This window comes from Bradyrhizobium sp. MOS002, from assembly GCF_003020115.1.
Taxonomy (GTDB): domain Bacteria; phylum Pseudomonadota; class Alphaproteobacteria; order Rhizobiales; family Xanthobacteraceae; genus Bradyrhizobium.
Genome location: NZ_PYFX01000027.1, coordinates 1 through 40,680, shown reverse-complemented (window position 1 = coordinate 40,680; position 40,680 = coordinate 1). Strand labels below are relative to the sequence as shown.

Below are 40,680 nucleotides of genomic sequence, written 5' to 3'. Positions count from 1 at the left end.
CGAGCTCGCCTGGCTACTCGCTGCCCATCTGAGGCTCTTAACTCGCCGCTTGGCCAGACCTTGAAGACGTCTACGCTTTTTGAGTCAGGCTCTCAGGATGAGGCTCAGCTGCATCCATCTGCGTTGAAATGCTACCGCATACTCATCCCTCATCCTGAGGGCCCGCCGCAGGCGGGCGTCTCGAAGGATGGCCGCCGTCGAGCTTCCAGCCATAGGTTTCTTCATAGGCGATAGCCCAGCCCCCCTGGTGGATAGGGGACATCCGCATTCGCGCCCTTAAAACGGCAGCCCCACATAATTCTCCGCGAGCAGACGCTGTGCCGCCTCGGACGAGAGGAGATATTCCAGTTCGGTCTGCTGGAGCCTGTCCTCGTATTCGAGCCGGTCGGGAAAGCGATGCAGCAGCATCGTCATCCACCACGAGAAGCGTTGCGCCTTCCAGATCCGCGCCAGCGCCTTGGCGGAGTAGCCCCGGAGCCCGGAATCATCGTCGTTCTGATAGTGCGCGAGCATGGCGTGATAGAGATAATAGATGTCGGAGGCAGCGCTGTTCAGCCCGCGCGCGCCGGTAGGCGGCACGATGTGGGCGGCATCGCCGGCGAGAAACAGGCGGCCGTAGCTCATCGGCTCGGCGACGAAGCCGCGCAACGGCGCGATGCTCTTCTCGATCGACGGTCCCGTGATCAGGCGGCCGCCGACCTCGTCCGGCAAACGACGCTTCAGCTCGGCCCAGAACGCATCGTCGCTCCAGTCCTCCACCTTGTCGGTGAGCGGCACCTGGACGTAGTAGCGGCTCAGCACTTGCGACCGCAAGGAACACAGCGCGAAGCCGCGCTCGTGCTTCACATAGATCAGCTCCGGCGATACCGGTTTCGTGCGCGACAGCACGCCGAGCCAGCCGAACGGATAGATCTTCTCGTATTCCCGCAGCACGTCCTTCGGGATCGACTTGCGGCTAACGCCGTGAAAGCCGTCCGCGCCGACGATATAGTCGCAATCGACTCGGACAGTCTCGCCATTCGAACGATAGGTCACGTAAGGCCGGTCCGAGGTCAGCTCATGCGGCGTCACGTCCTCGGCATTGTGCACGACGTTGCCGCCGAGGCGGTCGCGCGCCTCGTAGAGGTCACGCGTCAGCTCGGTCTGGCCGTAGACCAGCACCGAATTGCCGCCTGAATGCTTGTGGAGGTCGATCTGGGAGAGCACGCCGTCATGGGCGATCTCGAATCCCTTGTGGATCTCGCCCTCGCGGTCCATCCGCTCGCCGCACTGAGCCTCGCGCATCAGCCTGGCGAAGCCGTGCTCGAGCACGCCGGCACGGATCCGGGCAAGCACGTGGTCGCGGCTGTATTTTTCCAGCACGACCGTGTCGATGCCCTTGAGGTGCAGGAGCTGGGACAACAGCAGCCCGGACGGCCCGCCGCCGATGATACAGACCTGAACTTTCATTTTTGCGTCCTCCTCTGCACTTTCTTGCAGATTCAGCGCCGCTGACCGATGGAGGCTTTCGTCTTTGTCTTGTACTATTCGAACATGAGAAGCGCAGCCCCCGCCCCGGCGATCCGGGTCTACAATCTGTTCGGCGAGTCCGGCGATCTGCCCGATGTCGTGCATTGCGAGACGATAGCTTCGCGCTCGGTGCTGCACGACTGGACGCTGGCCGTGCACCGCCATGCCCGGCTGCACCAGGTGCTGCTGATCGAGCGCGGCGGCGGCGAAGCCACGCTCGACGGGCGCGTGGTGCAGCTGAAACCGATGCAAATCGTCAACGTGCCTGTCGGCCACGTCCATGGCTTCCGTTTCGTGCCTGACACCCAGGGCTGGGTGCTGACCATCGCCGCGGAAATATTGGACGAAGCGCTGCTCGCCTCCGAAGGACTGCGCGGTGCCTTGTCGCGCTCGGCCGTGATACGCGGCACGCCGCAGATCGGGACCACCGTGAAGCAGATCTTTGCCGAACACGCCGCGCGCGATTTCGGCCGAGCGCATGTGCTGCGTGCACTGTCGGCGGCCATGATCGGGCTGGTGGCCCGCGCGCTCACCGGCGAGAGCGGTGGCAACGGCACGGCTGAAAGCGGACTATTCCGCCGCTTCGAGGCGCTGCTGGAACAGCATCATCTGGAACGCTGGAGCGTTGCGGACTATGCGGGCGCGCTGTCGATCACGACGACCCATCTCAACCGGGTGACGCGGACGGCAACCGGCGACACCGCCTCGCACCTGATCCTCAACCGGCTGATCCGCGAGGCGCGGCGCAACCTCGTCTACACCAATTTGCCGGTCTCGACGATCGCCTATGCACTGGGATTCGAGGACCCCGCCTATTTCAGCCGGGTCTATGCCGCCGCCACGGGCGTGTCACCGCGCGCCTTTCGCGCGCAGCTCCACGGCGACGAGACCTGAGACGATCACACGTCGAAGAACACCGTCTCTTCCGGCCCCTGCAAATTGATCGTGAAGGAATACACGATCTTGCCGGCGCGTTCGCTGCGCCTTGCGATCAGAGTCGAGCGCCGGACCGGCTGCTCGATCAGGTTGAGCACGGGATCGGCGGCGTTGGCGGCCTCTTCGTCCGAGAAATAGAGGCGCGTATTGAGACCGATGTTGATACCGCGCGCGACAATCCAGACATTGATGTGCGGCGCGCCTTTGCGGCCCGTCTTGTCGATGATCGCGCCCGGTTTGATGGTCTCGAAGGTGACGAGACCGCTCTCGAAGTCGGAGCCGGCGCGACCCCAGCCACGAAATTCCTCGTCAAGCGCGCCGGTCGACCGATCGGCCGGATGGTTGTAGCGGCCGGCCGCGTTGGCCTGCCAGATCTCCAGCAGCACGTCGCGCAGCGGCGTGCCGCTGCCGTCGATCACCTTGCCCTCCAGCGTGATGCGTTCGCCTTGCGTGTTCGGCGTCACCAGCACGTTGGAAAAGTTCTTCTCGAAAATGTCGAAGCCGGCCATGGCCGGGATCAACCCGATATGCACGTAGGGCCCGGCCGTCTGCGAGGCGGTTTCCTTGAGGTAGTTCAGCGGCTGCGGCATGGACCTAGTTCCCTGCGGTGCGATTTTCAAAGTAAGTGGAGCGCTGGCCACGCAAGACGATGTCGAAGCGGCAGGCGAGCGAGTCGAACGGAGCCGATGCGTTGAGGTCGAGCGGCGCGACGAGGCGCTCCAGCGCATCCTGGTCCGGGATCGTCGTCAGGATTCTCCAGACCGGGATCAGGGGATCGCCCTCAAAATACATCTGGGTGATCAGGCGTTGCGCGAAGCCCGAGCCGAACACCGAGAAGTGGATGTGAGCGGGACGCCAGCTGTTGACGTAGTTGCGCCAGGGATAGGGTCCCGGCTTCACGGTGCGGAAATAATAATAGCCGGTGTCGTCGGTCAGCGCGCGGCCGCAACCGCCGAAATTCGGATCGATCGGCGCCAGATAGGTGTCTTTCTTGTGCCGGTAGCGGCCGCCGGCATTGGCTTGCCAGAACTCGACAAGCGTGTTCGGTACGCCGCGGCCGGTCTCGTCCAGCACGCGGCCGTGGACGATGATGCGCTCGCCGACGGGATCGCCGTCCTTGGCGTAGTTGCGGATCAGATCATTGTCGAGCGGGCCGAGATCGTTGTGCCCGAACACCGGCCCCGTGATCTCCGAGACCGAGTTCTCAAGCGACAGCAGCGCCTGGCGCGGCGAGCGCAGCACCGACGATTTGTAGCCCGGCGCGTGCGCGGGCGGATGCATGGAGCGGTCGCGCTGGAAGAAGCCACCGTCACCGAGCGGCGGCGTGAACGGCTCGGGGCGGTTGAGGCGGGGATCCCGCGAGGCTAGCGCCTGGGCATGCATCGGCGTTGTCTCTCCCTGTGGCGCTCCGTTGGGGCGCACGATTTATCGGGACATGATGGCGCCGGCTATTCTCAAGATAAATAGATCAATTATAATAAATTCCATGAAAAAAATCGATCATTTGGCGCTCGATGGCCACGCGCTGGAGCTGTTCCTGGCCGTGCTGGAAGAAGGCTCGGTGACGGCGGCCGCAACGCGGCTCGGCCTGACGCAATCCGCGGTCAGCCACGCCCTGAACAAGCTGCGACGGATCGTCGGCGATCCGCTGTTTGCCAAATCCGGCCGCGGCATTGTCGCTACGGCGCACGCCCAGGCGCTCGCGGCCAAGGCGCGGGCGCTGATCGACGAGATGCGCGGCTTTGCCGGCGGCGTCACGTTCGAGCCGGCGAGCGCGCAGCTTTCGCTGACAATCGCAACGAACGACTTCCAGCGCGACCTGCTGCTGCCGCGATTCTTCGATCATGTCGCCGCGCAAGTGACGAGCCTGAACCTGCGTGTGATCCCCTCGCAGTCGCCCTCGCCGGCGATGCTGCGGGAAAGCCGCTGCGACCTGCTGATCACGCCGCTGCCGCCATCCGGCGTGGACATCGTGCAGAAGCGCCTGCTGCAAGACCATTACGTTTGTTACTACGACCCCAAAGCGCGCGCCGCCCCGGCTACGCGCGGCGCCTATCTCGCCGCGCGCCACATCACGGTGGTTTACACTGACAATGAGCGACTCGACTTCGATCGCCGGCTTGCAGCCAACGGCTTCCACCGCGACATCGCGATCTCCGTGCCGAGCTTCTCCGGGGTGCCGTCGTTCCTGCGCGGCTCGCAGATGCTGGCGAGCATGCCAAGCCTGCTGGCGCCCGGCGTGATGCACGGCTTCGCGCATGTGCGGATTCCGCTGGCCTCGCGCACGCGAACCCTGGCCGAGCTGCCCATGTTCATGGTCTGGCACCAGCGCTATCAGAAAGATCCGGCCCACCGCTGGATCAGGAACCAGCTTGAGATTATCGCGGCGACGGCCGCGGGCCGCTGACCACGCGGGCTGCGGCGCATAAGCCACACCCAAGCCCGGAAACGACTCTTCGAATGCGGTAGCCGGTCGAGTTCAACCGAACGGTTGATGCACGTTGTGTGATTCCGCGCCACGGTCGCGCCACTGGTGCGACGAGGTGAATAAAATGAAGAAGAATCTTGCGGCGCTCATGCTCGACGCGACCGCGGCATGGACGGTCACCAGCGCTACCGCCGGAGAAATCGAAGACGTCAATGCGCGCCTCGAGGTGCTGGAAAGGCAGAACGCCGCAATCCGCAAGGAAAATGCCGCGTTGCGCGCGAACCAGCAGTTGCGCGACGAAAATACGCGGCTGAAATCGCAAGGGGCACGCGCAACGAGCGAACCTGCCAGGAACGGGGCCCGATCACAGCAGGACAATTCCGCATTCCCGGCGGTCGCTGCTTCGCAACAGGCCAGAAATCCGTTGCAGGCGTATGCCGCAGACCTGCCGGTCAAGGCACAACTGCTTGCCGGTCCGGGGCAGTTCAGGGCCTGGATCGAAGGCGGCGCCATCTTCAGCGGCGGGGATCCGATATCAGACACTTACGGTCTCACCCGACAGTTCGACCTGACGCCAAAGGTCGGATGGGAAACGGCTGCTGGCTTCGATTATCGCTTCGCCGGATCTCCCTGGCACATCAGCGGCCAGTTCCGCTACGGCGAGGGGAGGCAAGAGCACCGGCCTGGACTCACTGACGCAAACAATCGTCGTCGGCGCCGCGAGCCAAACAGGCACGGAAATTTTCGCCAATACCTACAAGGAAACCCGCTGGCTCGCCGATCTCGCGGTGGGACGCGACATCGCCGGCAGCGGACCGAGCACGCTTCAGCTGAAGGGCGGCCTTCGCGTTGCCGAATTCGTCACCCGGAGCTCAAGCTCGGACGTCCAGGCCGCGACGAGCACTGGTGTTGCGTTGCCTGGCTTTCCGGCGATCACCAGCTTTTCCACAACGCTCTCGACGTTGCGCGATACGCGGGCGAGCTTCCTTGGCGCGGGTCCACTCATCGGTGTCGAAGGCTCGGTCCCATTTGCCGGCAAATGGTCGTTCGATTATGCTGGCGACGCCGCCCTGCTCCTCGGCCGGCAACAGTCGGCGACCAGTTCGTCGACCCTGTTCTCGGTAACGCCGTCGGTTCTTTCTCCCCTCTTTCCAATCGCGAATACGCTCTCGACGAGCAACGATCGGCTGTTTGCCGGCGTGCTCAGCGCCGACATCCAGGTTGGCGTCTCCTATTGGATGACACAGAACCTGAAACTCGGCGCAGGCTATCGGCTCGATGCGCTCATCAATGTGTTCAAACAGGCAGGCTCCTCCAACTCCGGTCTGACGCCCGACCGCTACACGCACGGCCCCCGCGTCACGCTCACGGGAGCGTTCGACGCCATGTAAGCCACCCGGACCGTCAGCAGACCGGTTCGCGAACGGGCTTTCGGGGCGATTTCGAGCCCCTCGCGCAGCCGGATGCTCGGCGGTGGCCTGCCCTTCGCCAAATCCACTGGTTGCGCACGGGGAGCCACGCTAGAATTCCCCCATGACAGTGACCGACATTGCGAGCCGGACCTACAATCACAGCTGGCGGCTGGATCCCATCATCCGCAGCCTGCTTGATACCGATTTCTACAAGCTATTGATGTTACAAATGATTCGGGAATCTTATCCGAATCAGCAGGTGACATTCTCGGTCATCAACCGGTCGCGCCATGTGCGGCTTGCCGAGATCATCGACGAGGGCGAACTGCGCGCCCAGCTCGATCATGCCCGCACCATCCGCTTCGCCAAGAAAGAGCTGATCTGGCTTGCCGGTAACACCTTCTACGGCAAGACCCACATGTTCTCGGCGGACTTCATCCGCTGGCTCGCCGAATTCCGGCTGCCCGAATACGAGCTGCGCAAGGTCGAAGGCCAGTACGAGCTCCACTTCCACGGGCCGTGGAGCCATACCACGATGTGGGAGATTCCTGCGCTCGCCATCCTCAACGAATTGCGCTCGCGGGCAGCGATGAAGGGCCGCGGCCGCTTCGAGCTCGACGTGCTCTATGCCCGCGCCAAGGCCAAGCTGTGGACCAAGGTGGAACGCCTGCGCAAGCTGGATGGCCTCCGGCTCTCCGATTTCGGCACCCGCCGCCGCCATGGCTTCCTCTGGCAGCGCTGGTGCGTGGAGGCCGTGAAGGAGGGCCTGGGCCCGTCCTTCATCGGCACCTCCAACGTGCTGCTCGCGATGGACAATGATCTCGAAGCCATCGGCACCAACGCCCATGAACTGCCGATGGTCGCGGCTGCGCTGGCCAAGGACGACGAGGAATTGCGCTGGGCGCCCTATCGCATCCTCGACCAGTGGCGCCAGACCTATGGCGGCAACCTGCTGATCGCGCTGCCCGACGCTTTCGGCACCAAGGCTTTCCTGCGCGATGCGCCGGAATGGGTCGCCGACTGGACCGGCTTCCGCCCCGATAGCGCGCCGCCGATACAGGCCGGGGAGGAGATCATGAAATGGTGGGAGCAGAAGGGCCGCAATCCCAGGGACAAGCTGCTGGTGTTCTCCGACGCGATGGATGCTGGCTCGATCGAGGAGACCTACCACCACTTCACTGGCCGGGTGCGGCTCTCCTTCGGCTGGGGCACCAATCTCACCAATGATTTCGTCGGCTGCACGCCGGACGGCTCGTTCAATCTCGATCCGATCTCGGTGGTCTGCAAGGTGTCGTCGGTCGACGGACATCCGGCCGTCAAGCTCTCCGATAATCCCGAGAAGGCGACCGGCCTGCCTTCGGAGATCGAGCGCTATTTGCGCGTCTTCGGCGACGCCGGCCGCGTGCGCAAGCCGGTGCTGGTGTAGCGCCAGAGCATTCTCTCTCCATCAGGTAAACCACTCGGGGCAAATGCGCGACATCGGCTCGCCGATGCCGCGTCAGTTCCGCTTCGGCGGCATTTGCAGCGATCTGCAAGCATCCGCTTCACAGCGCCTTCACTCTGCGACGCAGTCTTCCGGCATTTTTAAGTCGAGCTGAGCACCCTTCACGCGTAATCTGCGTTATGAGCAGATCGCTCCGCTGGGGTCGTCGAGCGACTTGGGGAACGCAAAGTGTTTCGCAGAACAGCGCCGTCAACGAAGGGACGCAACTTCCTTCACGTCATCAAGCTCGTCTCGCCTTTCGTCACGGTCGTTCTGCTGCAGGCGGCGATCGCCGGGTTTAGCCTGGAGGTGATGTCCTCGGTCCGCGCCTATGTCGCGGGCGAAGCGCTGTGGTCGCGCTCGCAGAAGAACGCCGTCTATTTCCTCAATCTCTATCTGCATTCGGGCGACGCCAGCCAATTTGGGCAATATCAGGCCTCGCTGGCCGTTCCCATCGGCGACGAGTTCGCGCGCTGGGCGCTCGAGCGCGATCCGGTCGACGTCGAGGCCGCCCGCATCGGCTTCCTGCAGGGCGGCAACCATCCCGATGACGTGGCGGGATTGATCTGGCTGTTTCGCTATTTCAAAGAGGTCAGCTTTCTCAAGGAAGCGATCCGCGAATGGGCTGCCACCGACCCCATGCTGCTGGAGCTGAGCGTGTTCGGCGAGGTGATCCGGTCAGAGTTGAAGAACGGGCCGGTTCAGAACGGCGACCGCCTGCAATTATTGTCGTCGCGGCTCTCGGAGCTCAACACTCAGTTCACGGTGCACGCCAACCGGTTCTCTACCGTCCTCGGCGAAGGCTCGCGCGCTATCAAGATGACGCTGACCGGCGTCAATATCGTCACGGCCGTGACGCTGATCCTGCTCCTGATCTGGCACACGCGGCGATTGGTGCTGCAACGACAGGCGTTCGAGGATGCCCTGCATGCCGAGAAAGAGCGCCTGGCCTGGCAGGCGTCGCACGATTGGCTGACCGGCCTGTCCAACCGTCGCGCGTTCGAGGCGCGCCTGCAAAGCGAGCTGGACGACACCGCGGCGGGTTCGCTGAGCCTGATCCTGCTCGATCTCGACCAGTTCAAGGACGTCAACGACAGCTGCGGCCACCTCGCCGGCGACCGCCTGCTCTGCCAGATCTCGCGCCTCCTGCAACAGGAGCGGCGGCCGCATGACCTGGTGGCCCGACTCGGCGGTGACGAATTCGGCTTGATCCTGCCGCGGTGCCCGCCGTACGACGCCGTCGATATCGCCGAACGGCTGCGCCGGTCTCTCGAGCTGTCCGTCTTCGCCTGGGACGACCGCTGCTTTGCAGTGACGGCCAGCATCGGCGTTGCCTGCATCACCGACGGCAACACCACGCTCGAGGACGCGATGCGGCGCGCGGATGCCGCCTGCTATGGCGCTAAGGAGAAGGGACGCAACCGTGTTCAGGTCGACAACGGGACGACGGACGTCGTCGTCGTGACCTCGCGGCAGCGCAAGTCCGCGAACGCGTAGCAGCGCTCAGCACTTTATCGTATTGGCAGAATCCCGAGCCCCGCGAGATGCGCATCCAGAAATTGTTCGACCTGCTGGCGCAGCATCTGCGGCGGCACGGCCACCATGCGCTCTTCGAGCCCGAGCGAGATGATCCCGTGCACGGCGGAAAACAGGGTGCGTGACAGCAGCGCGATCTGCACGTCGTCTGCAGTCGGAAGCAGCCGCACCAGTGGCGGATGCATCAGCGCGAAGGCGTCCATCACCATCTGAAGGATGTCATCGGGATAAGGGCGGTCGTCCTCCATCCGATGTTCGAACAGCGAACGCAGCAGATTGGCATGCTCCGCGAAAAATTCGAGGTAGGTCGCAGCCAGCCCGTAAAGCTGGCGGACGGGGTCCTCGGCCGGAACCTGGCCCAGCCGCACCGTTAGCGCCTTAACGGTCTCCCGATTCACGGTCAGGATCACCCCGTCGAAGTCGCCGAACTCGTTATAGACGCTCCCGACCGAGCAGCCGGCGGCGTCCGCGACGTCACGGACTTTCAACGATTTCAATCCCTTAGTCGCAATGATGCCGCGAGCGATCTCCACGATCTGATGCCGCCGTCGAGATTTTTTTCGGTCTCGTAACGATCCGTATTGAACATTGTTCATTTTCGGGATACTCATTTGAACAATGTTCAAGTTAACCCGGTGACCAGCAAAATGCAAACCCTCACTGTTGATATCGCCTCCACCTTCGTCGATGACGCCTCAGCTCTCCTAACCGGATTTGGCCGTGCCCTCCTGCGGTTCGCGATGGGGCCGATCGATCGCATCGCAAATGCCTACGACATTGCCGGCGTCCTGGCTGAGCGCCGCGCGACCTTCCGGATGTGGCGGGCCAACCGCGGCCGTGCCCGTCATGAGGGCCGCCGCATTGGCCTGCTCGGCCGCCTCTCGCCCTTTCGCCGCCTCGCCCATCTCACTTGAGGCGCGCGCACCTCCCTGCCGGAGCGTAATAGAGTGCGGCCAACCATTTGCGAACCAAACGTCGCCACGCGGAGACCAACAGGATCGGAAGGCAAAGGCGCAGAGCAGGTCGGGGGGGATCGTCGTCAACCCGCAAATGCCCGTCGCATCTCCTCCGGTCCCGACGCCCATCCGACAATGAAACAACCTCAGACAGCGTTTCCAAAACAGGACTAGTCATGATCAGGGATTTGATGTCGTCACGCCGCTTCGCGCCGCTGTTCTGGGCGCAATTCTTCTCGGCGCTGAACGACAACGTGCTCAAGAACGCACTTGTCATCATCCTGCTTTACAGTGCCGCGACCGGCCACGGAGATGCGCTGGTGACGGTCGCGGGCGCGGTCTTCATCTTCCCCTATTTCATCCTGTCCGGGCTCGGCGGCCAGCTCGCCGACAAATACGTCAAATCCGTCGTCGCAAGGCGGCTCAAATTCGCCGAGATCTTTGCGGCGGGCTTTGCCGCGGCCGGCTTCTTCCTGCACTCGGTGCCGCTGCTGTTCGCAGCGCTCGCACTGTTCGGCGTCATCGCCGCCCTGTTCGGTCCCGTGAAATACGCGATGCTGCCGGACCAGCTCGAGCTCGGCGAGCTCGCGACCGGCAACGCGCTGGTCGAAGGCGCGACCTTCATGGCCATCCTGCTCGGCACCGTTGCCGGCGGCCAGTTCGTGGCCGGCTCCGCGCATATGGGCTGGGTCGCGTCGGCCGTGGTCGTGCTGGCCCTGCTGTCCTGGGCCTTCGCCTCCCGCATTCCCGCGACGACGCCGTCCGCACCCGATCTGCCGGTCAACGGCAATCCGTGGACCTCGACGCTCGGCCTGTTGAAGACGCTGCACGCCGACCACCGGCTGTGGGACGGCACCGTGATCGTCTCCTGGTTCTGGCTGGTGGGTGCCATCGTGCTCTCGCTGCTGCCGGCCCTGGTCAAGGAGGTCATCGGTGGCACCGAGGGCGTGGTGACGTTGTGTCTCGCGATCTTCGCAATCGGCATTGCCATCGGCTCGCTGTTCGCCGCGAATCTGAGCCACGTTCGCCCGAACCTCGCGCTGGTGCCGATCGGCGCCATCATGATGGGGTTTGCCGGCATCGACCTCGCCTGGGCGATCGGCGTGACCGCCAAGGGCCACGACATCACCGCTGCCGACTTCGCGACCTCGTTCGCGGGCCTGCGCATGCTGATCGACTTCGTCGCCTTCGCATTCGGCGGCGGGCTGTTTGTCGTTCCGTCCTTCGCCGCCGTCCAGGCCTGGTCCGCCCCCTCCGAGCGTGCCCGCATCATCGCCGCCGGAAACGTGCTGCAGGCCGCCTTCATGGTGGCCGGCTCGCTGTTCGTCGCGCTGCTGCAGGCCGGCGGTCTGCACATCGGCTGGATCTTCTTCGGCCTCGGCCTCGCCAGCTTCGGCGCAGTCTGGTTCGTCCTGACGAAGTGGGGCAAGGAAGGCGTGCGCGACTTTGGCGGACTGCTGTTCCGCGCGCTGTTCCGCACCGAGGTCCGCGGGCTGGAGAATCTGCCGCCTGCAGGCACGCGCATGCTGATCGCGCCCAATCACGTCAGCCTGATCGACGGCCCGCTGCTGCACGCCGTGCTGCCGATCGACGCGAGCTTCGCCGTCGATACCGGCATCGCCAAGGCCTGGTGGGCCAAGCCGTTCCTGCGGGTGGTCAAGCACTACACCATGGACCCCACCAAGCCGCTGGCCGCGCGCGACCTCATCAAGCTCGTCGCCGCCGGCGAGCCGGTCGTGATCTTTCCGGAGGGACGCATCACCGTCTCCGGCTCGCTGATGAAGGTCTATGATGGCACCGCGATGATCGCGGACAAGGCCGACGCGGTCGTCGTCCCGGTCCGCATCGAAGGCGCCCAGCGTTCGCATCTCAGCTATCTCAACGGCAGCCAGATCAAGCGCTCGTGGTTTCCGCGGGTGACCGTCACCATCCTGCCGCCGGTCAAGCTTCCGGTCGACGCGGCGCTCAAGGGCAAGGCGCGCCGCAACGCCGCGGGCGCAGCTCTTCAGGACGTGATGATCGACGCCATGGTGAAGAACGCCATGCTCGATCACACCCTGTTCGAGGCACTCGGACACGCCTATCGCGACCGCGACACCGGCAAGGTCATCGTCGAGGACGCGCTCGGCACCAAGCTGACCTATCGCAAGCTGATCCTGGGCGCGCAGGTCTTGAGCCGGAAGCTGGAGAACGGCACCGCCGTCGGCGAGAATGTCGGCGTGCTGCTGCCGAATTCCGCAGGGGTCGCCGTCGTTTTCATGGCGCTGCAAAACATCGGCCGGGTGCCAGCGATGCTCAACTTCTCGGCCGGCCCGGTCAACGTGCTCGCCGCCATGAAGGCCGCGCAGGTCAAGACCGTGCTGACGTCGAAAGCCTTCATCGAGAAGGGCAAGCTCGACAAGCTGATGGCGGCGATCTCCGCGGAAGTTCGCGTCGTCTATCTCGAGGACGTCCGTGCTTCGATCGGCACGGCCGACAAGATCAAGGGCCTGCTCGCCGGTACTACGCCGCGGGTCGTCCGCCAGGCGAGCGACCCGGCCGTCGTGCTGTTCACGTCGGGCTCGGAAGGCACGCCCAAGGGCGTTGTGCTGTCCCACCGCAATATCCTTGCCAACGCCGCACAGGCGCTGGCGCGGGTCGATGCCAACGCCAATGACAAGGTGTTCAACGTGTTGCCGGTATTCCACTCCTTCGGGCTGACCGGCGGAATGATGATGCCGCTGCTCGCGGGCATTCCGATCTACATGTACCCCTCGCCGCTGCATTATCGGATCGTGCCCGAGCTGATCTACCAGACCGGCGCCACGATCCTGTTCGGCACCGACACGTTCCTCACCGGCTACGCCCGCTCGGCGCATGCCTACGACTTCCGGACCCTACGCCTGGTGATCGCCGGCGCCGAAGCGGTCAAGGATCGCACCCGGCAGGTTTTCATGGAGCGTTACGGCATCCGCATCCTCGAAGGCTATGGCGTCACCGAGACCGCGCCGGTGCTGGCGATGAATACGCCGATGGCCAATCGTCCCGGCACGGTCGGTCGCCTGTCGCCGCTGATGGAAAGCCGCCTCGACCCGGTCCCCGGCATCGAGGAAGGCGGACGCCTCTCGGTGCGCGGACCGAACGTCATGCTCGGTTATCTCAGGGCCGAAAATCCCGGCGTGCTCGAACCGCTCGCCGAGGGCTGGCACGACACCGGCGACATCGTGGCGATCGACCCGGCCGGCTTCATCACGATCAAGGGGCGCGCCAAGCGCTTTGCCAAGATCGCCGGCGAAATGGTCTCGCTGTCGGCGGTCGAGAACATCGCGACGACCCTGTGGCCGCAGGCAGCATCGGTCGCGGTGTCGATCCCGGACCCGCGCAAGGGCGAGCGCATCGTGCTCCTGACGACGGAAAAGAACGCCGAGCGTAGCGCCATGCAGGGCCAGGCCAAGGCGGTCGGCGCGTCCGAGCTGACCGTTCCCGCGGCGATCATGGTGGTCGACAAGGTGCCGCTGCTCGGCACCGGCAAGACCGACTACGTCACCGCAACGACGATGGCCCGCGAGCAGGCGTCTGCCCCGGAGCGCGAGGTGGCGTAAGAGAGATGCACGAGGCGCCTCAATCAGGCGAGGCGCGATGCCCTGGAGTGGTTCTGCTTCACGGTATCGCGCGAACCTCGGTGTCCCTGACCAGACTGGAACGGGCGCTCCGGGCCAACGGCTTCGCAACGCTCAACATCGACTATGCCAGCCGCCGCAAGCCGATCGCCGGGCTAGCGGACGATATCCATCCGGAGGTCGCCCGCTTTGCCAAGCGTGAGGCGCCGCTGCATTTCGTCGCGCATTCGATGGGCGGCCTAGTAACGCGCGCCTATATCGCAAAGTATCGTCCGGACCGGCTTGCCGGCGTGGTGATGCTGGGTACGCCGAACGGCGGCAGCGAGGTCGCCGATCTCCTGAGCGGATATCGCCTCTACAACGCATTCTACGGACCGGCCGGACTCGAGCTCACCACCACGTCCACGTCCCGGCCTGACGCCCTACCCGCCGTGGACTATCCCGTCGGCGTGATCGCGGGAAACCGCTTCATCGATCCCGTCGCCGGTCTCTTGGTTCTGCCGAAGCCGAATGACGGACGGGTCTCAGTGCAAAGCGCGATGGTAGCCGGCATGGCCGACCATATCGTCGTGAAGGCGTCCCATACCGGACTTCCGCGTCACGCCGGCGCGATCGAACAGACGATCGCTTTCCTGCGCGACGGCCGCTTCCGCACCGTCTGAATCTCAAGAACCGGCTTCTCCGCGGCGCTCCTGCGCGTAACGCACCAGCGCCGCGAAACGATAGATGCCGTGCACGAACTTGCCGTAGGGCATGGTGATGAACAGGGCAAATACTGCGCCCAAATGCAGCGCGAGCAGCGGCCCCATGGCTGCAGTCTCGCGCAGAAGCAGAAGCAGCATGCCGGTGAAGCCGGTGAGGAGCAGCATGGCGATGAATCCGACATCCATGCCGTAGCGTTGCTCGTCGAGCAACGCCGGATCGCGCCGCATCTTGGCCGCGAACAGGCCGATCGGCCCGATGACCAGGCCGATGCCGCCGAGCGTGCCGAGCACCACCGGCAGATCCCACCATGGATACGGCGCCTCGCGGCCGAGCAGATAGTGATAGAGCGTCGCCACCGAGGTCGCGGCGAAGCAGAGCAAGAAGCCGTAGAAGGTCAGGTGATGGAAAAGCTTGCGCCGGTCGGTCGGCTTGTCATCCTCATTGTAGCAGCCGACGCCGCCACCATGGAGATAGCGCAGCTCACCAGCGTCGCGCATCGCCTGAAAGATCGAGCCACCGTCCGCACGGCCGCCGATCGGCGGGCCGATATCCCGCCAGAAGGCACGCACGCTCATCACCAGCGCGAAGATCGCATAAAGGAAGGCGGCGCTGAACAACGCCGCCATCGCGTTGTGCGGCATCAGCCTGTAGAACGCGCCGGGGCCGGTGTGCACGCCGAACAGCACGCTGCGGTCGTTCAGGGCCGCGAAGCCGAGGATGAAGGCGGCCATGCTGAGCGCGGCGACGATGCTGATGACGAGACCGTTGCGCGCGAAGGCGCCGGACAGCGCCTGCGGCCAGGCATAGGCCGCGTAGGATTCCGCGCGTGCGATCGCCAGCGTCTGCGGGACGTTGACGTTGAATTCGTGCGGCGGCGAGAACTGGCAGTCGACGTAGCAGGCGCCGCATCCATGGCAGAGATTGGCGAGATAATTGAGGTCGCCGTCGGAGAAGGCGCGCCGCATCTCCATAGCGGGAAATACCGCGCAAAGACCCTCGCAGTAACGGCATGAATTGCAGACCGTCATCAGGCGGTCGGCTTCGTCCAAAATTCTGGTTCCGTGCATGGCTTTACTTCGTCAGGCCTTTGCCCTCGAGCCATTTCTGGATCAGGGCCGCGACCTCGAGGTTGTTCTTGTCCATCATCACCATATGCGAATTTCCCTTGATGCCGGCCTGCGGGAGATCGACGACGTCGACGCTGCCCCCGGCCGCCTTGATGGCGTCCGCAAAAGCGATGCCGTTGGCGCGGATCTTGGGCCAGCGCGAATCGCGCTCGATATAGTCGCCGTAGATGATGAGGGTCGGAATGTTCTTCAGCACATCCGCCTTGGCGGGATCGCCGATGCCGGCCGGCTCGATCGCAATCAGCGCCTTGACCTTGTCGGGGCGGGCTTGCGCGACCTTGAAGCCGAAGGTGCCGGCCTGGCTGTGGAACAGGAGCACCGAGGGGCCGACGCGATCGATCTCGGCGATATAGGCGGCGATGGTCGCATCGTCGGTCGTGGTCCAGCGCGGTACGTTCTGCTTGACGAAATTCTCGTAGCCCTCGATGGGGAACTGGTTGCCCGGCAACAATTTTCGCTTGGCGGGATCGGGATCGTAGGAGTTCGGCCCATCGCCGATGCGAAAACGCTCGAACGGATTGGCCGTGGTCAGGAAGACCGGCTCGCCTTTGAAGATATCGGGATATTGCGCCCAGCCCGCGCGGCCGCGCTCTACTGCGTCGGAGTTATAGACCGCCCACCCCTTTCGCAGAAAATAATTCAGCCAGCCTTCGCGCCCGTCAGGCGTGGTCTCGTAGGTGACGCCGGTCAATCCGCCGCCGTGCCACATCAGCAAGGGATAGGCACCCTTCTCGTCTGCCGGCAGGAAATACTGCACGTACATCTGCTCGACCTGATACGTGCCATTGGGATCGACCTTGGCCGGCACGCCGCCGGGCGCGAACACGACCTCCCTCACCGGCTTGCCGGAGATTTCGACAAGACGCCCACCGACATGGAACGAGCCCATGTCTCGCAGCGTGATCGGCTCGGCCGCGTGGGCGTGGCCGACGATCAGCAGCGCCGCGATCGAGGCAATGGCAATGCGTGACATGGTTGCTCCCTCGTGTCTTTTCTTCGTCCTAGTTCTTGGCGTGGCGTGCCGCTTCCCGTCCTGCGATCCGCCCGAACACGCTGCCGATGGTCATGCCCATGCCGGCGGCATAGCCCTTGCCGAGCACGTTGCCGGCCATGATCTCGCCGGCCGCGAACATGTTGGCAGACGGCTTGCCGTCCGCCATCAGCATCCGCGCTTCCCTGGTCACGCGCGTGCCGAGATAGGTGAAGGTGATGCCGGGCCGCACCGGATACGCAAGGTACGGCGGCGTCTCGATTCGCCGCGCCCAATGCGTCTTCTGCGGCGTGATGCCTTCGGTCCGGCAGTCGTCCAGGATGGTGTGGTCGAAGGTGCCGGGCTGCACCGCGGCGTTGAATTCGGTGATGGTCTTTTCCAGTGCGGCCGGATCGAGCTCGAGCTTGCCGGCGAGCTCAGCCACGGTCTGCCCTGCGATCGGCGGGAACAGTGTCGGCATGAAGCTCGTGACCACGGTGGAATCGAAGATGATGTAGGCGATCTGGTCGGGCTGCGCGGCCACCAACCGGCCCCAGATCGCATAACGCTTCGGCCAGATGTCCTCGCCCTCGTCATAGAAGCGCTGCGCGTGCTTGTTGACGACGATGCCGAATACGACCGAGTCGTGGCGCGTGATGATGCCGCCGTCGAATTTCGGTGCGCGGGCGTCGATCGCGACCGCATGGCATTGCGTGGGATCGCCCACCTCCTGCACGCCCTTGGCGAGCAGCATCTTCAGGATCGAGCCGCGGTTATAGGGCGTGCCGCGGATCAGGAAATTGTCGGCGGCCTCGCCCCAATATTGCTTCAGCCATTCGATGTTGGCCTCGAACCCGCCGGCCGCGGCGACCAGCGACGTCGCGCAGATCTCGGTGTCGCCCTTGATCGGCCGCTTGAGGCGGGCGGCGAGAAACATGCCATCCTCGATCACGAGGTCCGTGACCTGGGCGTCATATTCGACCTCGACGCCGAGCTTCTCGGCGGTGAGGTAAAGTGCGTTCAGCATTGCGCGGCCGCCGCCGAGAAAGAACGAGTTGGTGCGGCCCAGGCTCAGCGTGCCGCCGAGCGAGGGCTGCCAGCGCACGCCCTGTTCTACGATCCAGTTCAGGATGTCCTTGGACTCGCGGATCATGTGGCGGGCGAGGACCTCGTCGGTCTGCCCGCCGGTGACGCGCAAAAGATCCTCCCAGAATTCCTCCTCGGTGTAGGGGCCGGTCAGGATTTCGGTGGCGGCGTCATGGGCGCAGCGCATGTTGCGGGTGTGGCGGGTGTTGCCGCCACGATAGAATTTTGGCGCGCCCTCGAGCACCAGCACCGACGCCCCACCGCGTCGCGCGCTGATCGCCGCGCACAGCGCCGCGTTGCCGCCGCCGATCACCAGCACATCGTATTTGCTGCTCATGCCGTCTGCCCGATGCGACGAAGTTGAAGACATTCTGCCCGACGGCGGCTGCGGTCAATCCGGTCGGCCATTGCGCACCTTTGTATACAAAGATATACAGAACCTCAGCAAGCGCCATCGCTGCATGGGCAGGATGCGTGTGGCGAGCCCACGAGGATGCATGGCAAGACGCCCGACAAAGGCAGGCGGCTCGATCGCGCGCGGCGGCGGCGTGGCGCTCGGCGAAGCCGTGTTCCGCTCGCTCTGCGAGGCGCTGCAGGCCGGCAGCTACCGCGCCGGCGACCGCCTGCGCGAGGAAGAGGTCGCCCAGCGGCTGAAGGTCAGCCGCACGCCGGTTCGCGAGGCCTTCGGCCGCCTTGCGGCGCGCGGCTTCGTCGAGCCTGCCGGCGGCCGCGGCCTGATCGTACGCAACCTCGACATATCAGAGGTGCTCGAGCTCTACGCCATGCGCGAGATCATGGAAGGCGCCGCCGCCCGGCTTGCCGCCGAGCACGCCTCGGCGCCCGAGATCGAGGCACTCCGGGATATCGAGCAGGCCTTTGTCGAAGCGTCCGAGACCGACGCGGCCGAGATGGCAGGAGAAATGGCAAGGCTCAACCGCGCCTTCCACGAAGCGATCTGCCGCGCCGCGCGCAACCGCTATCTCGACAACGCTTCGCGGGAATTGCAGGACTGGATCGCCCTGCTCGGCCCGACCACGTTCACCGTATTGGGCCGGCCCTCGACCAGCCACGGCGAGCACCGGGCCATCATCGACGCCATCGCGGCCCGCGACGGCGGCAATGCGGAGCAGCTCGCGCGCACACACATCCGCGAAGCGCTGCGCTGCCGGCTGAAGCTGTTGCAAAAGCAGTAGCAGAGCGCGGCGCTCAGGCGACCAGTTCCGCGGCAATCGCATTCAACACGTCCCGCACATCGCATGGACTGAGCCGCACCTGCAGCCCGCGCTGACCGCCATTGACGTACACATAGTCATGAGCGAGCGCGCTCTGCTCGATCACGGTGCGCACGGGCTTCCGCTGCCCGAACGGGCTGATGCCGCCAACCTTGTAGCCGGTGAGGCGCTCGGCCTCCGGCGGCTTCATCATCTGCGCCGACTTGCCGCTAACAGCAGCGGCGAGCTTCTTCATCGAGACTTCCTGATCGGACGAGACGATCACGCAGACCGGCTTGCCGTCGACCAGCGTCATCAGCGTCTTCAAGACGCGCGCTGGGTCCTCGCCGAGCGCCGATGCGGCCTGGAGGCCGATGCTCTCGGCGTCGGGATCGTAGTCGTAAGCGCGGACGGTGAAGGCAACACTGGCAGCCGTGAGCGCGCGTGTTGCTGGGGTGGCTTTGGACATGGACGATGTTTAGCACCGCAGCTGCGAGGCGCGAAGCGACGAAGCAATCCAGAATCTTGCCGCGGAGGCAGTCTGGATTGCTTCGCTTTGCTCGCAATGACGGCGCAATTCTACTCCGCCGCGTCCCGCATCTCGGCGCGCTCGGCCCTGGCCGCGCAGAACTTGAACTCCGGAATCTTGCCGAACGGATCGAGCGCCGGGTTGGTCAACAGATTGGCCGCCGCTTCCGCGTAGCAGAACGGCATGAACACCATATTCTCGGGAACGTCGCGGTCGGAGCGGACCTTGACCTCGACCGCGCCGCGGCGGGTCTCGAGCCGAATGAAATCGCCGGGCGCGAGGTTCTTCCTGTGCATGTCCTTTGGCGACATGAAGGCGACCGCCTCGGGCTCGATCTGGTCGAGCACCTGCGCGCGGCGGGTCATGGAGCCGGTGTGCCAGTGCTCCAGCACGCGGCCGGTCGAGAGCACCATCGGATATTCGGCGTCGGGGATCTCGTCCGGCGGGATGACGTGAGCCGGCACGATCTTGCCGCGGCCGCTCGCGGTCGGGAAGCCCGTGGTGAAGATGATCTCGTTGCCGGGAACGTCGGGACCGTCGACGGGATAGGTGACCGCGCCCTCGCGAACCAGCCGCTCCCAGGTGATGTTCTTCAGCGACGGCATCAACTCTGCCATCTCGGTGAAGACATCGCCGGGACCGGCATAATTCCAGGGAAGGCCCATGCGCTTGCCGATCTCCTGGATGATCCAGAGATCCTGCCGCGCATCGCCCGGCGGCTTGATCACCTGGCGCGCGAGCTGCACGCGGCGATCGGTGTTGGTGAAGGAGCCTTCCTTTTCGGCAAACGCCGAGGCCGGCAGGATGACATCAGCGTGGAATGCGGTCTCGGTGACGAAGAGATCCTGCACCACGAGATGATCGAGCATGGCGAGCGCCTGGCGCGCATGCTGGAGATCGGGGTCGGACATCGCGGGGTTCTCGCCCTCGATATACATGCCCGTGATCTCGCCGGCATGGATCGCGTTCATGATCTCGACCACGGTCAGGCCGCGAACGGGATCGATCTCCTTCTGCCAGACCTTTTCGAAATTCACGCGCAGATCGTCACGGCCGACCGGCTGATAATCCGGCAGGAACATCGGGATCAGACCGGCGTCGGAAGCGCCCTGCACGTTGTTCTGGCCGCGCAGCGGATGCAGGCCGGTGCCGGGGCGGCCGACCTGGCCGGTGATCAGCGCCAGCGCAATCAGGCAGCGCGCATTGTCGGTGCCGTGGACATGCTGGCTGATGCCCATACCCCAGAAGATGATCGACGATTTTGCCCGCGCATAGGTTCGCGCGACCTCACGCAGCGTCTGCGCCGGGACGCCGCAGATCGGCTCCATCTTTTCCGGCGTGAACTCCTTGATCTTCTCCTTGAGGTCCTCGAACCCCTCGGTGTAGCCCGCGATGTACTGATCGTCGGTCAGCCCTTCGGTGATGATCGTGTGGATCATCGCGTTCAGCATGGCGACGTCGGAGCCCGGCTTGAACTGCAGATGCTTGGTCGCATGGCGCGACAGCGTCTGCCGGCGCGGGTCCATGACGAACAGCTTGGCGCCGTTCTGCTTGACCGCATTCTTGATGAAGGTCGCGGCGACCGGATGATTGACGGTCGGGTTGGCGCCGATCACGATGATGACCTCGGCGTCCATCGCGGCCGAGAAAGGCGCCGACACCGCGCCCGAGCTCAGGCCTTCGAACAGCGCCGCGACCGACGAGGCGTGGCACAGACGGGTGCAATGGTCGACGTTGTTGGAGCCGAAGCCGGTGCGCACCAGCTTCTGGAACAGATAGGCCTCCTCGTTGGAGCCCTTCGCCGAACCGAAGCCGGCCAGCGCCTTCACGCCCTTCTCGTCGCGAATCTTGACGAGGCCCTTGGCCGCGATGTCGAGCGCTTCTTCCCAGCTCGCTTCCCGGAAATGCGTGAAGGGATTGGCTGGATCGACCTGGTCGTTGGAATCCTTCTTCGCATTCGGCAGCCGCACCAGCGGCTTGGTCAGGCGATGCGGATGGTGGATGTAGTCGAAGCCGAAGCGACCCTTGACGCAGAGACGGTTGTGGTTGGCCGGGCCATCACGCCCTTCCGCATAGATCACCTTCTCGTCCTTGACCTCATAGGTCACCTGGCAGCCGACGCCGCAGAACGGGCAGAGCGAGTCCACCTTCTTGTCGGCATAGACGACGCGCGTTTGCGCCTCGTCGAGCATTACGGCCGGCATCAGCGCTCCGGTCGGGCAGGCCTGCACGCATTCGCCGCAGGCGACGCAGGTGGACTCGCCCATGGGATCGTCGAAATCGAACACGATTTTCGAGCCATGACTGCGATAGGCCATGCCGATGACGTCGTTGACCTGGACCTCGCGGCAGGCGCGCACGCACAGGCCGCACTGGATGCAGGCGTCGAGATTGACGCGCATCGCCGGATGGCTGGCATCGGTCGCCCAACGCTCGGCGGCGGGGAAGCGGCTCTCGGTGACGCCAGTGGTTTCGGCCCAGTGCCAGAATTTGGACTCCGGATCGTGCGAGGTCTCGCGCGCCGGCTGATCGGCGACCAGCAGCTCCATGACCATCTTTTGCGCGGAAACCGCACGCGCGCTCTCGGTCTTCACCTTCATGCCGACCGATGGCGTGCGCTTGCAGGAGGCCGCAAGCACGCGCTCGCCCTCGATCTCGACCATGCAGGCGCGGCAATTGCCGTCGGGGCGATAATCCGGCGCGGGCGAATAGCACAGATGCGGAATCTCGCGGCCCTGGCGTTTCGCGACTTGCCAGATCGTCTCGCCTGCATTGGCCTCGACCTGCTTGCCGTCGAGCTCGAACGTAATCTTCGTCATTCGGCCGCTTCCTTGAACTCGTCAGGGAAATATTTGATCACGGTGGCAAGCGGATTCGATGCCGCCTGTCCAAGCCCGCAGATCGAGGCATCACGCATCGCCTGGCTCAATTCGTCCAGGAGAGCGCGGTTCCAGACCGGTTGCTGCATCAGGACCGCAGCCTTCTGGGTTCCGACGCGACACGGCGTGCACTGGCCGCAGCTCTCGTCCTCGAAGAACTTCATCAGGTTCAACGCGGCCGCGCGCACGCTGTCCTTTTGCGACAGGATCACGATCGCGGCAGAGCCGATGAAGCAGCCGTATTTTTCAAGCGTGCCGAAATCGAGCGGGATGTCGTCCATCGACGCCGGCAGTATGCCGCCGGACGCACCGCCCGGCAGGTACGCGTAGAACTGGTGGCCGTCGGCCATACCGCCGCAATATTCATCGATCAGCTCGCGCACGGTGATGCCAGCAGGCGCGAGCTTCATGCCGGGATTCTTGACGCGACCCGAGACCGAGAAACTGCGCAGGCCGTGCCGCTCATGGCGGCCGTGGCCCTTCCACCAGTCGGCGCCCTTCTCGACGATGTCGCGCACCCACCACAAGGTCTCGATGTTGTTGATCAACGTCGGAAGGCCGAACAGACCGACCTGGAATGGATAAGGCGGCTTGTGCCTCGGCAGGCCGCGCTTGCCCTCGATGCTTTCCAGCAGCGAGGATTCCTCGCCGCAGATATAGGCGCCGGCGCCGCGGCGCATGTGCAACGTCGGACCGCCCGGCGGGAGCTTTGCGATCTCACGTTCGAGGATTTCGCGCGATGCCGGATATTCGTCGCGCAGGTAGATGTAGATATCCGAGGCCTGCACCACATGCGCGCCGATCAGCATGCCCTCGAGAAAGCGGTGCGGATCGCTTTCGAGATAGACGCGATCCTTGAACGTGCCGGGCTCGCCCTCGTCGCCGTTGATCGCCATCAGCCGCGGGCCGGGTTCACCAAGCACCGCGCGCCATTTGCGTCCCGTGGGGAAGCCGGCGCCGCCGAGACCGCGCAGCGAGGCGTCGTCGAGCGCCTTCAGCAGGTCGTCCGTCGCCAGTTCCCCCGAGCGCAGGCGATTGAGCAGCTTGTAGCCGCCGCCGGCGACATAGGCGTCATAGCCGATATACTTGGGCAGATGCGCGTGGGTGTCGCCAGCCTTCGCCGCCGCCATGACATTGGCAACCGTGGCGTGGTCAACAAAGTTGTGTCCGACTTCCGCGGCAGGCGCCGTATCGCAGCGACCGACGCAGGGCGCACGCACCACGCGGATGCCGGGACCGGACGCATCTTGCAAATCGGCGAGCAGCTTCTCTCCGCCCAGCATCGCGCAGGTCAGCGAATCGCAGACGCGGATCGTCAGCGGCGCGATGTCGGGCTCGCCTTCCTTCACCACGTCGAAATGCGCGTAGAAGGTTGCGGTCTCGAACACCTCGGCGAACGCGAGCCTCATCTCGTCGGCGAGCGCGGCGAGATGGGCGGCCGAGATCTGGCGATACTTGTCCTGGATCAGATGCAGATATTCGATCAACAGGTCGCGCCGCCGCGGCCGATCGCCGAGCAGCTGCTCGATCTCGTGCGCGGCTGTGGGATCGACCTGCCGTCCCTTGGGCGTGGATTTGGCGCGCTTCCGTCCCTGGCCCGGATGCTCGAATTCTCTGACCTTGTGAACGTCGTCGTTGCTGCTCATGGAGACGTCGCGTTCTCTTCAAATGCGTGATGAGTTCAGGGCGGATCGCCGAAGCGATCAGCCTTCGTTTCCCGATTCGATCAGCGGCACCGCTGGTTCCTGCGTCCCGCCGACCAAGCCAAATTCGACGCAACTCTAGTCTCTGGTATGCCAGATGCAAAACAATTTAGAGTGACTCTAGAACGATTTAGAAGGCAGGCGGTCGCCCGCCATGCCTCTCACATACGCGCCGGGCGGAACCCGATCTCAGGTCTTGCTCATGCACTCTTCGATGTAGAACCAGCGGTCATCGCCGGCGAGGCCCTTGGCTTTCACGTCGGCGCGGCAGGCCTTGAGCTTCGGCTTGTTGGCTGCCCATTTCGCCTTCATGTCTTTCAGCTTCTGCATGGTGAGCTTCATCTTGCCAGGCTTGGCTTCGGTCGTTGCAGCAGGCGCCGCCGGTGTCGTCGCCGTCTGCGCGGATGCGGTATGAAGACCAGCGACGAGCAACACGGCCGCAAGGCAAATTCGAAGGCAAGTTCGGGTACGAATCATTTCAATCCCCCTAAGTCCCATTCTTGATGAAATCTGAAAGGCCAACGAAGCGGGACGCCTGATGAGCATCCCGCTTCTGTCTCGACGGCGGATCAGAAGATCTTGACCGCACTCTCCAATGTCTTCCAGACACCCCAAAGCAGGGGAACGCCGACGAAGGCCCAGAACATCGCCGCCTTGGCGTCAAGCCCGCCAAATCCGATGCCGTAGGAGCCGTGCGGTCCCGCGGCGGCGGCGCTGGCGCTTGCCGCCTGCAACTTCGCGACATCGGCGTCCTTCATGTGCCACTTCGAATCGACCGGCTTGATCAGGTAGTTGCAGATCAGACCTGCGATCAGCATCGCACAGAGGATGTACATGGTCGTGTTGTAGAGCTGATCGCGCGGCACGCCTGCCGCGAGCTGAAACTCGCGGATGTAGTTGACCACGACAGGGCCGATGATGCCCGCGGTGGACCACGCCGTCAGCAGCCGCCCATGAATGGCGCCGACGAACTGGGTTCCGAACATGTCGGCGAGATAAGCCGGCACGGTGGCGAAGCCGCCGCCATACATCGACAGGATGATGCCGAAGCCGAGCACGAACAGCAGCTTCGAACCCATCGCCGCAAACGTCGGCGCCAACGCGTAAAGCACGATGCCGAGGATGAAGAACGTATAATAGGTGTTCTTGCGTCCGATCTTGTCCGACAGCGATGCCCAGAAGAAGCGGCCGCCGATGTTGAACAGCGACAGCAATCCGGCGAAGCCCGCGGCGATCGCGGCGATCTGCGCCTTCTGCCCGGCATCGAGCGCATTGAAGCCGACGTCAGGCAGGCCGATCAACTTGCCGCCGAAGATCTCCTGGAGCATCGGCGAGGCCATGCCGATCACGCCGATGCCGGCCGACACGTTCAGGCACAACACCCACCAGATCAGCCAGAACTGCGGCGTCTTGTGCGCGTCGTTGAGATGAACGTTGGCCTTCGAGATCATCGCGTTGGCCTTCGACGGCGCGGTCCAGCCCTCGGGCTGCCAGCCGGGCGGCGGCAGGCGATAGCGGAACGCGCCGATCATCATGAACACGAAGTAGATGACGCCCATCGTGACGAAGGTCTCCCAGACGCCGACCGAGGTCGGGGTCTTGAAGTAGTTCATCAAGAGGTTGGCCAGCGGCGCGCCGATCATGGCGCCGCCGCCGAAGCCCATGATGGCCATGCCGGTCGCCATGCCGCGGCGGTCCGGGAACCACTTCACCAGCGTCGACACCGGCGAGATATAGCCAAGGCCGAGACCGATGCCGCCGATCACGCCCGAACCCAGCCACAACAGCCAGAGCTGATGGGTGTAGACCCCGATCGCACCGAGGAAGAGGCCGCCGCACCAGCACAGCGCCGAGACGAAGCCGGCCTTGCGCGGGCCTACGCGCTCCAGCCAGCCGCCCCAGACCGCAGCCGCGATACCGAGCAGCACGAAAAAGAGCGTGTACATCCATCCCATGCTCGCGACCTTCCAGTCGCAGCTGGTTGTGAACAGCTCCTGAAACAGCGACATGTCTGCGCACGCCTTCGGCGCGGTCACTCCGATCGCGCGCGACAGCGGCAGCCAGAACACCGAGAAGCCGTAGGCCATGCCGATGCAGAGATGGATGCACAAAGCGGCCGGCGGCACCAGCCAGCGATTGAACCCGGCGGTCGCGATGGTCCGCTCGCGATCCAGAAAACCTGCGCCGGCACCCGAAAGTGTTCCAGCGCTCTCGATGGTAGACATGCATTCCTCCCCTAAAGCCGCCCTTCTGAACGGCCTGCCACGACGGTCCTGTTCCTCAGCCCTTGCAGCGCAGCCTTTGTCCCTGCTGCTCCGCACAATGATCGACGCGCGCCAGGATCGTCACGCGCGTCCGAGACGTTAAACCCCTAACCTTGGGGGCTATGCCCGACGCCACGGCCGGGCTTCTTTCGATGGCCCATTTGCTCCGCATATCGCAGGCAAGACTCGACCTCCGCGTCTCGGCGGAGAAAGTCAATTGGGGCAGAAGTGATGATCGATGTCGATAGACAAAAGGTAGGTATCAAGCGAGTGACCGCCGGCTAAGTGGGCGCCGCACCATTGATATTTTCTATCGAGCGATCGGCCTTCTCTATCAAGAATACGATGCGCGCGTCGTTGCGCTCGGTGATCTCCACCGTGTCGCCGGTCTCTCGGATCAGGTTCGGAATGTCAATCACCGACAGAGGATCGGTGCAGTGCACTTCGAGCTGATCGCCCGGCTGCAACGGCTTCAGCGCTTTGCGCGTCTTCAGGGCGGGCAGCGGGCATTTCAGTCCGGTAAGATCGAGCGTCGTTCTGGTCATCGGCGCAACATGGCGGGAGGGGTCGACGGCGTCAACGCCAAGGCAGTGCCAAGACAATGCCAAGACAATGCCGAAGCCTCAGAGCAAATCGGCATAGGACAAGAAACCCACGCTCTGCCCCGGCTCGACACGCGTGACCGCCTCATCGAGTTCGATGAGGCCGTCGGTGTCGACCAGCGAGGACAACAGCCCGGCCCCCTCGCGTGGAAACTTGATTGCCTCGAGTGCGCCGTCCTGCGTGCGCCGCATGGAGGCACGAACATATTCGCGCCGGCCCGCCTTCTTCTTGTAGGTGAATGCCGCGCGCACCGGGATCGGCAACAGCGGCTCCGGCAGGCTGCCCGCAAGCGCCAGCACCGTCGGCCGCACCACATGCACGAAGGTGACGAAACTCGCGACGGGATTGCCCGGCAATCCGATCAGCGGCGTGCCGTCGATGATGCCCATCGCCACCGGCCGTCCTGGTTTGATCGCCATCCGCCACAACACCAGCGAGCCGATGCTATCGACTGCCGCCTTGACGTGATCCTCCTCCCCGGTCGAGACGCCGCCGGTGGTGAGGATCAGATCGTGCGTGCCTGCGACTTGCTTGAGGCCATTCGCGAGCGAAGTCCGTTCGTCGCGCAAGATGCCGAGGTCGCTGACGTCGCAGCCGAGCCGGCGCAGCATCGCCATCAGCATGAAGCGGTTGGAGTCGAACAGCTGCGAGGCCGCGCGCGGCTCGCCGGGCGAGGCCAGTTCGTCACCGGTCGAGAACACCGCGACGCGGATGCGCCTGACGACGTCGAGCCTGACAAGGCCGAACGCCGCTGCGAGCGCGACATGTTGCGGGAGCAAGCGCTGGCCTGCGCGCAGCGCGATGTGGCCCTGGGGGATGTCCTCTCCCGCAGGGCGGACATTGGCGCCCGGCTTCAGCCCCGGCGGCAGCACAATTCGGCCGGCATCATCGACACGGACATCTTCCTGCATGAAGACGGTTTCGGCATCCGGCGGCATCGGCGCGCCGGTGAAGATGCGCGCGGTATGACCGGCCTTGATCGGCGCCAGGGCCAGACCGCCGGCCTGGATGCGGCCGTCGAGCGGGAGCGCCCGCTCGGCGCTGTCCGGAAGATCCGCGTTGCGCACGGCGTAGCCGTCGACGGCGGAATTGGTGAACGGCGGCAGCGGCAGCGGCGCCGCGATATCGCGGGCCAGCACGCGCCCATCAGCATCGATGAGCGCCACGGTTTCGAGATCGACAATCGCGTTGACGCGCGTCGTGATCAGACCAACGGCCTCGTCGACCGACATCATCGGTCCGCCGAAGACAAAACAATCGTCCGACAGTTGCGCCATGGTGCCTCGTCAGCGCATCGCGGCGCTTTTCGCGACCGCTTCCTCGACCGGCATCGCCGCGCGAAGCAGCAATTCCGCGGCTGCGGCGATATCGTCGAGATGGACGGTCGGCAGTCGGGTTTCAATGGCAACGTCGGCCGCGATCCCGAAAATTCCGGGATCATCGGGAAACAGCAACGGCTTGTCGTTGGCGGCGCGATGCACCTCGATCTTGCGATGCGGCTCGCGCTTGAAGCCCTCGACAATGACGAGATCGACGGCCGACAATTTGCTCAACAGTTCCGGCAGACGCGGCTCCGCCGCCCCGCGCAATTCGTGCATCAGGGCCCAGCGATTTAACGAAGCAACCAGCACCTCGGCGGCGCCGGCCTCGCGATGGCGCCAGGAATCCTTGCCGGGCACATCGACGTCGAACAGGTGATGCGCATGCTTGATGACGGAGACGCGCAATCCCAGCGCATTGAAATGCGGGATCAGCCGCGTCAACAGCGTGGTCTTCCCCGCGCCGCTCCAGCCTGCAAGGCCGATGACTTTCATTACAATGTGATCTCCGCCAGCCGCATTGCGGGGCTGGAACCGCCCGTTCCGTCATTGCGGGCGCAGCGAAGCAACCCAGAGTGCCTCCGCAGATAAATTCTGAATTGCTTCGCTGCGCCCGCAATGACGAGAAGAGACATTTTCGCTTTCCACCGCCATGCTTATATCGGCTTGACCCGAATGTCATGCTAACGTCGCGGCCATGATGAAGATCGACACCGCTCCGCCGCCCCTGATCGTCCCTGACACCGACGACCCGCGCCTCACCGAGAGCGTGACCGGGACCGACCAGTCCGGCGCCAGGATCGAGATCAAGGTGCCGGTGGAGCGCCCGCTGACGCTCTACCTGAATTCGCAGGAGATCGTCACCATGATGACGATCGGCGACTATCCGGAGTATCTGGCACTGGGCTATTTGCTCAACCAGAACATGCTGAAGTATAATGACGCGGTCACCGAGGTCGAATACGATGACGACCTCCAGGTGGTGGTGGTGCGCACCGAACACCACACCAATTTCGAAGCCAAGCTGAAGAAGCGCACGCAGACCTCGGGCTGCGCGCAGGGCACCGCCTTCGGCGATCTGCTGGAGGCGGTCGAGAGCGTGGCGTTGCCGAAGGCGGAGCTGCGTACTTCCTGGCTCTACCAGATGACCCAGACCATCAACACCATGCCCTCGCTCTATCTGGAGGCCGGTGCGATCCACGGCTGCGTGCTGTGCAGGGAGGGCGAGCCGCTCTGCTACACCGAAGATGTCGGCCGTCACAACGCCGTCGACAAGATCGCGGGCTGGATGTACCGCCACGGCGTCGATGCCTCTGACAAGATCCTCTACACCACGGGACGGCTCACCTCGGAGATGGTGATCAAGACGGTTCGCATGGGGATTCCGATTTTGGTGTCGCGCTCCGGCTTCACCGCCTGGGGCGTCGATCTCGCCCGGCAGGTGGGCTTGACGCTGGTCGGACGCGCGCGCGGCAAACGGTTCATCGCGCTGTCGGGGGCAGAGCGCATCGTCTACGACCAGAACCTCGCTTATGTCGAGGAGGAATCGGCCAAGCACAAGCGCAAAGGTGAAGGTGGTGACGATTAGCTTTCCGACCACGCAAGGCGTGCTGCTCGCCGGCGGCCTGGCGCGGCGCATGGGCGGCGGCGACAAGCCGATGCGCACGATCGGCGGCCGCACCATCCTGGAACGCGTGATCGCGCGCCTTTCGCCCCAATGCAGCGGGCTGATCCTCAATGCCAACGGCGATCCCGCCCGCTTCGCCGCGTTCGGTTTGCAGGTCGTCGCCGACGACGTGCCCGGCTTTCCCGGCCCGCTCGCCGGCATCCTTGCCGCGCTCGAGTGGACCGCAGCGAACCGGCCCGAGGTGGAATGGGTGCTGAGTGCCGCCGGCGATTGCCCGTTCCTGCCGCGCGATCTAGTCGCGCGCTTGCATGAAGAACGCATCGCGGCGACTGCCGAGCTCGCCGTTGCGGCATCGGGCGGCCAGTCGCATCCGGTGATCGGCTTGTGGCGCGTTGGCTTGCGCGACGAACTGCGTCACGCGCTGGTGGTCGAAGACCTCCGCAAGATCGACCGCTGGACCGCGCGTTATCCGCTCGCGACCGTGACGTGGCCGACCGAGCCGCTCGATCCGTTCTTCAATGCCAACACGGTCGAGGATATCGCGGAAGCCGAGCGGCTGGCCGCACTGGACGCGGCGTCCTAACCAAGCTCTACGCCGGCCGAAATCCAGCCCGCTCCAGCGCGGCGCGCGCTTCGTCCGAGCTGAGTGCGGCGAGAAAGGCCTGCACTGCCGGCCTCTGCTTGCGTGCTGCGACCAGCGCGAAGTCGTAATGTTCCTCCGCCAGCGGAATGAAACCGAGACCGACCGCATGAGCGACCGGGGCAATGGTCATGCCCCAGTCGGCGCGGTGCTGGGCGACGGCCGCGGCCACCGCGTTGTGCGAGCGTGGCTGGTTCCAATAGCCTTCCGGGCGCGCACCACCGAGCAACCGGTCGATCAGGATGCGCGTGCCGGCGCCCTGATTGCGGTTGACCATGATGCAGGAGGGATCAGCGAGCGCCGCGACGACGGCGTCCTTCGCGCTGTGGCCTTCGAAACGCTTGTCGCCCTTGCGGAACACGATGCCCTGCATCCGTCGCCAGCCTGGCACGAGCTCGAGTCCTTCGACGAGATAAGGCGTATTGTAAGTCTCGCTCTTGTCGTCGAACAGATGGATCGGCGCCAGATCGCATTCGCCGCGCCGTGCCGCCGCAAGTCCGCCGAGACTGCCGACCGCGATCGAACGCACGGTCAGGCCGGTATGCGCGAGTTGCGCCGTGACGAGATCGAGCCCGGTACAATGGCTGCCGACGATGACGAGATCGGGCACCCGCACGTGCGGCGTGAACAGAGTCACCTCGGCCTCGGTCCCGGCCGGCATCTGGCCGGCGAGCGCGTCGATGCGCAGAAAACCGTCGGCCTGCGCGAACGACGTGATCGCACCGGACCCCTTGCCGGAGGGATAGGCGATCAAGCCGTCCTTGCCTTCGACCAGCGAGACCATGACGAATTCGGTGCGGCCGAGCTCGGACGCAATGCGCACCGGCACGGTCGCGTTCACCTTGGCATCGGAGCGCGGCGGCAGTCCGGCCATTTTGCGCAGCACCGGCACGATCATGTCGTGAAAGGTGAACATCGCCGAGGTCGGAAAACCCGGCAGGATCACGATCGGCTTGCCGTCGCACACCGCAAGGCACAGCGGCTTGCCGGGCTTAAGCGCAATGCCATGCGCGATGATGCCCGGCTGGCCGAGCCGGCCGATGATGCGATGAGAGAGATCGCCCGCGCCTTTCGATGTTCCGCCGGAGAGCACCAGCATCTCGGCGTCCGCCAGCGCACGCCGCATGGCGGCTTCGAGCTGGGCTTCGTCGTCGGGAATGGCGCCGAGGAAAACCGCCTCACCACCGTTCTCGTCGATCGCAGCAGTGACGATCGCGCCATTGGTGTCGTAGATCGCAGCGGGCGCGAGCACCTCGCCGGGCTGAACCAGTTCGTCGCCGGTGGAGATCACGGCAACACGAGGTTTGCGCACGACGCTCACCTCGGCAAGACCGCAAGCCGCCAGCATGCCGACCTCGCGCGAGCCGATAATCGTGCCGGCGCGCAGCAGCGCCTCGCCGCGCGCGATATCGGATCCTGCGTAGGATATGAATTGCCCGGGCGAGGCCGCGCGACGGACGTCGATCGCACCCGATCCCGCCGGCTGGGTATGCTCGACCATGACCACGGCATCGGCACCGCGCGGCAGCGGACCGCCGGTGGCAATCGGCGTTGCCGTTCCCGCCGCCACTTGCAGCGCTGGTACGGTGCCGCAGTGAATGGTCTCGCCATTCAACCCGAGGCGAACCGGCGCGCGTTCGCCGGCTGTCGCAAGGTCCGCCGAGCGCAGCGCAAAGCCGTCGACATTGGAACGGTCGAACGGCGGCACGTCGATCGGCGCAGTGATGTCTTCGGCGAGCGACGCACCGAGCGCAGCACCGAGTTTGCGCATTTCGCTTAAAAGAGCGCGCGGGAACAGCGCGGCCTCGAAGCGAGCCAGGGCCTCCTCGTGGGAAAGGATTTTGAGGAACTGTTTCCTGTTCGAGCGCGCTGCGGACTTGCGATTGCGGGATCATGATCATGCTAAACCCATATCATTCCCACATCAGATAGGCATCGACGGGCGCGCCCGCAGCAAATCCCTCGTGACTGGCGGGAACAAGCAGCCATGCATCCCCGCGGGCAATTGACTGGAGCGGCCATTCTCCTACCGCAAGCGGCACCCACGCATGTTGTTCCTCGGCCAGCAGGACCATTTCGGCGATGCCGACGCTGGATGCAATTTTGCGCGCGAGCGGCAAGGCAATCTGTCGGCGCGGCAGCCGCGCTGACAGCCGGTCGACGAGCGGCAGCACGAGCGCGAGCCAGACCGCAAGCGCATGATCCGGCGATCCGGGCAAGGCGACGACAGGAATGGTTCCGAGCCGCCCGATCGCGGCGGTGCGTCCGGGCTGGAGCGCAAGACCATGGGCGATCACATCACCACGCTGGGCCAGCGCCGTGACCGCTGCATCCTTGCGACCGACACCGCTGCCGCCGATCGTCAGCAGGAGATCGCAGGTAGGCGTACCGAACGCCGCCGCGATCGATCCCGCGTCTCGCGCGCCGGCCTCGCTCGTTTGCACATCCAGCCCTGCGGCGCGTGCGATGTCCGCGATCAAATGCATAGTCACCGTTGTACCTGAGACATTGACAATGCGCAGCCGCGGACGGCGCACGCTCAGCCGGTCCAGTCCGGCGGCACGCGCGAGCAACAGAGCAGCAGGACCGACCGGATACCCCTCTGCCGCGGCAGGCGTTCGTCCGTCGATGTCGCTTCCCCCACGCCTGACGCCCTGCCCCGGCACGCCTTCCGCCAACACCTGGGCGAGCGGACCAGACACCTCGACTGCGTCGGCATCGAGCACACAGTCGCATCCCGCCGGCATCGCGTCGCCGGCTTCGACCCAGGCGGGCGCTGTTGCGAGAGGCAGCGGTGAATAGGAGGACGCGCCGACCAGATCATTGGCGCACAGCGCCCAGCCGTCCGTGGCAGCGACGTCACAAGACGGCAGGGCCGCGAGCAGCGGATTGCCTGCCGCGATGCAGCCGGCCGCTTCAGTCAAATGCAACTGCACGGCGCGAGCGGATCGAGCCCTGTCAGCAACGCGGCGAGCGCGGCGTCGAGCGGCGTCAGCGATGGCGGCAGGCGCTGGGTCATGCGCCATGGTGGACCATGCATCGCCCGGTTTGGCAACCGCCGGCGATACGAACGTCAGCCGCCCGACTTGTCCGCATTGGGGAAGAACAGCTGTTGTCCGTCGACCTTGTATCCGGCGATCGCCGCCTGCCCCTCGGGCGAGATCAGCCAGTCGATGAAGTCTTGCCCCAGCTCCTTCTTGACGTTCGGAAACTTCGCGGGGTTGACCAGCATCACGCCGTACTGATTGAGCAGCCGCTTGTCGCCTTCGACGACGATATCGAGGTCGCCGCGCTCCCGAAAAGCGATCCAGCTGCCGCGGTCGGACAGCACATAGGCGTTCGCCGTGCGCGCTGCGTCGAGGGCGGAGGCCATGTCCTGCTTGGCTTCGCGATACCAGGCACCCTTGGTGCGGGCGATGTCGATGCCGGCGACGATCCAGAGCGCGAGCTCCGCGGCATGCGCGCCCGAGCCGTCTCCGCGCGTCACGAACGGCACACCCTTGGCCTCGATCGCCTTCAGCGCGGTCGCGATGTCCTTGCCCTTCACGCCGGCGGGATCGCTCTTCGGCCCGATCAGGACATAGTCGTTGTACATCACGTCGAAGCGCTTCGCGGCAAAACCGTCGACGACGAATTTCTCCTCCTGCGGCCGCGCATGCATCAGTACGACGTCGACCTCGCCCCTTCGTGCCCCGTCGAGCACCTCGTCGGCCCGCCGCGCGATCACGGTCACGTCGATGCCGGTCTTGTCACGGAAGATCGCCAACAGGTCATCGAGCAGGCCGGACTCCTGCGTCGCTGAGGTCGTGGCGAGCACGATCGCGCGGTCCTCCGCGGATGACGCCGCAACGCCTGCGGCGAGGCCGCAGAGAAGCGCGAGTGCAACGGAGAGGCGGCGGACGACCATGATCGGGTTCCCATTGGCTACGACGCGATCATGATGATGCTCGATTGCGCCGCACTCGTGACGCGTTTGCTCGTTGCAGCGGCAGATGCGGACAACAACAGATAGAGCACGGGCCCAGCCACTACCGGCGGCGAACCTTGCCTCCGCGTCGGGCACCGACGATTCGGGAAATCTCGGCAACGCGCGGAGCGGCACGCCGATTGCTGTTGCGCGCGACAGCCGCAAGATCCGTTCAGCGCGAGCGATTCAGGATCGTTCACCAAAGCAGGGATCGCGCGTGGGGATGTGTTGCAAAGCAACGAGATGATCGGGCATGGTCGTGGCGGACAAAACTTGAAATGCAGAATTCCACCTGCGCCGAACTCCAAAAAGAAGCAAGAATTTGCATAGGAATGCAGGATGGAATTCCTGACGACCAGCGAAGCCGCCGACTATCTTCGGCTTGGCGAACGCAAGCTTTACGAACTCGTCACGACCGGTGCGATCCCCTGCACCAAGGTGACCGGCAAATGGCTCTTTCCGCGGCACGCGCTCGATCTCTGGGTGCTGTCCGGACTGGCGCGCCCGGCCGGCATGCTGATCGCCGAGCCGCCGCCGGTCGTCGGCGGCAGCCAGGACGAGCTTCTGGATTGGGGTCTGCGCGAATCCGGCTCGGGCCTGGGATCGATGAGCGAGGGCAGCGCGCGCGGGCTCGAGCGCTTGCAGCGCGACGAGGTGATGGCCGTGGCGGTGCACTTCCACAGCCTCGATGCCGACGGCAATCTCGCCGCCGACGCCAATGCGACGGTGCTGCGCGACGCTCCGGACCTGCATGATGCATTGCTGGTCGCGTTCGTGCGCCGCGAGCAGGGTCTCGTGCTGCCGCCGGGCAATCCCAAGCGGCTGCCCGGCCTTTCCGACGTGCTCGCGCTCGAGGCCAGGATGGCGATGCGGCAACAGGGCACGGGCGCGCAGATGCTGCTCGATGTGCTGCTCAAGCGCGCTGGCGCCTCGACGCGCGATTTGCGCCGGATCGAGACGCCGGCCCTGACCGGGCCGGATCTCGCCGAGATCGTCCGCGCGGGACAAGCCGATTGCGGAATCGCGACGCGTGCGTCCGCGCGCTCGGCCGGCCTCGATTTCGTGCCGCTGGTCTGGGAGAATTTCGACCTCGCGATGCGGCAGCGCAGCTATTTCCGCCCCGCCATGCAGGGCCTGATCCGGTTCCTCAGCGAAAGGCGGTTGCTCCAGCGCGCCGGGGAGCTGACCGGCTACGATCCCTCGCCGGCCGGACAAATCCGCTTCGCCGCCTGACGTTGACGCCCGCCCCCAAATAGTTGCAAAAGAAACCAATTCAGCCGGGCCATACCCGGGGGCACACCGGCTAACGCGCCGGATCAGGGGAGGACAAACGTGAAGCCAACAAGATTTGGACCGCCGGTCGCTGCCGGCTTTGCAGCGACGTTCCTGGCGACGACGTTCCTGGCGACGACGCTGCTGCCGGGCGCCGCAATGGCGCAGGTGTCCGACGAGGTCGTCAAGATCGGCGTGCTCACCGACATGAACGGTCCGGCCTCGGCGCCGACCGGCCAGGGCTCGGTGACGGCGGCGCAGATGGCGATCGACGATTTCGGCGGCACCGTGCTCGGCAAGCCGATCAGCATCGTCGTCGGCGACCACCAGCTCAAGGCCGACATCGGCGGCGCGATCGCACGGCGCTGGTACGACGTCGACCAGGTCGATCTGATCGTCGACGTGCCGGTCTCCGCGGTCGGGCTCGCGGTGCAGAACATGGCCAACGAGAAGAAGCGGCTGTTCATCACCCACTCGACCGGCACCGCGGATTTCCACGGCAAGTTCTGCTCGCCCTATGCGATCCAGTGGGTGTTCGACACCCGCGCGCTCGCGGTCGGCACCGCGGACGCGGTGGTCAAGCGCGGCGGCGACAGCTGGTTCTTCATCACCGACGACTATGCCTTCGGCCATTCGCTGGAGCGCGACGCCTCGGCGGTGGTGACCGCCAATGGCGGCAAGGTGCTGGGCTCGGTGAAGCCGCCGCTGGCGACGCCCGACCTCTCCTCCTTCGTGCTGCAGGCGCAGTCCTCCAAGGCCAAGATCATCGGCATCGCGGCGGGTCCGCCCAACAACATGAACGAGATCAAGACCGGCTCGGAGTTCGGCGTGTTCAAGGGCGGCCAGCAGATGGCGGCGCTGCTGGCGCTGATCACCGACATCCATGGCCTCGGCCTGCAGGCCGCACAAGGGCTGTTGCTGACGACCTCGTTCTATTGGGACATGGACGACAAGACCCGCGAATGGTCGAAGCGCTATTTCGCCAAGATGAACAAGATGCCGTCGATGTGGCAGGCCGGCGTCTATTCGAGCGTGATGCACTATCTCAATGCCATCAAAGACACCGGCACCGACGATCCGCTCAAGGTCGCCGCCAAGATGCGGGAAAAGCCGATCGAGGATTTCTTCTCCCGCAACGGCAAACTGCGCGAGGACAATCTGATGGTGCACGACCTCTGGCTGGTGCAGGTGAAGACGCCGGAGGAAAGCAAATATCCGTGGGACTATTACAAGATCCTCACGACGATCTCGGGCGACAAGGCGTTCGGTCCGCCGGACCCGGCGTGTGCGATGGTGAAGAAGTGACGATCGCTTAAGGCGAACGTCATTCCGGGGCGGTGCAAAGCACCGAACCCGGAATCTCGAGATTCTCAGGTGCGCAAGTGCGCACCGGAGGTCGCGCCGTGCGCGCCCCGGAATGACGGTCGCTTGTTGCGACCGTCACTTCACCACCCCGATCTCGCGAAAATACTTCATCACGCCGGGGTGGATCAGCTCGGGCTTCGGTGCGGCGGCCACCGTGTTCGCGGCCGTGGTCTCGCAGGCTTGCGCGAGCTGCTTGCAGAATGTCGGCTCGACATGGTGAAGCGTCTTCGCCAGGCGATAGGCGACATCGTCGGGCAGATCTTCGCGCGTCAGCACAAAGCTCCAGGACCCCAGCGAGGCAATCGGCTCGGACTGGTTCGGATAGCTGCCGGCCGGCACGGTAAGCGGCTTCAGGAACGCGTGCTTGGCGCGGATGCGCGCGATCTCCTCGGCACTGGGCGCGATGAAGCGGGCGCCTGACGCGCTCGAGGCCACCGCCGCGAAGCCGGGCCAGCCGATGCCGGCGCCCCAGAGTGCTGCGACGCGGCCATCCTCGACCATGGCGGGGCCGTCGCCGGCGCGGTCGAGATAGATCGCCTTGAAGTCCTCGTCCTGCCTCAACCCGAGACCATCGAGCACATAGCGCGCCAGGATCGGCAGGCCCGAGCCTTTGGCGCCGAATGCGACGGGCTGACCGACGAGATCGCGAATGGTCCTGTAGGGACTGTCCGCGCGCACCACGAACATGCCGGGGTTGGAATAGATCGCGGTGAGGATCTTCAGCCGTACCGGCGCGCGGCCGATGCCGGCGAAGGCTTCATAGGCCGGCTCGCCCGCGACCAGAGCGAGATCGAGCTCGCCCTTCTCCAAGAGCGGAATGTTCTCGTTGCTGCCCTTGGTGTTGCGCGGGGCGATGATGGCTTGCGGATCGGCCGCGTTCATCGCTTGCGCGAAGGCGTTGCCATAGAGCGGAAAGCCGCCGCCGGGCGTCGCGGTGCCCAAGCTGATCGTCAGGCTGGGTGTCGTGGTCGGAATGGCGTTGCCTCCGGTTTGAGCAGCGGCGGGGCTTGAAAGCAGCGCCGCACCGAGAACAAGGGTGATCGCGAATCTCATGGTCGGTCCCGGCGGGGGCGCGTCAACATCGACTTGCGGCGATGTAGGCAGCGCCCCGATTTTGTGAAAGCATGCAGCCCAACGACAATAGAACAATGGGAGGCGTCATGTTGCGAATTTTGCGTAACAGTGTTTTCGGGCTGGTTTTCCTTTCAACGCTGTTGGGCGCCGCACCTCCCGCCTCCGCCGCTTATCCCGACCGTCCCGTGCACTGGATCATCGGCTTCTCCGCCGGCGGCCCGGTCGACATCGTGGCGCGGATCATGGCGAACTGGCTGTCGGACCGCTTCAGCCAGCAGTTCATCGTCGAGAACCGCGCGGGCTCCGGCGGCAATCTCGCGGCCGGCGCCGCGATCAATTCGCCGCCGGACGGCTACACGCTGCTGTTCGTCGCGCCCAACAACGCGATCTCGACCTCACTGTACAAGAAGCTGCCGTTCGACTTCCTGCGCGACACCGTGCCGGTCGCCAGCATCATGCAGCTCACCAACATGCTGGTCGTCTCCAACGCGTTTCCGGCAAAGACGGTTCAGGAGTTCATCGACTACTGCAAGGCCAATCCCGGCAAGATCTCCTTTGCCTCGTCCGGCAACGGCACCTCGGTGCACATGTCGGCGGAGCTGTTCAAGGTGATGACCAAGTGCGACATGGTGCACGTGCCCTATCGCGGATCTGCGATCGCATTCCCCGACATCATCTCCAACAAGGTGCAGCTGATCTTCGACAACCTGCCCTCAGCGATGGAGCAGGCCAAGGGCGGCAATGTCCGCGCGCTCGGCGTCACCTCGCCGCAGCGCTGGCCGAGCGTGCCCGATGTGCCCGCGATCGCCGAGACCTTGCCCGGCTTCGAATCGGTCGGCTTCTACGGCATCTCCGCACCGAAGGGCACGCCGCAGGACGTGATCGAGATTCTCAACAAGGCCGTCAACGAGGCACTGAAGGACCCGAAGCTGGTCGCGCGCCTCACCGAGACCGGCGGCATCCCCAAGCCGATGACGCCGGCCGAGTTCGGCAAGCTGGTCACCGACGAGACCGAGAAGTGGCGCAAGGTGGTGGAGTTCGCCGGGGTGTCGGTGGACTAGCGGCGGGAACTGCCACGAGCCTGCAGCGCGCCAACGGGACATTGGAGGGGATCGGAAGACCCCCTCCCAACAAAATGTGCGAAAACAACCCCATGCACAGTAGAAAGATCTAGGGATCACAATGGGTTACAGAATTGAAAACCGAACCCCCTGGCGCGATTGCCAGAGGGCGGAGGCGAAGGCTCGGCGAGGTGGCCTTGCGCCGTCGGGCAAAAAAGGACTATAAGGGCATCATCGCCAATTTCGGTTATTCAAAAACCTTGGCCCTTGCCGCACCGGCGTTTCCAACCGCCGGAGCCAGCATTGCACCCCCGCCTCCGTCCCTGTAAACGAACCGCGCACCGTTGCCGGCCGCTGCTTTCGCGGCCGTCTCGCGGCGGGGCCTGTAGCTCAATGGTTAGAGCCGGCCGCTCATAACGGTCTGGTTGCAGGTTCGAGTCCTGCCGGGCCCACCAATAGATCAATGGTTTTGTCGCGCCAAATTTGGTCCGAGTCGATTCCAAACGATCGTGAGTCGATTTCCAAAGAATCATGAGTCGATTTCGCCGATTTCCGAAAAATCGTGAGTCGATTTGCTGGATTAAGTGATTGGCCCGGCCGTCGCCGGCTTCGGGTGCCAGGTGGAGAAGCCTAAGATCGGCAAACGGCAATAACCCGGTTAACCAATGGTTACCGGGTTATTGCCAGAAAAAGGATTTGAAAACGGACCGATGTAGGTCACAAGCGGACTTGCTTATTCTCGCACATCCGGATCGGGCACTGGTCCTCAAAGTCGAGTTGCCCAACGCGTTCGGCATTGACGCCTTGGAACACCGGTTCGATGCTCGGAAATCGGAGCCGCCCGCCGACTTCCCGCCGCCACTCCGGGAGCGCAGGTCGAGTACGATTCCGCCTCAATCGTCTCTACCAGTCTCGCCGAAAACCGTCCTCGGAACCCACGCACTTCAGTCCGCCGCCGCCAAAAGCACCCTATTCGCTTGCCTCAGAAAACGCGACTCCGATGTTCTGACAATATGTCAGCTTCGTGCGTCGACCCGGGATGGGACGGTATCTATTCAAATGTTAGCGATCCGCTCATCTTGTTCCTCTAGCCTCCTTCGAGGATGGGGAATGGGGCACGATCGGTGAGTGGAATCCCGGCCAAGCGAGCCGCAAAATCGAAAAAGCACGTCAGCACGGCCGCACCGGCGACGAAGAAGGATTCGGAATCCAAGGCAAGACGGACCACGCCCAAGCACAACATCAGATTGGCGGACCTCTTCCTCTGGATCACCGTGGTCGACGAGTGCCAAATCCATCCCAGGAACGGCCTCGAAGAAGCCTCCAAGTGTGTTTCGGCATGGAATAAGGACCCCGTTTTCGGGGTGATCGGCATTAAATCGGGACCCCGGGATAAGGGTCCACAGTGGCTTCCATCGA

The 40,680-nt window shown here is 64.5% G+C and carries 32 protein-coding genes, 1 tRNA gene and 2 pseudogenes; 16 read left to right on the top strand and 19 right to left on the bottom strand.

What is annotated here, in order from left to right; genetic code table 11:
* Nucleotides 1–276: 276 nt before the first annotated feature.
* Nucleotides 277–1,449, bottom strand: coding sequence for a 4-hydroxybenzoate 3-monooxygenase (pobA, locus tag C7G41_RS34435; protein WP_106946698.1), 1,173 nt, complete (start codon nucleotides 1,447–1,449; stop codon nucleotides 277–279).
* A gap of 48 nt (nucleotides 1,450–1,497) precedes the next feature.
* Here pobA and C7G41_RS34430 point away from each other — a divergent pair, with 48 nt between their 5' ends.
* On the top strand, nucleotides 1,498–2,403 hold the full coding sequence (locus C7G41_RS34430; RefSeq protein WP_106946697.1) for a helix-turn-helix domain-containing protein: 906 nt from the start codon (nucleotides 1,498–1,500) through the stop codon (nucleotides 2,401–2,403).
* A 5-nt stretch (nucleotides 2,404–2,408) separates the two neighbouring features.
* On the opposite strand, the gene pcaG is transcribed toward C7G41_RS34430, so the two are convergent.
* Both pcaG and pcaH read right to left on the bottom strand, forming a co-directional pair.
* Complete coding sequence (pcaG, locus tag C7G41_RS34425; protein WP_106946696.1) at nucleotides 2,409–3,035, bottom strand: protocatechuate 3,4-dioxygenase subunit alpha; 627 nt, start codon at nucleotides 3,033–3,035, stop codon at nucleotides 2,409–2,411.
* Between the two features lie 4 nt (nucleotides 3,036–3,039).
* Nucleotides 3,040–3,828 (bottom strand): protocatechuate 3,4-dioxygenase subunit beta, encoded by a 789-nt coding sequence (gene pcaH, locus C7G41_RS34420; protein ID WP_106946695.1) that lies wholly within the window; start codon nucleotides 3,826–3,828, stop codon nucleotides 3,040–3,042.
* A 103-nt stretch (nucleotides 3,829–3,931) separates the two neighbouring features.
* Between pcaH and C7G41_RS34415 the strand changes: the two genes are divergently transcribed.
* The 4 genes from C7G41_RS34415 to C7G41_RS34400 all read left to right on the top strand — a co-directional run bounded on the left by C7G41_RS34415 (nucleotide 3,932) and on the right by C7G41_RS34400 (nucleotide 9,265).
* The gene (locus C7G41_RS34415) at nucleotides 3,932–4,852 is read left to right on the top strand and encodes a LysR family transcriptional regulator (RefSeq protein WP_199198766.1); all 921 of its coding nucleotides are present in this window, start codon (nucleotides 3,932–3,934) and stop codon (nucleotides 4,850–4,852) included.
* Between the two features lie 617 nt (nucleotides 4,853–5,469).
* Nucleotides 5,470–6,264, top strand: coding sequence for an Lpg1974 family pore-forming outer membrane protein (locus C7G41_RS37515; protein ID WP_158268072.1), 795 nt, complete (start codon nucleotides 5,470–5,472; stop codon nucleotides 6,262–6,264).
* 142 nt (nucleotides 6,265–6,406) lie between these two features.
* Nucleotides 6,407–7,711, top strand: a complete 1,305-nt coding sequence (gene pncB / locus C7G41_RS34405) for a nicotinate phosphoribosyltransferase (protein WP_106946693.1) — start codon at nucleotides 6,407–6,409, stop codon at nucleotides 7,709–7,711.
* A gap of 246 nt (nucleotides 7,712–7,957) precedes the next feature.
* Nucleotides 7,958–9,265: a GGDEF domain-containing protein gene (locus C7G41_RS34400; RefSeq protein ID WP_106946692.1), complete on the top strand. Its 1,308-nt coding sequence runs from the start codon at nucleotides 7,958–7,960 to the stop codon at nucleotides 9,263–9,265.
* A 14-nt stretch (nucleotides 9,266–9,279) separates the two neighbouring features.
* Here C7G41_RS34400 and C7G41_RS34395 read toward each other — a convergent pair whose 3' ends face one another.
* Nucleotides 9,280–9,900 (bottom strand): TetR/AcrR family transcriptional regulator, encoded by a 621-nt coding sequence (locus C7G41_RS34395; protein WP_106946691.1) that lies wholly within the window; start codon nucleotides 9,898–9,900, stop codon nucleotides 9,280–9,282.
* A 51-nt stretch (nucleotides 9,901–9,951) separates the two neighbouring features.
* Between C7G41_RS34395 and C7G41_RS34390 the strand changes: the two genes are divergently transcribed.
* The 3 genes from C7G41_RS34390 (at nucleotide 9,952) to C7G41_RS34380 (ending at nucleotide 14,521) form a co-directional block, all read left to right on the top strand.
* Nucleotides 9,952–10,218 (top strand): hypothetical protein, encoded by a 267-nt coding sequence (locus tag C7G41_RS34390; protein ID WP_106946690.1) that lies wholly within the window; start codon nucleotides 9,952–9,954, stop codon nucleotides 10,216–10,218.
* A 218-nt stretch (nucleotides 10,219–10,436) separates the two neighbouring features.
* A complete protein-coding gene (locus C7G41_RS34385) occupies nucleotides 10,437–13,841 on the top strand; it encodes an acyl-[ACP]--phospholipid O-acyltransferase (protein WP_106946689.1) in 3,405 nt (1,134 codons plus the stop codon).
* Between the two features lie 5 nt (nucleotides 13,842–13,846).
* Nucleotides 13,847–14,521 (top strand): triacylglycerol lipase, encoded by a 675-nt coding sequence (locus tag C7G41_RS34380; protein ID WP_106946688.1) that lies wholly within the window; start codon nucleotides 13,847–13,849, stop codon nucleotides 14,519–14,521.
* 3 nt (nucleotides 14,522–14,524) lie between these two features.
* On the opposite strand, the gene tcuB is transcribed toward C7G41_RS34380, so the two are convergent.
* Genes tcuB through tcuA form a run of 3 tightly spaced genes read right to left on the bottom strand, consistent with a single transcriptional unit; the run spans nucleotide 14,525 to nucleotide 18,084 of the window.
* A complete protein-coding gene (gene tcuB / locus C7G41_RS34375; RefSeq protein ID WP_106946687.1) occupies nucleotides 14,525–15,631 on the bottom strand; it encodes a tricarballylate utilization 4Fe-4S protein TcuB in 1,107 nt (368 codons plus the stop codon).
* 4 nt (nucleotides 15,632–15,635) lie between these two features.
* Nucleotides 15,636–16,664 carry an esterase gene (locus C7G41_RS34370; RefSeq protein ID WP_106946686.1) on the bottom strand — a complete coding sequence of 343 codons (1,029 nt, stop codon included), beginning with the start codon at nucleotides 16,662–16,664 and terminating at the stop codon, nucleotides 15,636–15,638.
* Nucleotides 16,665–16,692: 28 nt separating this feature from the next.
* Nucleotides 16,693–18,084, bottom strand: a complete 1,392-nt coding sequence (tcuA, locus tag C7G41_RS34365) for an FAD-dependent tricarballylate dehydrogenase TcuA (protein ID WP_106946685.1) — start codon at nucleotides 18,082–18,084, stop codon at nucleotides 16,693–16,695.
* A gap of 160 nt (nucleotides 18,085–18,244) precedes the next feature.
* Between tcuA and C7G41_RS34360 the strand changes: the two genes are divergently transcribed.
* Entirely contained in the window at nucleotides 18,245–18,940 is a 696-nt protein-coding gene (locus tag C7G41_RS34360) for a GntR family transcriptional regulator (protein WP_106946684.1), read from the top strand.
* Between the two features lie 13 nt (nucleotides 18,941–18,953).
* Here C7G41_RS34360 and ybaK read toward each other — a convergent pair whose 3' ends face one another.
* The 8 genes from ybaK to mobB form a co-directional block, all read right to left on the bottom strand.
* On the bottom strand, nucleotides 18,954–19,427 hold the full coding sequence (gene ybaK, locus C7G41_RS34355) for a Cys-tRNA(Pro) deacylase (RefSeq protein WP_106946683.1): 474 nt from the start codon (nucleotides 19,425–19,427) through the stop codon (nucleotides 18,954–18,956).
* Between the two features lie 110 nt (nucleotides 19,428–19,537).
* Complete coding sequence (fdhF, locus tag C7G41_RS34350) at nucleotides 19,538–22,306, bottom strand: formate dehydrogenase subunit alpha (protein WP_106946682.1); 2,769 nt, start codon at nucleotides 22,304–22,306, stop codon at nucleotides 19,538–19,540.
* Nucleotides 22,303–24,012 carry an NADH-ubiquinone oxidoreductase-F iron-sulfur binding region domain-containing protein gene (locus C7G41_RS34345; RefSeq protein ID WP_106946681.1) on the bottom strand — a complete coding sequence of 570 codons (1,710 nt, stop codon included), beginning with the start codon at nucleotides 24,010–24,012 and terminating at the stop codon, nucleotides 22,303–22,305. The genes fdhF and C7G41_RS34345 overlap by 4 nt, the downstream gene beginning before the upstream one ends.
* Nucleotides 24,013–24,258: 246 nt before the next feature.
* Nucleotides 24,259–24,546: a hypothetical protein gene (locus C7G41_RS34340; protein ID WP_106946680.1), complete on the bottom strand. Its 288-nt coding sequence runs from the start codon at nucleotides 24,544–24,546 to the stop codon at nucleotides 24,259–24,261.
* A 92-nt stretch (nucleotides 24,547–24,638) separates the two neighbouring features.
* Complete coding sequence (locus C7G41_RS34335; RefSeq protein WP_106946679.1) at nucleotides 24,639–26,294, bottom strand: OFA family MFS transporter; 1,656 nt, start codon at nucleotides 26,292–26,294, stop codon at nucleotides 24,639–24,641.
* 320 nt (nucleotides 26,295–26,614) lie between these two features.
* The gene (locus tag C7G41_RS34330; protein WP_106946678.1) at nucleotides 26,615–26,878 is read right to left on the bottom strand and encodes a sulfurtransferase TusA family protein; all 264 of its coding nucleotides are present in this window, start codon (nucleotides 26,876–26,878) and stop codon (nucleotides 26,615–26,617) included.
* A gap of 78 nt (nucleotides 26,879–26,956) precedes the next feature.
* Complete coding sequence (gene glp / locus C7G41_RS34325) at nucleotides 26,957–28,213, bottom strand: gephyrin-like molybdotransferase Glp (RefSeq protein ID WP_106946677.1); 1,257 nt, start codon at nucleotides 28,211–28,213, stop codon at nucleotides 26,957–26,959.
* 9 nt (nucleotides 28,214–28,222) lie between these two features.
* Nucleotides 28,223–28,750 carry a molybdopterin-guanine dinucleotide biosynthesis protein B gene (gene mobB / locus C7G41_RS34320; RefSeq protein ID WP_106946676.1) on the bottom strand — a complete coding sequence of 176 codons (528 nt, stop codon included), beginning with the start codon at nucleotides 28,748–28,750 and terminating at the stop codon, nucleotides 28,223–28,225.
* Between the two features lie 202 nt (nucleotides 28,751–28,952).
* On the opposite strand from mobB, the gene fdhD reads away from it, so the two are divergent.
* Nucleotides 28,953–29,843: a formate dehydrogenase accessory sulfurtransferase FdhD gene (fdhD, locus tag C7G41_RS34315; protein ID WP_106946675.1), complete on the top strand. Its 891-nt coding sequence runs from the start codon at nucleotides 28,953–28,955 to the stop codon at nucleotides 29,841–29,843.
* Nucleotides 29,788–30,465, top strand: a complete 678-nt coding sequence (mobA, locus tag C7G41_RS34310; protein ID WP_245446848.1) for a molybdenum cofactor guanylyltransferase MobA — start codon at nucleotides 29,788–29,790, stop codon at nucleotides 30,463–30,465. The genes fdhD and mobA overlap by 56 nt, the downstream gene beginning before the upstream one ends.
* Nucleotides 30,466–30,472: 7 nt before the next feature.
* On the opposite strand, the pseudogene C7G41_RS34305 reads toward mobA, so the two are convergent.
* The 3 genes and pseudogenes from C7G41_RS34305 to C7G41_RS34295 all read right to left on the bottom strand — a co-directional run bounded on the left by C7G41_RS34305 (nucleotide 30,473) and on the right by C7G41_RS34295 (nucleotide 34,429).
* A pseudogene (locus tag C7G41_RS34305) lies at nucleotides 30,473–32,423 on the bottom strand (molybdopterin biosynthesis protein).
* 12 nt (nucleotides 32,424–32,435) lie between these two features.
* A pseudogene (locus C7G41_RS34300) lies at nucleotides 32,436–33,541 on the bottom strand (molybdopterin-binding protein).
* Nucleotides 33,542–33,595: 54 nt separating this feature from the next.
* Nucleotides 33,596–34,429 (bottom strand): substrate-binding domain-containing protein, encoded by an 834-nt coding sequence (locus tag C7G41_RS34295; protein ID WP_106946672.1) that lies wholly within the window; start codon nucleotides 34,427–34,429, stop codon nucleotides 33,596–33,598.
* Between the two features lie 399 nt (nucleotides 34,430–34,828).
* Here C7G41_RS34295 and C7G41_RS34290 point away from each other — a divergent pair, with 399 nt between their 5' ends.
* Nucleotides 34,829–35,722, top strand: coding sequence for a helix-turn-helix transcriptional regulator (locus C7G41_RS34290; protein WP_106946671.1), 894 nt, complete (start codon nucleotides 34,829–34,831; stop codon nucleotides 35,720–35,722).
* Nucleotides 35,723–35,821: 99 nt separating this feature from the next.
* Entirely contained in the window at nucleotides 35,822–37,066 is a 1,245-nt protein-coding gene (locus C7G41_RS34285) for an ABC transporter substrate-binding protein (RefSeq protein ID WP_106946670.1), read from the top strand.
* Between the two features lie 135 nt (nucleotides 37,067–37,201).
* Here the strand turns inward: C7G41_RS34285 and C7G41_RS34280 are convergent, their stop codons facing one another.
* Nucleotides 37,202–38,179, bottom strand: a complete 978-nt coding sequence (locus tag C7G41_RS34280; protein ID WP_106946669.1) for a TAXI family TRAP transporter solute-binding subunit — start codon at nucleotides 38,177–38,179, stop codon at nucleotides 37,202–37,204.
* A 107-nt stretch (nucleotides 38,180–38,286) separates the two neighbouring features.
* Between C7G41_RS34280 and C7G41_RS34275 the strand changes: the two genes are divergently transcribed.
* The 3 genes from C7G41_RS34275 to C7G41_RS38135 all read left to right on the top strand — a co-directional run.
* Entirely contained in the window at nucleotides 38,287–39,261 is a 975-nt protein-coding gene (locus C7G41_RS34275; RefSeq protein ID WP_199198764.1) for a tripartite tricarboxylate transporter substrate binding protein, read from the top strand.
* Nucleotides 39,262–39,640: 379 nt separating this feature from the next.
* A tRNA-Ile gene (locus tag C7G41_RS34270) sits at nucleotides 39,641–39,716 on the top strand.
* 669 nt (nucleotides 39,717–40,385) lie between these two features.
* A partial coding sequence (locus C7G41_RS38135; RefSeq protein ID WP_210205409.1) for a hypothetical protein occupies nucleotides 40,386–40,680 on the top strand: 295 nt, incomplete at its 3' end.

Bases quoted from the DNA above. Each gene is read 5' to 3' on its own strand.
- pobA (WP_106946698.1), bottom strand. From the start codon at position 1,449: ATGAAAGTTCAGGTCTGTATCATCGGCGGCGGGCCGTCCGGGCTGCTG.
- C7G41_RS34430 (WP_106946697.1), top strand. From the start codon at position 1,498: ATGGAGGCTTTCGTCTTTGTCTTGTACTATTCGAACATGAGAAGCGCA.
- pcaG (WP_106946696.1), bottom strand. From the start codon at position 3,035: ATGCCGCAGCCGCTGAACTACCTCAAGGAAACCGCCTCGCAGACGGCC.
- pcaH (WP_106946695.1), bottom strand. From the start codon at position 3,828: ATGCATGCCCAGGCGCTAGCCTCGCGGGATCCCCGCCTCAACCGCCCC.
- C7G41_RS34415 (WP_199198766.1), top strand. From the start codon at position 3,932: ATGAAAAAAATCGATCATTTGGCGCTCGATGGCCACGCGCTGGAGCTG.
- pncB (WP_106946693.1), top strand. From the start codon at position 6,407: ATGACAGTGACCGACATTGCGAGCCGGACCTACAATCACAGCTGGCGG.
- C7G41_RS34395 (WP_106946691.1), bottom strand. From the start codon at position 9,900: ATGAACAATGTTCAATACGGATCGTTACGAGACCGAAAAAAATCTCGA.
- C7G41_RS34390 (WP_106946690.1), top strand. From the start codon at position 9,952: ATGCAAACCCTCACTGTTGATATCGCCTCCACCTTCGTCGATGACGCC.
- C7G41_RS34385 (WP_106946689.1), top strand. From the start codon at position 10,437: ATGATCAGGGATTTGATGTCGTCACGCCGCTTCGCGCCGCTGTTCTGG.
- C7G41_RS34380 (WP_106946688.1), top strand. From the start codon at position 13,847: ATGCACGAGGCGCCTCAATCAGGCGAGGCGCGATGCCCTGGAGTGGTT.
- tcuB (WP_106946687.1), bottom strand. From the start codon at position 15,631: ATGCACGGAACCAGAATTTTGGACGAAGCCGACCGCCTGATGACGGTC.
- C7G41_RS34370 (WP_106946686.1), bottom strand. From the start codon at position 16,664: ATGTCACGCATTGCCATTGCCTCGATCGCGGCGCTGCTGATCGTCGGC.
- tcuA (WP_106946685.1), bottom strand. From the start codon at position 18,084: ATGAGCAGCAAATACGATGTGCTGGTGATCGGCGGCGGCAACGCGGCG.
- C7G41_RS34360 (WP_106946684.1), top strand. From the start codon at position 18,245: ATGGCAAGACGCCCGACAAAGGCAGGCGGCTCGATCGCGCGCGGCGGC.
- ybaK (WP_106946683.1), bottom strand. From the start codon at position 19,427: ATGTCCAAAGCCACCCCAGCAACACGCGCGCTCACGGCTGCCAGTGTT.
- fdhF (WP_106946682.1), bottom strand. From the start codon at position 22,306: ATGACGAAGATTACGTTCGAGCTCGACGGCAAGCAGGTCGAGGCCAAT.
- C7G41_RS34345 (WP_106946681.1), bottom strand. From the start codon at position 24,012: ATGAGCAGCAACGACGACGTTCACAAGGTCAGAGAATTCGAGCATCCG.
- C7G41_RS34340 (WP_106946680.1), bottom strand. From the start codon at position 24,546: ATGATTCGTACCCGAACTTGCCTTCGAATTTGCCTTGCGGCCGTGTTG.
- C7G41_RS34335 (WP_106946679.1), bottom strand. From the start codon at position 26,294: ATGTCTACCATCGAGAGCGCTGGAACACTTTCGGGTGCCGGCGCAGGT.
- C7G41_RS34330 (WP_106946678.1), bottom strand. From the start codon at position 26,878: ATGACCAGAACGACGCTCGATCTTACCGGACTGAAATGCCCGCTGCCC.
- glp (WP_106946677.1), bottom strand. From the start codon at position 28,213: ATGGCGCAACTGTCGGACGATTGTTTTGTCTTCGGCGGACCGATGATG.
- mobB (WP_106946676.1), bottom strand. From the start codon at position 28,750: ATGAAAGTCATCGGCCTTGCAGGCTGGAGCGGCGCGGGGAAGACCACG.
- fdhD (WP_106946675.1), top strand. From the start codon at position 28,953: ATGATGAAGATCGACACCGCTCCGCCGCCCCTGATCGTCCCTGACACC.
- mobA (WP_245446848.1), top strand. From the start codon at position 29,788: ATGTCGAGGAGGAATCGGCCAAGCACAAGCGCAAAGGTGAAGGTGGTG.
- C7G41_RS34295 (WP_106946672.1), bottom strand. From the start codon at position 34,429: ATGGTCGTCCGCCGCCTCTCCGTTGCACTCGCGCTTCTCTGCGGCCTC.
- C7G41_RS34290 (WP_106946671.1), top strand. From the start codon at position 34,829: ATGGAATTCCTGACGACCAGCGAAGCCGCCGACTATCTTCGGCTTGGC.
- C7G41_RS34280 (WP_106946669.1), bottom strand. From the start codon at position 38,179: ATGAGATTCGCGATCACCCTTGTTCTCGGTGCGGCGCTGCTTTCAAGC.
- C7G41_RS34275 (WP_199198764.1), top strand. From the start codon at position 38,287: ATGTTGCGAATTTTGCGTAACAGTGTTTTCGGGCTGGTTTTCCTTTCA.